General features: G+C 64.4%; 39 protein-coding genes and 1 pseudogene. 13 read left to right on the forward strand and 27 right to left on the reverse strand.

Features of this window, described 5'->3' with window-relative positions; all coding sequences use genetic code 11:
• Positions 1-182 (reverse strand): annotated as a pseudogene (locus KO516_RS22090) (UDP-glucose 6-dehydrogenase); the annotation flags it as partial.
• 196 nt (positions 183-378) lie between these two features.
• On the opposite strand from KO516_RS22090, the gene KO516_RS22095 reads away from it, so the two are divergent.
• The gene (locus KO516_RS22095) at positions 379-1422 is read left to right on the forward strand and encodes a DUF2793 domain-containing protein (RefSeq protein WP_216005953.1); all 1044 of its coding nucleotides are present in this window, start codon (positions 379-381) and stop codon (positions 1420-1422) included.
• A 27-nt stretch (positions 1423-1449) separates the two neighbouring features.
• Here the strand turns inward: KO516_RS22095 and KO516_RS22100 are convergent, their stop codons facing one another.
• The 3 genes from KO516_RS22100 to KO516_RS22110 form a co-directional block, all read right to left on the reverse strand.
• Positions 1450-2157 carry a sulfotransferase gene (locus tag KO516_RS22100; RefSeq protein ID WP_216005954.1) on the reverse strand — a complete coding sequence of 236 codons (708 nt, stop codon included), beginning with the start codon at positions 2155-2157 and terminating at the stop codon, positions 1450-1452.
• Positions 2154-2912, reverse strand: coding sequence for a hypothetical protein (locus tag KO516_RS22105; protein ID WP_216005955.1), 759 nt, complete (start codon positions 2910-2912; stop codon positions 2154-2156). The genes KO516_RS22100 and KO516_RS22105 overlap by 4 nt, the downstream gene beginning before the upstream one ends.
• Positions 2913-3065: 153 nt before the next feature.
• A complete protein-coding gene (locus tag KO516_RS22110; RefSeq protein WP_216005956.1) occupies positions 3066-8096 on the reverse strand; it encodes a hypothetical protein in 5031 nt (1676 codons plus the stop codon).
• Positions 8097-8545: 449 nt separating this feature from the next.
• Here KO516_RS22110 and KO516_RS22115 point away from each other — a divergent pair, with 449 nt between their 5' ends.
• Positions 8546-9625, forward strand: a complete 1080-nt coding sequence (locus tag KO516_RS22115) for a sulfotransferase family protein (RefSeq protein ID WP_216005957.1) — start codon at positions 8546-8548, stop codon at positions 9623-9625.
• Positions 9622-11292 (forward strand): glycosyltransferase, encoded by a 1671-nt coding sequence (locus KO516_RS22120; RefSeq protein ID WP_216005958.1) that lies wholly within the window; start codon positions 9622-9624, stop codon positions 11290-11292. The genes KO516_RS22115 and KO516_RS22120 overlap by 4 nt, the downstream gene beginning before the upstream one ends.
• A 154-nt stretch (positions 11293-11446) precedes the next feature.
• On the opposite strand, the gene KO516_RS22125 is transcribed toward KO516_RS22120, so the two are convergent.
• The 5 genes from KO516_RS22125 to KO516_RS22145 all read right to left on the reverse strand — a co-directional run bounded on the left by KO516_RS22125 (position 11447) and on the right by KO516_RS22145 (position 19039).
• Entirely contained in the window at positions 11447-12025 is a 579-nt protein-coding gene (locus KO516_RS22125) for a hypothetical protein (protein WP_216005959.1), read from the reverse strand.
• Between the two features lie 75 nt (positions 12026-12100).
• Positions 12101-15463 carry an exostosin family protein gene (locus KO516_RS22130; protein ID WP_216005960.1) on the reverse strand — a complete coding sequence of 1121 codons (3363 nt, stop codon included), beginning with the start codon at positions 15461-15463 and terminating at the stop codon, positions 12101-12103.
• 163 nt (positions 15464-15626) lie between these two features.
• Positions 15627-17051 carry a mannose-1-phosphate guanylyltransferase/mannose-6-phosphate isomerase gene (locus KO516_RS22135; RefSeq protein WP_216005990.1) on the reverse strand — a complete coding sequence of 475 codons (1425 nt, stop codon included), beginning with the start codon at positions 17049-17051 and terminating at the stop codon, positions 15627-15629.
• A gap of 5 nt (positions 17052-17056) precedes the next feature.
• On the reverse strand, positions 17057-18049 hold the full coding sequence (locus KO516_RS22140) for a hypothetical protein (RefSeq protein WP_216005961.1): 993 nt from the start codon (positions 18047-18049) through the stop codon (positions 17057-17059).
• Positions 18050-18055: 6 nt separating this feature from the next.
• Positions 18056-19039, reverse strand: a complete 984-nt coding sequence (locus tag KO516_RS22145) for a GDP-L-fucose synthase (protein ID WP_216005962.1) — start codon at positions 19037-19039, stop codon at positions 18056-18058.
• A 397-nt stretch (positions 19040-19436) separates the two neighbouring features.
• On the opposite strand from KO516_RS22145, the gene KO516_RS22150 reads away from it, so the two are divergent.
• Complete coding sequence (locus KO516_RS22150; protein ID WP_216005963.1) at positions 19437-20147, forward strand: sulfotransferase family 2 domain-containing protein; 711 nt, start codon at positions 19437-19439, stop codon at positions 20145-20147.
• Positions 20148-20187: 40 nt separating this feature from the next.
• Here KO516_RS22150 and KO516_RS22155 read toward each other — a convergent pair whose 3' ends face one another.
• Together KO516_RS22155 and KO516_RS22160 are read right to left on the reverse strand one after the other, a co-directional pair.
• Positions 20188-23910 (reverse strand): glycosyltransferase, encoded by a 3723-nt coding sequence (locus tag KO516_RS22155; protein WP_216005964.1) that lies wholly within the window; start codon positions 23908-23910, stop codon positions 20188-20190.
• A gap of 162 nt (positions 23911-24072) precedes the next feature.
• Positions 24073-24690, reverse strand: a complete 618-nt coding sequence (locus tag KO516_RS22160; protein WP_216005965.1) for a hypothetical protein — start codon at positions 24688-24690, stop codon at positions 24073-24075.
• A gap of 479 nt (positions 24691-25169) precedes the next feature.
• On the opposite strand from KO516_RS22160, the gene KO516_RS22165 reads away from it, so the two are divergent.
• Positions 25170-25754 carry a CatB-related O-acetyltransferase gene (locus tag KO516_RS22165; RefSeq protein ID WP_216005966.1) on the forward strand — a complete coding sequence of 195 codons (585 nt, stop codon included), beginning with the start codon at positions 25170-25172 and terminating at the stop codon, positions 25752-25754.
• Between the two features lie 250 nt (positions 25755-26004).
• Here KO516_RS22165 and KO516_RS22170 read toward each other — a convergent pair whose 3' ends face one another.
• The 10 genes from KO516_RS22170 to KO516_RS22215 all read right to left on the reverse strand — a co-directional run bounded on the left by KO516_RS22170 (position 26005) and on the right by KO516_RS22215 (position 41573).
• On the reverse strand, positions 26005-26616 hold the full coding sequence (locus KO516_RS22170; RefSeq protein WP_216005967.1) for a sulfotransferase family 2 domain-containing protein: 612 nt from the start codon (positions 26614-26616) through the stop codon (positions 26005-26007).
• 13 nt (positions 26617-26629) lie between these two features.
• A complete protein-coding gene (gene gmd, locus KO516_RS22175) occupies positions 26630-27751 on the reverse strand; it encodes a GDP-mannose 4,6-dehydratase (RefSeq protein ID WP_216005968.1) in 1122 nt (373 codons plus the stop codon).
• 178 nt (positions 27752-27929) lie between these two features.
• Positions 27930-28883, reverse strand: a complete 954-nt coding sequence (locus tag KO516_RS22180; RefSeq protein WP_216005969.1) for a sulfotransferase — start codon at positions 28881-28883, stop codon at positions 27930-27932.
• Positions 28880-30994 carry a hypothetical protein gene (locus KO516_RS22185; RefSeq protein WP_216005970.1) on the reverse strand — a complete coding sequence of 705 codons (2115 nt, stop codon included), beginning with the start codon at positions 30992-30994 and terminating at the stop codon, positions 28880-28882. The genes KO516_RS22180 and KO516_RS22185 overlap by 4 nt, the downstream gene beginning before the upstream one ends.
• A gap of 41 nt (positions 30995-31035) precedes the next feature.
• A complete protein-coding gene (locus KO516_RS22190; RefSeq protein WP_216005971.1) occupies positions 31036-31935 on the reverse strand; it encodes a hypothetical protein in 900 nt (299 codons plus the stop codon).
• Entirely contained in the window at positions 31932-33077 is a 1146-nt protein-coding gene (locus KO516_RS22195) for a hypothetical protein (RefSeq protein WP_216005972.1), read from the reverse strand. Before KO516_RS22195 ends, KO516_RS22190 begins: the two co-directional genes overlap by 4 nt.
• Before the next feature lie 53 nt (positions 33078-33130).
• Entirely contained in the window at positions 33131-34528 is a 1398-nt protein-coding gene (locus KO516_RS22200; RefSeq protein WP_216005973.1) for a phosphomannomutase, read from the reverse strand.
• 22 nt (positions 34529-34550) lie between these two features.
• A complete protein-coding gene (locus tag KO516_RS22205) occupies positions 34551-38606 on the reverse strand; it encodes a glycosyltransferase family 2 protein (protein WP_216005974.1) in 4056 nt (1351 codons plus the stop codon).
• Between the two features lie 106 nt (positions 38607-38712).
• The gene (locus KO516_RS22210; RefSeq protein WP_216005975.1) at positions 38713-40557 is read right to left on the reverse strand and encodes a glycosyltransferase; all 1845 of its coding nucleotides are present in this window, start codon (positions 40555-40557) and stop codon (positions 38713-38715) included.
• The gene (locus KO516_RS22215) at positions 40554-41573 is read right to left on the reverse strand and encodes a replication initiator protein A (RefSeq protein ID WP_216005976.1); all 1020 of its coding nucleotides are present in this window, start codon (positions 41571-41573) and stop codon (positions 40554-40556) included. The genes KO516_RS22210 and KO516_RS22215 overlap by 4 nt, the downstream gene beginning before the upstream one ends.
• Positions 41574-42034: 461 nt before the next feature.
• Between KO516_RS22215 and KO516_RS22220 the strand changes: the two genes are divergently transcribed.
• The 3 genes from KO516_RS22220 to KO516_RS22230 all read left to right on the forward strand — a co-directional run bounded on the left by KO516_RS22220 (position 42035) and on the right by KO516_RS22230 (position 45614).
• Complete coding sequence (locus KO516_RS22220; protein WP_216005977.1) at positions 42035-43456, forward strand: AAA family ATPase; 1422 nt, start codon at positions 42035-42037, stop codon at positions 43454-43456.
• An 11-nt stretch (positions 43457-43467) separates the two neighbouring features.
• On the forward strand, positions 43468-44475 hold the full coding sequence (locus KO516_RS22225) for a ParB N-terminal domain-containing protein (RefSeq protein WP_216005978.1): 1008 nt from the start codon (positions 43468-43470) through the stop codon (positions 44473-44475).
• A gap of 173 nt (positions 44476-44648) precedes the next feature.
• Positions 44649-45614: a glycosyltransferase gene (locus KO516_RS22230; RefSeq protein WP_371742131.1), complete on the forward strand. Its 966-nt coding sequence runs from the start codon at positions 44649-44651 to the stop codon at positions 45612-45614.
• 37 nt (positions 45615-45651) lie between these two features.
• On the opposite strand, the gene KO516_RS22235 is transcribed toward KO516_RS22230, so the two are convergent.
• Positions 45652-46470 (reverse strand): ABC transporter permease, encoded by an 819-nt coding sequence (locus tag KO516_RS22235; protein ID WP_216005979.1) that lies wholly within the window; start codon positions 46468-46470, stop codon positions 45652-45654.
• An 86-nt stretch (positions 46471-46556) separates the two neighbouring features.
• Between KO516_RS22235 and KO516_RS22240 the strand changes: the two genes are divergently transcribed.
• From KO516_RS22240 to KO516_RS22250, 3 genes are all read left to right on the forward strand, one after another.
• Positions 46557-47957: a sugar transporter gene (locus tag KO516_RS22240; protein ID WP_216005980.1), complete on the forward strand. Its 1401-nt coding sequence runs from the start codon at positions 46557-46559 to the stop codon at positions 47955-47957.
• A 7-nt stretch (positions 47958-47964) separates the two neighbouring features.
• Positions 47965-48618 (forward strand): ABC transporter ATP-binding protein, encoded by a 654-nt coding sequence (locus tag KO516_RS22245; protein ID WP_216005981.1) that lies wholly within the window; start codon positions 47965-47967, stop codon positions 48616-48618.
• Positions 48619-48787: 169 nt separating this feature from the next.
• Positions 48788-50083 carry a calcium-binding protein gene (locus tag KO516_RS22250; RefSeq protein WP_216005982.1) on the forward strand — a complete coding sequence of 432 codons (1296 nt, stop codon included), beginning with the start codon at positions 48788-48790 and terminating at the stop codon, positions 50081-50083.
• Between the two features lie 26 nt (positions 50084-50109).
• Here the strand turns inward: KO516_RS22250 and KO516_RS22255 are convergent, their stop codons facing one another.
• The gene (locus KO516_RS22255) at positions 50110-52059 is read right to left on the reverse strand and encodes a M10 family metallopeptidase (protein WP_216005983.1); all 1950 of its coding nucleotides are present in this window, start codon (positions 52057-52059) and stop codon (positions 50110-50112) included.
• A 289-nt stretch (positions 52060-52348) separates the two neighbouring features.
• On the opposite strand from KO516_RS22255, the gene glf reads away from it, so the two are divergent.
• On the forward strand, positions 52349-53494 hold the full coding sequence (gene glf, locus KO516_RS22260) for a UDP-galactopyranose mutase (RefSeq protein ID WP_303439417.1): 1146 nt from the start codon (positions 52349-52351) through the stop codon (positions 53492-53494).
• Positions 53495-53499: 5 nt separating this feature from the next.
• Positions 53500-54273 carry a glycosyltransferase family 2 protein gene (locus KO516_RS22265; RefSeq protein ID WP_216005985.1) on the forward strand — a complete coding sequence of 258 codons (774 nt, stop codon included), beginning with the start codon at positions 53500-53502 and terminating at the stop codon, positions 54271-54273.
• Between the two features lie 24 nt (positions 54274-54297).
• On the opposite strand, the gene rfbA is transcribed toward KO516_RS22265, so the two are convergent.
• The 4 genes from rfbA to rfbC are packed head-to-tail and all read right to left on the reverse strand — an operon-like array spanning position 54298 to position 57653.
• Complete coding sequence (rfbA, locus tag KO516_RS22270) at positions 54298-55173, reverse strand: glucose-1-phosphate thymidylyltransferase RfbA (protein ID WP_216005986.1); 876 nt, start codon at positions 55171-55173, stop codon at positions 54298-54300.
• A gap of 34 nt (positions 55174-55207) precedes the next feature.
• The gene (gene rfbD, locus KO516_RS22275) at positions 55208-56050 is read right to left on the reverse strand and encodes a dTDP-4-dehydrorhamnose reductase (protein WP_216005987.1); all 843 of its coding nucleotides are present in this window, start codon (positions 56048-56050) and stop codon (positions 55208-55210) included.
• A complete protein-coding gene (gene rfbB / locus KO516_RS22280) occupies positions 56047-57087 on the reverse strand; it encodes a dTDP-glucose 4,6-dehydratase (protein WP_216005988.1) in 1041 nt (346 codons plus the stop codon). Before rfbB ends, rfbD begins: the two co-directional genes overlap by 4 nt.
• Entirely contained in the window at positions 57084-57653 is a 570-nt protein-coding gene (gene rfbC / locus KO516_RS22285) for a dTDP-4-dehydrorhamnose 3,5-epimerase (protein ID WP_216005989.1), read from the reverse strand. Before rfbC ends, rfbB begins: the two co-directional genes overlap by 4 nt.
• Positions 57654-57671 lie beyond the last annotated feature (18 nt).

The raw sequence follows: 57671 nt of genomic DNA on the forward strand, positions 1-57671 counted from the left end.
AGCGTCAGCTTGCGCTCTGCCAGGAACTCTTCGAGCTCGGCGTCGACGATCGGACATTTGCCCGCATTCACCATGTCGACCCGCTCTTGCGAGACATCGACGGCGGTGACCTCGTTGTTCTGCGCAAGCAGCACGGCATTCGACAGGCCCACGTAGCCCAGGCCGGCAACGGCGATCTTCATCTCGGTATTCCTTTTTGCGGCAACGGCCTGACACATTGCGCCCGGTGTAGAATCCTTTGGCCGGGGCCTCAAGACGCCGCTGGCCCGGGTCCCTGCAACGCGCGGTGCTCCAGAGTATTGTTAAGATTTTCGAAGGATTGTCGGACCGGTAACGCCATACGGACAAGCCTTTCCTGTCCCGACCGCCGGAGGAACGATGAGCGAGAACACCCCGCAGCTGGGCCTGCCCTGTATTCAGCCCTCGCAGGCACAAAAACACGTCACCCATAACGAGGCGCTGCGCCTGCTCGACACGCTCGTGCAGATGCGCCTTGAAAGCTTCGGCGCCGTGACGCCCCCTGCCAGCCCCGTATCCGGTGAAAACCATGCGCTGGGGACCGGCGCCACCGGCGCCTGGACCGGCCATGACAACGAGATCGCCAGCTGGGACGGCACCGCCTGGACCTTCCTTGAACCGCGCGCTGGATGGTGCGCCTTTGGCCTTGCCGAGGCTGAGATGCGCACATGGTCGGGCAGCGTCTGGATGCCGCTGGCCTCGGGGGCGAGCACGTTTTCCATGCTTGGCATCAACGCCACCGCCGATGCCACCAACCGGCTGAGCGTCAGCGCCGATGCGACGCTGCTCAACAACGCCGGCGCGGACCACCGGCTGGTGCTGAACAAGGCGGGTGGCACCGACACCGCCAGCCTGCTCTACCAGTCGGGCTGGACCGGCCACGCCGAGATGGGCCTTACCGGAGACAGCAGCTTTCACCTCAAGGTCTCCGCCGATGGCAGCGTCTGGACCGAGGCGCTGGTGATCGATGCCGCCAGCGGGTTGGCCTCGGGCGCGGCGGTGCAAGGCACGGCCACCGACATCACGCCGGGGCGGCTGGCGCGGGCCGATTACGCCTATGGGCGCGGCAACCTCGTGGGCACGGTGGCGCAATCGGGCGGCACCCCGACCGGCGCCGCGATCGAAAGCGGCGACAGCGCCAGCGGCAGCTATGTGCGCCACGCCGATGGCACGCAGTTCTGCTCCGCCACGGTGTCGGTCGCGGCCTCGGGCACCAGCACGGTGAGTTTTGCCGCCGCCTTTGCCGCCGCGCCGCGGGTGACGGTCGCGGGCAAGGGCGCCACGGCAATCATCGCCACCTCGGATGCGGCCAGCGCCAGCACGGTCGAGGTCTATGCCTTCGACACCTCCGGCACCCGCATCGCCGCCTCGGTCGAGGTCATCGCGATGGGCCGCTGGTACTGAACGCGGCGGTGGGCCTTCGGCCTGCCGTCAGCCCCCGCCCGGGTTTCGGGCATGATCGAGCGGCGTGCCCAGCACCCGCTCGATCACATCGGGCTTCATCTCTTCACCCAGAAAATCGAACAGCGCCTTCAGTGTTTCGGGTGCGCTGACATAAGTGTCGTAATGGACACGATGGCAGACCCGTGGATGCTTTGTCGCATAGGCGGCGAACAGCTTTTCTGCGGTTTCGAGCTCTTTGCGCACCGCCTCCGGATCCATCTTTGCCCACCAGCCCGACCGGCCCACCGCCGCATGATCGCGCGTGTTGAACACAAAGCGGCTTTGCGGCAGGAACCTGCGGATAAAGTGTAGCGTCGGGGCGAACAATCCGGGGCGCAGGTGAAAGCGGATCTCCTTGAAGCCCGAAACCCGCGTGCCCGGGTCAGGGTGCAGCACCTCGCGCACGAAAGTGTCGGCCAGCGCCTGCCCCCAGGTATCTGGGTCGATCTTTTCCGCGCCATAAAACGGGTCTTCTGGCGGTGTCGGCACGCCCGCCTTGCGCGCGCCGCGCATCGGCTCGGAGCTGTTCACCGCCGCCCAGCTTTGCGCCAGCGGCTGGATGGCGTGGTTGTTCTCGCCCCGGATCTGATAGCCGGGGATGGCGTTCAGGATGTTCTGCAGCAGCGTCGATCCCGACCGGCCATAGGTGACGATGAACACGTAGCCGCCGGGGGGGTGCGAGAAATTTCCTGTCATGACGAGGGCTTGCAAAGCTGGTCGAGCAGCGCCACCGCCTGCGGATAGCCCGGCACAAGATCCGCGATATCCTCGGATCCCTGCTTGCCGCCGCGATCGAACCAACGCAGCGCCGCATCGTCCGGGGCCACCTCGCTGCCCATTTCGGCGGCCAGTTTGCGCGCCTCTGCGGCGGAATCGACACCTGCGCCGAACAATTCCTCGAAGTGGCGGCAGCTGTGGGCGATGCCCTCCTGCGCGAGTTGTCCCTTGACCAGCGCCAGCCGCTTGCGATCCTCGGCGAGGCGGCGGCGCACGTTCAGCTCCTTGATCGGCTTGGGCGTGATGCGCCCTGCGCGGATCTCGGGGTAGATGCGGCGCGCCTCGGCTCCACCCCAGGCCCCGGTCGACAGGGCCAGGAACAGCGAGCGCAGTCGCCGCGCCTCGTCGCCGCGCGTATACAGCAGGATGGCATAGCCGCGCGCGGCGCAGGCGCGGATCAGTTCGGCGGTCAGCGCGGGCGGCACCACGTCGAAGCAATGCTTGATGTTGGGCCGCTTTGCCGGGTCATCCCCCAGCGCCTGTGCGATGCCAGCGCGCAGCGCGTCCAGATCCTGGGTGTCGCGAAAAGCGCGGGTGACAGGGCCGAACAGGCGGTCGATGTTGAACGGCTCGTGCTCGATGCTGGGAAAGGGCGAGATCCCGGCCAGAAACGCGGTCAGCGATGTGCCCCCGGTGCGGCGCAGCGTCAGGATGAGCCAGGGCTTCTGCGGCATGGGATGTCCTTTCGCGGGCACGGGTCGCGGGCACAGGGTCGGCTGACAGAAACCGCCCTTTTCGCGGCAGGTCAAGGCTTCGAAGGGCGAAGCCGGGCAGGAAAAAGGGCCCGCAGAGCATGTCTGCGGACCCTTTTCTGTCTGGCGGGGCGATCAGCCGAAGATGAAATCGTCGACCGAAAGGTTTGCCAACGCGGTGTTTTCGATGGTGATCACGTTGATGCCGTCGCCGCCGCGATCATAGATTACGTCGTCGCTGGTCTGGACGGCGTTGTTCACGAACTGCGCGAAAGTCGCCACCTCGGCGCCCGCGGCAAAGTGGATCACATCGTGCTGGGTGTTGAAGGCCGCGGTGGCGAAGTTCGAGATCGTGTCGCTGCCGAAATTGCCGTTGCCGAAGACAAAGCTGTCGGCCCCGGTTGCACCGTTCAGCACGTCGTCGCCTTCCATCCCGTTCAGCGTGTCATTGCCCGTGCCGCCAAACAGCACGTCGTTGCCGGTCGAGCCGAACAGATTGTCGGCCCCCGCCTCGCCATAAAGCGTGTCGTTGTCCAGGCCGCCCTTGAGCACGTCATTGCCCGCACCGCCAAACAGGCTGTCGGCGCCGTCGTGGCTTTCCAGCGTGTCATTGCCGGCGCCGCCCAGCATGCGGTCATCGCCCGCGTTGCCGAACATGCGATCGTTGCCGCCGCCGCCTTCGACGGTGTCGTTCTCGCCGCCCCCGGCAAGGATGTCGTTGTCGTTCCCGCCCATCACCACGTCGGAGCCCGCGCCGCCGAACATGCGGTCAGAGCCGATGCCGCCGTCGAGCCGGTCATCGTTGTTGCCGCCAAAGATCATGTCGTCGCCCGCATCACCGGATACCCGGTCATTGCCAGTGCCACCCAGCAGCGTGTCGTCGCCGATGCCGCCGCGCAGGGTGTCATTGTCTTCGAGACCGAGCACGAAATCGTTGCCGGCGTCGCCCATCACCACGTCGCGCCCGCGATTGCCCGCCAGCAAATCGTCGCCTTCGCCGCCTGAGATCGTGTCGCGCCCGGCTTGGCCCTTGATGTCGTCATTGCCGCCCCCGCCGGTGACCGAGTCATTGTCACGGCCCGCCTCGACAACGTCATTGCCGTCGCCGGCGATGATGGTGTCATCGCCCTCGTCACCGAGCAGCCGGTCGTTGCCGCCCTCGCCGAACAGCCGGTCATTGCCGATGCCGCCATCCAGCGTATCGTTACCGGTTTCGCCGTTGAGCGTGTCATTGCCCGCATCGCCCATCAGGGTGTCGTTGCCGCCGCCGCCAAGGATGTTGTCGTTGCCGCCGCCGCCATTCACCGTGTCGGCGTAGATGCCGCCGCCACCGTCCAGCGTGTCATTGCCCCAGCCACCGTCGATCAGGTCGCGGCCAAGACCGCCGACCGCGCTGTCATGGCCCGCGCCGCCGCTCAGCGTGTCTTCGCCCGACCAGCCGTAAAGCTCGTCGTTGCCGGTGCCGCCGTCGAGCACGTCATAGCCCTGACCGCCCTTGAGCGTGTCGTTGCCGCCGTCGCCATAGATGGTGTCGTCGCCGTAATCGCCGAACAGCACGTCATCGCCGTCGGCGTAGGACAGGCTTGCCGGGATGGTGATGAGATATTGCGACGCCGGATCGGAGGGATCGTAGAATTCCGGCCGGATGCGCAGGTTTTCAAGATCGAGATAACCCACGCTGTGGATCGCCGGATCGTAGGCTGCCATGGTGACGTCGTAGAACTGTGTGATCACCCATTCGCGGAATTCGTCCAGCGTGGTGGGGCTGTCGCCGCGGATCAGGTCGTTGCCGTTCGAGCCGTCGATGGCGTCATTGCCGCCCCCGCCAATCAGCGTGTCGTCGCCGAAGTCGCCGGTCATGGCATCGTTGCCCCAGCCGCCGTCGAGCCAGTCATCGCCAAAGCCGCCCAGCAGGTTGTCGCTGCCCGCCTCGCCCAGCATCATGTCGTTGCCGCGATTGCCCTCGGCCCGCTCGTCGCCGGTGCCGCCGATCACGAGGTCGGGCTTGTCGTCACCGTGGATCTCGTCGTCGCCGTCGAGCATGATGATGATGTCACGCCCGGCGTTGCCGCCGATGTTGTTGCCCTGGCCATTGTCGAAATAGATGTCGTCGCCAAACCCGAGGGTCTGGGTTGAATCGCGCAGATCGAGCTGGGTGTCGAGCCTTTGAGACGAGGTGAACCAGATGTGGTCATGCCCGTCGGTCTGGCCAAGATCGAGCGCGGTGTCGTCCGCGACCACCACCTTGATACTGTCGTCGGCGGGGCTGTCGTCGATCTCGTCCGGGGTGGGATCGACGATGAAATCATCGAGGAAATGCCCGGTGCCCGACTGATCTGCGCCGTCGAGGTTGAAGATTTCGAGCGTCAGGTCGGACAGCAGCGTGTCCTTGAGGATCACCGTGCCGCGCGCCGTGATCAGCTTTACGTCGACCCCGTCCTGCATCATCTGGCTGAACAGGTATTCGGCGCTGCGATCCGCCGCGCTCATGTCGAGCTTGTCATGCGCCGGGTCGAAATCCATGATCACGTCGGTGCCGTCGGCCGGGTTGGTGATGATCTGGGTCGGCGTCGCCTCGTCGATGAACAGGTAGTCGTGGTTGCGCCCGATGACGAAGATGTCGGTGGCCTGGGGCGCGGCGATCAGGTTGCCGGTGACCATCGAATTCTGGAAATCGAAGATCCAGGCCAGCGCCGCCTGCCAGCTGGCGGTGTTGTCGGCCGCGCCGGCAAGGCTGTCGAGCAGCGCGATCTGCGGGGCGAATTCCAGCGCGGAATCGCCGTAGAAGGTGTTGTTGGTGGCGCTGCCCATCAGGATGTCATGGCCTGCGCCGCCCATGATACGGGTGCCGCCGTCGATCTCGAAAGTGTCGCCGTTGCTGTCGGTGATCCGGGTGCGGGCCGTGGTGCCGTCGACAAGGTCGTTGCCCGCGCCGCCGCCGAGGAAGCCGACAAGATCGGCGCCGCGCACCACGTCATCGCCGGTGCCGCCAAAGGCGCCGGCAAAGCCCCACAGCGGGCCGGAATCAACGGTGATGTCGGCAATGGTGAAGTCGGGACCCGCCTGGTAGACAAAGATCAGCGTGTCATCGTCGGCGCCGCCATGCAGAAACCGGTCGGGGCCGTGGTTGGCCTCGAGATAGTCGTTGCCAGTGCCGCCGAAGGCGACGTCGATGTCGTGATCGCCGAAGACGAAGTCGTCGCCGGCGCTGCCATGCACGAAATCGTCGCCCTTGTTGCCGCCGACATGGTCGTTGCCAAAGCCGCCGAAGATCACGTCGTTGCCATCGTAACCCGAGACGATGTCGTCGCCATTGCCGCCAAAAACGGTGTCGTCGCCCTCGTTGCCGGTGACGAAATCATTGCCGCTGCCGCCGAAGATCAGATCGTTTCCAAGCCCGCCACCGATCAGCGGATCGTCGCCCTCGCCGCCGTCGAGATGATCGTTGCCATCGCCGCCGTAAAGCTCGTCGGCGCCGGTTTCGCCAAAGACGGTATCATTGCCCTTGCCGCCCGACAGGATGTCGTTGCCCTCGTTGCCGCGCAGCAGATCGAAGCCGTCGTTGCCATCCAGCGTGTCGTTGCCAAGCCCGCCGATCAGCGTGTCGCGCCCACCTTCGTCGCCGCCCGACAGCATGTCATCACCCACGCCGCCCTCTAGCAGGTCGGAGCCCAGACCGCCGGTCAGCGTGTCGTTGCCCGCGTTGCCGATCAGCGTGTCATTGCCATCCTCGCCGTCGACGGAATCGTTGCCATCGCCGGCGGTGACGCTGTCGTTGCCCTCGTTTCCGTTGATGATGTCATCGCCGCCGCCCGCCTCGATGGTGTCATTGCCCAGCCCGCCATACAGGGCGTTGGCGGGTTCATTGGCGGTCAGAAGGTCATTGCCATCGCCGCCATACAGCGTGTCGAGGCCGGGGCCCGCATTCAGCGTGTCGTTGCCCGCGCCGCCCGACAGGATGTCGTCGCCCTCGCCGCCCTCGAGCAGATCGAAGCCGTCGTTGCCATCCAGCGTGTCATCGCCCAGCCCGCCGATCAGCGTGTCGCGCCCGCCGCCATCGCCGCCCGACAGGAAATCATTGCCTTCGCCGCCGTCGATGGCATCGGTGCCAAGCCCGCCCGACAGCGTGTCGCTGCCGCCCTCGCCCAGAATGGTGTCATCGCCATCCTCGCCGTCGACGCTGTCGTTGCCGCCGCCGGCGGTGATGCTGTCGTTGCCCTCGTTGCCGTTGATGGTGTCGTCACCGCCGTTCGAGGTGAGGGTGTCGTTGCCAAGCCCGCCGTACAGCCCGCTGCCGTCGGAGCCGCCGGTGATGCTGTCGTTGCCCTCGTCGCCCAGCAGCAGATCGCTGCCCAGACCCGCGAACAGCGTGTCATTGCCGGTGCCGCCGGTCAGCGTGTCATCGCCATCGCCGCCATCCAGCCGGTCGCCGAATTCGTTGCCGTCAAGGCTGTCATTGCCCGCGCCGCCGATCAGCGTGTCGGATTGATCGCCCCCCGACAGCGTGTCGTTGCCAGCCCCGCCCTCCAGACTGTCGGTGCCGAGACCGCCGGTCAGGCTGTCATCGCCATCCTCGCCCTGCAACGTGTCATTGCCCTGCTCGCCGATCAACGTGTCATTGCCAGCCCCGCCTTGCAGCGTGTCAGAGCCGTCGTTGCCGTTCATCATGTCGGCGCCGTCGCCGCCCTGCAGGACATCGTTTTCGGTGCCGCCATACAGCGCGTCGCTGCCGCTGCCGCCGATCAGCGTGTCGGCCCCGTCCGAACCGATCAGCTCATCGTCGCCGTCCTCGCCCGACAGACTGTCGTTGCCCGCCCCGCCGATCAGGCTGTCGTTGTCCGCGCCGCCGTCCATCACGTCGTTGCCAACGTTGCCCTGCATGTCGTCATTGCCCGCGCCGCCCTGCATCAGGTCGGCGCCGCCTTCGCCTACGAGCGTGTCGTTGCCATCGCCCCCGCTCAGGCTGTCGGCCTCGTCCGAGGCACCGCCCTGAATCGAATCGTCTCCCGCTCCGCCCTCCAGCACATCCTGCCCGGTGCCGCCCAGAAGGGTGTCATTGCCCCCAAGCCCAGTGAGCGTGTCATTGCCGGCAAACCCGGTGATGCTGTCCGCACCTTCCGTGCCAGCAAGCGCTTCTGAATTCGGGGTTCCGTTCACTACAGCCACTGATGTCTACCCTTGTCCTGAGTCTGGGAGTCGCGCGACCATGGCCGCGCCCGTCTTACCTTCTGGTTAAGACAGGCTTGTCGGCAGCGTCTCAATTCAGATGATTTTCTGTGCTCTCGCCGTTGTTTCGCCGCTTTTCCGCCCGCCTGCCGTGTCCCGAGTGGCAGGGTAACAACCTCAGGAAAGCTGTACAGACTTATATCGGATCACCACCGGTTGTCTGGCGCGGGGACAGCATCGCCCCCGCCTGCCCCGTTCCCGCCCCGCGCCTTCAGGCGGCAAAAGGGTGTCGGATGGGCCGCGCTTTGCCCGGCCCCGCCGCGCATGGCTTGACCCTTGCCCGCATTGTGCTGCACAGACGTTCAAACCTAATGCACCCCGGGGGCCCGCGCTGGCAGAGCCTTCGGCACGGCCCAGAAGAACCAGAAGAACCAGAAGAACCGGACCACATGGCAAAGACGCTCATTCTGCACATCGGTCACTACAAGACCGGAACCACCGCCCTTCAGGTCTTCTTTTCGCAAAGCGGCCGTTTCCTGAGAAACAAGGGCGTCGATTATCCCGACCTGTGGATGCACAACGCCAAGCATTCGGCCTTTGCCTTTTCGATCCTCAAAGCGGCCGAGGTCACCGGCCCGCTGATGTTCGATTACACCGATGAAACCTCGCCGCGGCAGATGTGGGGGATGCTGCTCGATCATGTGCGGCGTAGCCCACAGGACCGGGTGCTGATCAGCTCCGAAGAGCTGATGCGCCTTGGCCAGTTTCCGAAGGCCGTCGAGATCCTCAAGGAGCTGCTGGGCCAGCGCGGCGACATCCAGATCAAGGTCGTCGCCTATCTGCGCGAACCCGGTGCGCATGTGCAAAGCTGGTACAACCAGCTGATCAAGATGAACATTCCGGTCTCGGACATGGAAACCGCCCTTGGCGGTGAAATCGAGGATGTGCATTTCGACTATCGCCGCGCGCTGCAGCCGTGGATCGACATCGCCGGCAAGGACAACGTCATCCTGCGGCCCTACCGCTTTGATCGCAACGATCCCAACGCGCTGCACCGCGATTTCCTGAAGGCGCTGGACATCGCGCTGCCGGTCGAACTGGAACGGGCCCAGAGCGATCCGAACCCGCGGCTTGACGATCGCATCGCCGAATTGCTGCGCCTGATGCAGAACCTCGGCTTCCCGCGCGCCAGCGTAAAGGCGGTGCGCAATCAGGCACTGTCCTATCTGGGGGCGCAGGACAAGCTGCGCGCCGAGCGCCTGCGCGGCATGGACGAGATCCGCGCCCAATCGAAGGACGGGTTGGACTGGCTGGCCGAACAGGCTGGCGGCAGCCTGCCGATCGAGCGCTTCGCGCAGAACCTGCCCGAGGGGCGCTCGCAGGAAGAGATCGACCGCAACATCCTGATCGGCTTCGTTTTCACCGAATTCATCCAGCTGCGCCAGCGGGTACAGAACTTCGGCATCCCCGATCTGGCAAAGCGTATCGAGGCGCTCGAGGCGCAGCTGCTCAAGAAGGAAGACTCATGAGGATTCTGTTCTACAACTGGGTCGATTATCTCGACGACGAGCGGCGCGGCGGCGGCGTGTCGATCTACCAGAAGAACGTGATCCATGCGTTGAACGGCGAAGGCGCGACCGACTGCCTGTTCCTGTCTTCGGGGATTTCCTATGACATCCTGTCGGATGTGCCACGCTGGGAGGCGATGAAGCACGGCCCCGCCGAAGATCGCGCCCTGCGCTACGAGATCGTCAATTCCGGCGTGCTCGCCCCCGGCCATCATTCCTATGGCGATCCGCGTCAGGTCGAAGACCCGGCCACCGAGGCGGCGTTTTTCGATTTCCTGCGCGCCAAGGGCCCGTTCGACGTGGTGCATTTCAACAATCTCGAAGGCATCCCCGCCGGGGTGCTGAGGCTCAAGGAACATTTCCCCGACACAAGGGTGATCCTGTCGCTGCACAATTATTTCCCGGTCTGCCCGCAGGTGAACCTGTGGTATCAGGAAGCGGAAAACTGTCTCGATTACGATCAGGGGCGCAAATGCGTGAGCTGCCTGCCCTACCAGCATGACCAGCGGGTGATCCGGCTGGCCAATGGCGTGGCGTTCAACCTGAAAAAGGCCGGCATCCGCCCCGGCTCGCGCCTGTTCGATCGCGGCTTCGGCCCGGCGATGCGGGTGGCCAACCGCGTGGTGCGGTTCTGGTCGCGGCGCATCCGCCGCTCGCGCCCGGCCTCGATGGCAGCGCAGGTGAGCGTGCAGCGCAGCCCCGGTCAGGTGCTGGAAAAGCTCGAGGCGCGCAACCTCAAGTTCGTCAAGCGCCGCCGCGACATGGCGACGCTGATCAACACCCATTGCGACAGCGTGCTGTGCGTGTCGCACCGCGTCGGCGAGGTGGCCGCCCGTTACGGCATCGCGCCCGAACTGCTGGAGACCAGCTATATCGGCACCCGCCACGCCGAGAAATTCGCTCAGACCAGCCCCGCCCAGACCCTGCTGGGCGAAGACGGCACGCTGACCATGGCGTTTCTGGGCTACATGCGCCGCGACAAGGGCTTTTACTTCCTGCTCGAGGCGCTCGAAGAGATGCCGATCGAGCTGGCCGAGCGGGTGCGCCTTGTCATCGCCTCGCGCCGCGGCGATCACGAGACGATGGAGCGCGTGGTGGCGCTGTCCGAACGCTTTGCCTCGGTGCAATATGCCGACGGTTATTCGCACGATCAGCTCGACGCGCTGCTCGAGGGCGTCGGTGTCGGGGTGATCCCGGTCTTGTGGGAAGACAACCTGCCGCAGGTCGCCATCGAGATGCACGCCCGCCACATCCCGCTGCTGACCTCGGATCTGGGCGGCGCGCAGGAGTTGGGCAACAGCCCCGAGATGCGCTTTACCTCTGGCGACATCGACGATTTCCACGCCCGCGTGCAGGCGATGCTCGACGGCGAGATCGACCTGTCGGACTACTGGTCGCGGGCGCTGGCGCCCTATTCGATGGAAAACCATCTGGCCGAGCTGCATCAGGTCTATGCCGCGCCGGTGCGTCCCATCGGGCTGATGCCCTCGGCCCCCGACGCCGACCCCGAGATCGGCGCGGAATTGCGCGCAAGCGTTGCCCCGGCAGACGAGGACGTACCCGTCGGCGCCTACCAGATCGAGCCGGGCGAGATCGAAGATACCGTCGGCGACCCCGAGGAACGATAAGAGCTGGAATTTTTCTCGAATGCACGAATGTGCATTCGGGAACTTTGCCCGGCACCCTGTGCTTACCCGATAGCCTGTGCCTTGTGCATATGTTTCGATCAGACAGTCGTGCCAGCCGCGGAGGCAGTCAGGCGTCGCCGCCAAGGCTAGAGGCTCATGTCGCGTAGCCGCCAAGGCTACGACGCGCCGCCCGCAGTCCCGCCTCGGGCGGCGTCACCAAAAGGCGCAGATCGTGCAGAGTCAGGCTGGTGCGCGGCCGCGGCAGACGCAGAACCAGCGTGTGCCACGCCTCGTCCCCGGCCAGCGGCTGGCCAGCGTCCACATCGTGCAAAAGGCTGACCACCCGCCGCCCGGCGGGCAGGCGCAGCGGCTCGGCAAGGTCGGTATCCAACGTGACATCGCCGCGCCCCGAGCGCAGGAACACCGGCACCTCGCGGGCCTCGGCGCTTTCGACATCGGCTACCAGCCCCAACACGCTGCCGGGCGCAAGGCTGCCCGCCCCCAGCACTATGTTCAGAACCCACCAACCGGGCTTTCCGCTGATCGCGGCGTCGATCGCAAGCAACATGCCGGGCTGCGAGGTCACCTCGCCTTCGACCGTTCCCTCTACTGCATCCCAGCTGAGATAGACATCCTTCGACAGCGGCGCGTCTTGGGTCAGCGGGCCGGAAAACCCGGCCTCGCGCAGCCCAGCAAGGCTTTGCGCCAACGTATCGCTCAGGGCGTGTGCCATGACGGGTCTCCCTTTGGTCTGTGCGTTGCTCCGGACTGCCACGCAGCGCAAGGCTTGTCCAGATCGGCCCCCGCGTCAGAGCGCCGACACCTCCCGCAGGATTTCATCGACGATGCGCACCCGCTCGGCCCGGATCGCCTGCGTATCGGCAAAACGCGCCTGCAACCGGCGCGCGGTGTCCAGCCAGGCCTCGGCCACCGCAAGATCTGGCTCGAAGCTGCGGATCTGCTCGGCTGCGGCATCGGCGCTTAGCCCGAAGCTGTTGAGCATGACCGCCTCAGGCACCAACTGGTGAATGGCATGGCTGGGCGCGGCGTAATAGGTTGGCATACCGCCGACGACGAACGCGTCGAAGATCTTTTCCGAGATATACTGCTTTTGATGGGTATTTTCGTAGCTCGACAGCACCCGCACCCGCGCATCCAGCTTGGCCAGCTTGTCGAGATGCCAGTCGGGCAGGTCCTGCCGCCGGGCCTCGCTGTGCCAGCCCTTGCCCTCGATGTATACGCCGGGCATCTGCGCCATCTTCGCCGCCACGTCCGAGCGATAGCTCGACAGGCCCCAGACCTCCTGCTCGGGGAAGGCGAGCGCGTATTTATCGCCCTCGCGCTTTTCCGCAACAAAGGCGGCGGGCACCGGGGCGCTGCGCCAGCGGGCCAGCAAATCCTGCGGAGTCAGCTTGAGATTGCGCGCGATCAGCGTGGTGTAGCGCGTCAGAAGATCGTCCGAGGTCAGCAGGAAATAGGGGATGCGCTCAAAATCGAAGATGGCCGAATTAGCATGGTTCAGGAAGGTATAGGGCAGCTGCGTGTCGCCGCAGGAGGCGCTGCGCGCGGTGTCGGTGAACCCGCCCGACCAGAGAGAATCCCACAGCGGTTCCTCGGAGATCACCATGACTTTGGTGTCGGGGCTGGCCTTGATCGCCTGTTCGAATTCCTCGGCCTTTTCGCGCAGATCGAGGTTGAAACCGGTCATGATGACATCGGCCTGCGCCGGGTCGTCGACCACGTGGATGCGGCCACGGGCGGTGGCCTGAAACGACGGATAGCTCAGCGGGGTGCGGTTGGAATGGCGCCCCAGAAAGGCGATGCGCAGCCCTTGCGAGTCCGTGACCGCAGGCGCCGCCAGTGCCGTGGGCGCCGCGTGCATGACGTAATCCAGAACAGCGCGATAATGGGCCAGCGCCGGATGCCCCTCGGGCAGCACATCCTGCGCCAGCGTCAGCATCTGACCCAGCGGCGAGTTGTCGTCGCGGTAAAGCGGCAGCAGCGCGGAGCCTGTCGTCAGCAGCTCGGCGGCGCACACGCGCAGCAGGCTCAGCGCGTCGGGCTGGCCAAGCTGCGGCAACAGGCGCATGCGCTCGACCAGCAGCTCGCGCAGCATTGGCGTGCCGGCATTGTCGGGGCGCGGCCCGCCATGGCTCGGGTCCAGTGCCGGCGCGCCCGCTTGCCGGCCCTGCCCCAGTTCCAGCATCAGCTTTTGCACATCGTAGACAAAGCTTTGCGGCCCATACAGCAGCCAGATCTGCGCGCAGGCGCGCTGCATGGCGCGCAGCCGTTCGGGATCGGCGGCGATCTGTTCAAGCCGGGCGGGCAGCGCCGCGATGGCCTCGGCGGTTTCCTCGCAGAAGACCACCGCCGCCTGCCACAGCGCAGGATCCCCCGGCGGCGCGTAGGTATCGGCCATCACCACCGGGATTGCCCCGGCGCCAAGGCTTTCCCACAGCCGGATCGAATTGGGCCCCGACCCCGACGGGCACAGCGAGAACACGCTTTGCGCCAGCGAAATGCGGAACTGTTCGGAATTGGACTTGTCGACCAGATCGTCGGCGTTGCCCTTGCGCGCGCCGGGGCGGATCTGATGTTCGTAGACCACCTTGTTGTAATGCCAGTCGTCGCGCCCGATGATCAGCCCGCGCGGGTGCTCACGCAGCAGCTCGAGGATATGGCGGCGCGCTTCGGTCAGGTAATACTGGTTCGATTTCGCCCCGATGAACGAGAACAAATAGGGGCGCACCGCGATCTCGACCTGTTCGGACGCTTCGGGTATCTGCACAGGAAACAGCGGGAAAGGCCGGATGTCGAGCGATCCTCCCCCCCAAAGGGCCAGATCCTCATGGGTGGCATGGGTCCAGAACACATGGGAAATCCCGGCCTGTTCAAACAGGTCCAGAAATTCCTTCATCTTGATGTGCTGGCAGACCGTGACCAGCACGGTATCCTGCGGCAGCCGATCGCAGAAATCGTGGAATTGCGCCAAATGCACGTTGGCATCCGATGCCTTGGTCTGGATCTTGTCGATCAGGTTGGCCCAGGGGTAGGCGATATAGGTCACGCCCTCGGGTACCGTGCCGGCGGCGCGCACCTGATGGAATGCCTGCTGTTCGGTGATCGCGGGAAACTGCCAGTCGCGGTCATAGGCCAGAATGCCGTTCTCGAAGCTGATGCAGGTGTCCGGCGATGCCTCTGGCACCGGCAGGGTGCCGGTATAGACAGTCTTTTCCTGCCCGGCGTTGCCTGTCAGCGCAAAGCGCGACGCATCTCCGAACACCTTGCCCAGATTGTGCTGCAACATGCCGTTGCGGCCCTCGTCGATCACCGTCAGCTGGCCGTCGCCATAGCCGATCCTGAACATCCGGCGGCACAGGTCGGCGCCGGGGGCGGCCAGCGCCTCGAGCGCGGCGCGCCGGTCGGCTTCGGGCAGGATGCTGTTGATCTCGGCCATGTACGCGTCGCGCTGGCTGGCCGAAAGCTGGCCTTCGGTGATGCGGAAGGCGGCCAGCGTCATCTTGGTCTGGACCAGCGATGCCTTGCCCGCCATCAACCGCCACAGGTTCCAGTCGCCCGCAAGGCGCATGGGGGCCACGGTTTGCTCGGGCTTGACCGACGCCCAGAGCCATTTGCGAAAGAACGTGCCTTCCTGTTGCAGGAAGTTCCAGTGCTTGCCCTCGCACAGCCCAGCCCTGAGCGCATCGCGCGTGATCGGGTTGTCGAAACCCGACACCGGCATGTTGTTGCGAAAGATCGAGGTCGCCCCGCCCACCCACGACACCTGCTGCTGGCTGAACTGCATGCCCACCGCGTCGATGAAGGCAAAGGCGCCCTGCATGAACAAATCGTCGCCGTTGATCCAGCTCATGAAGCCGTCCATCGGGATGCGCATGGCGGCAAAGCCCTTGCACAGACCGTCGTACATGCCGCGGTCGGGCTGCGAGGCGAAGCTGAATTCGATGCCCCGGCACTGTCGGGGAAAGCTCTTGCCGGCGACATGGCGCTGCCACCACGCCAGCCGCTCCAGCGTGCCGTCATCCGATCCGGCATCCTGTACATGGTAGCGGATGAAGAAATCCCCGGCCTGAGTCACGACGCTCTGGATCGTGCGGTCGATGGTATCCGCGCAATTCAGGCAAGGGGTCGTGATGTAGATCGTCTTTGACATGGGGTCGTTCCTGAAATGTCAGTCGGCGGGGCGTGACGGACCTATCCATGCCGCGCACTCGCAGCAATGGCCCTGAACCGTGGGCTGTGCTGATCATAGGGTGCGCCGCGGGTCATGCGCGAGTTTCCTTCCGGCCCGCGCCTGCGGGCCGGAGAACGGTGCCTCAGCTGCGGGCGTAGATGTCTTCGTAGCGGATGATGTCGTCTTCGCCCAGATAGCTGCCAGTCTGCACTTCGATCAGCACCATTGGCACCTTGCCCGGGTTTTCCATCCGGTGCACCGCGCCCAGCGGGATGTAGACCGACTGGTTTTCCGTCACCAGCTTCACCTCGTCATCGATGGTCACCTTGGCGGTGCCCTCGACCACGATCCAGTGTTCCGAGCGGTGGTGGTGCGATTGCAGCGACAGCGCCGCGCCGGGGGTCACGTGGATGCATTTCACCTGAAAGCGCCCGCCGATCACAAGGCTTTCGTACCAGCCCCAGGGCCGGTAATCGCGCGGCAGCTGTACCGCCTGGCTTGCGCCCTTGGCCTTGAGCGCGGTGACCGCATCCTTGACCTTTTGCGCCTGAGACTTGTGGGCCACCAGCACCGCGTCGGGCATGGCGATGGCGACGATATCGTCAAGACCGATGCCCACCAGTTCCAGCGAGGGCACTTCGGAGCGCAGCAGCGTATCGGTGCAATCGATGGCGGTGGCGTGCTCGGAACACACGTTGCCCGCATCGTCGGGGCCGCTTTCCATCCACACCGCGTCCCAGCCACCCAGATCCGACCAGTCGCCCGCATAGGGCATCACCGCCAGATTGGTGGATTTCTCCATGATGGCGTAGTCGATCGAGATGTCGTCGGCCTCGGCCCAGGGGCCCGGCGCAAGGCGGGTAAAGCCCAGATCCTCCTGCGCCTCGTCCAGCGCCTTTTCGACGGCGGTGACCAATGCGGGCGCATGGGCGCGGTAGGCATCGACGGCGGTTTGCGCGGTAAACAGGAAGATCCCGGCGTTCCACAGGAAATTGCCCGCCGCCAGCATGTCGGCGGCGCGCGCCGCATCGGGCTTTTCGACAAAGCGCGCAAGGGTTTGCGGCGCGCTCGCCTTGGGGTCGGCCCCGGCGGCCATTTCAAGGTAGCCATAGCCGGTTTCGGGGCGGTTGGGCGCGATGCCGAAGGTCACCAGATCGCCCGCCTGTGCGCGCGGCACGGCGGCCTGAACGGCGCTGCGAAAACCGCTCGCGTCGGGAATGACGTGATCCGAGGGCGCCACCAGCATCAGCGCCTTGGGGTCCTTGCGCGACAGCCACAGCGCCGCAGCAAGGATGGCGGGGGCGGTGTTGCGCCCTTCGGGTTCGATCAGAATGCCCGAGGGGGCCTGTTCGATCTGCGCCAGCTGCTCGGTGACGATAAAGCGGAAAGGCTCTCCGGTCAGCACCATGGGCGCGGCAAAGCCATCCGCCGACAGGCGCCGGGCCGAGGCCTGGAACAGGCTGTCATCGCCCATCAGCTTAGCGAACTGCTTGGGATAGGATTTGCGCGAAAGCGGCCAGAGCCGTGTGCCGGATCCGCCGCAAAGGAGGATGGGGTGGATCGTCATTGTGGTCATCTTGTACGCCTCTTCATACCAATGGGATCGTTCCAGTTGGTCTCGTAGAAAATATGACTGATGGTGCCGCGTCTCGGCTCGAAACTCTTCACGCCCTTGGCCAAGGGCGTCTCGGGAATCGCCTTGCCCTGCACCACCGTGACTTCGTCGGTGATCTTCGCCGAAATCAACCGGCCGCCCATGCGCTGATAGTAGCAATGCTGGTCGAAACAGTTGATGATCTGCCCGTCACCGTTCATCCGCAGATCCATGTAGCCGGTCCGTGGCCCCATGCCGATAAGGGCCCCGACCACCTTCACCGGCGCGGGAAGCTTCAGGCGAACGCTCTCGCGAGCCTCGAGCTGCAGCACCTGGGTTTCGAAGCCATTGCGTTCAAAATCGGCAATGACGCCGCCATCGTAATCGAGATCGGAAAAATGAAACGCATCGTAATAGAGCGTCCGCGCCGCCAACCCGTAGCCGGACGTGCCTGACCGCAGCATCCGGCCGATCAGGTCTTCGAGCGCATCGGCATAGATCTTGCGGCCCGTGTCATTGGGATGCACGTTATCGCGCAGCGTGTCCGGCACCAAGTCGATGCCGACATTGGGAATGCCGCAACGGCCGAGGATCTCCGCATGGATTCCCGGCATCCAGTCAATCGCCGGATCGATGTTCTCCTGCGGCAGGTCGAGAAATCCGCACCGGATGTTGCGCTCCGCGCAGATCCCGACGATGAAGTTCACCGTCTGCGTGTGGTCGTTGCGGATCCAGTCGGTCGGGGGACGCAGCCGATAGACTGGGGTCACCAGCTCGAAGACCGCCATGTCCGGCGCGTAGCGTTCAAGCATCAGCGGGATCAGGTAGCGCCCCATCCCCGGCTGAAGACCACCGATGGCGATCTTCTGAAGGGTCATGTCCGGATGCGACGCGGCGTGGTCTCTGTGCCAGAACTCTACGTATCCGGGGGTATCCCCGGTGACGCTGAAACCGAAGACGAGGGTCTTCATGCGCGATCAGCCCCTCACGTCTTTCGCGGCTAGGAACCATTCGTAGGTCTCGGCCACGCCGCGCTCCAGCGGCACACCGGCCTTCCAGCCCATATCCGCAAGGCGGCTGACATCCATCAGCTTCTTCATGGTGCCGTCGGGCTTGCTAGGGTCGTTGGAGATCTTGCCGGTATAGCCGGTCACCTTCGCCACCAGCTTTGCCAGATCGAGGATGGAGATGTCGCTGCCAGTGCCGACGTTGATATGGCTCAGCATCGGCTCGGTGTTGGCCTCGTAGGTCGCCTTGTCGAGATCGAGCACAAAGAGCGAGGCCTCGGCCATGTCATCGACATGCAGGAATTCGCGCATCGGCTTGCCCGAGCCCCAGATCACCACCTCGGGGGTGCCCGCCTGCGCCGCCTCGTGGAAACGGCGGATCAGGGCGGGCAGCACGTGGCTGTTCTCCGGGTGGAAATTGTCGCCGGGACCATAGAGGTTGGTCGGCATCACCGAGCGGTAATCGACGCCGTACTGGCGGTTGTAGCTTTCGCACAGCTTGATGCCCGCGATCTTGGCAACGGCATAGGGTTCGTTGGTGGGCTCGAGCGTGCCGGTCAGCAGCGCATCTTCGCTCATCGGCTGGGGCACCGCCTTGGGATAGATGCACGAGCTGCCCAGTTGCAGCAGGCGCTTGACGCCCGCATCGAACGCCTGATGGATGACGTTGCATTCGATCATCAGATTTTCATAGATGAATTCCGCCGGATAGGTGTTGTTGGCATGAATGCCCCCCACCTTGGCCGCGGCAAGGATCACCACGTCGGGCTTTTCGGCCTGCATGAAATCACGCACCGCCGCCTGGCTGGTCAGGTCAAGCTCGGCATGAGTGCGGGTGATCATCGCCAGATCTTCGCCCGCAGCCTTGCGTGCTTCGAGACGGCGAAGAATGGCCCCGCCCACCATGCCGCGATGGCCTGCAATGTAGATTTTCACAACCGGTCTCCATGACATTCAGGGGCTTGTGGGGTCGTTTCGTCACTAGGCCACGGGGGCGAGATTGGCAAGCGGGGGGTGGATTACGGTCTTGACCCTATTCGCTTGGGGCAGCGATGTTCCACGGCGTGAGTGTGGAGTTCTCCGGATTGACTCCACAGGGGATTGGATCCTAAAAATGCATCGTACGGGTCCAGATGCACTTAAGTACAGCAGAAGGATGTGGTAGAAGCTTATGATCTATCCATGCGAAAACCTCTGGCGACGCTGTACCAGAGCCGACATCGATGTTGTGGATCGTCGTCTAATCTGATGGAAAGATTTTGCGCCTGAATGAGCTACTCATCACCGCATATATTTCTATTTTTGGGCATCCACAAAAAATGACGATCTTTTAAAAGCGCGCGGAGAAAAAATGAATTACAGGCCAGCTTTCGATAGTGGTGAGTTCGTAAGGAACGATCTACACTACTTCCTTCCTAATGAAGATGGAAAGGCTATTCTGTATACTTACATTAGAAAGAACGCGTGCTCTGCATTTAAGAGGCTCATGGCCGAAAAGTCTCCGGATAAAACGCCGGGGCTTAAAAAATTCAAACAGTTTAGGGTGCCGCTCGACAACGTATCCTTTGATGAAGCAATATTCGTTTATCGTGACCCTTTTGATCGAGCCATTTCAGCCTTCTTGAACAAGTTTGTCGACAAGTCGGGAAATGCAGATATTTTCGAAAGCTTCAAGTCGCAGACCGGCAAGGATCCGTACACTGCAACCTTCCGTGATTTCACGCAGTATCTCGATGCGCCATTCAAGAACCTGGATCCTCACGTCTGGCCCCAAAAGTCACATCTTCTGGAAGTGGACTACACCCTTCCTTTGGAAATGAAGGAACTTCCGGCCACCATGGCCAAGAAATTCCCATCCATATCAGAAGCTTTTCAGAAGCCGGTGAACAAGTCCTACAAGCACGAGACTCATACCGGCGACCTGTGCGACATTCCGGTGGATCAGATCACCTCCGCAGGGAAGGAGAACTTCGAGGGTCTTCGCGATGTTTTGGAAAGTATATATGAGACTGATATGAAAATGATAAAGGAACTGAAGGCTCTTCGACACAAAGCAGCCTAGCAGATTCTGGAAACATCTCCCTCGGAGGGAGCCACCCCGCCTATTTTTTCGCCGCCAGCACCCGCTCGGCGGCAATCTTGCCCAGGCCCATCCCCGGCGCGTCGAAGCTGTTGAACACCTTCGGCGCGTGGCTGCTGCCCCGATCCGCCTTGCGCGCCAGAAGGTCGGCGAAGAGCGCCTCATAGCGGACCGCCTGTTTCATGAAGGTCAGCTCGGCTTCGGCGTGCTTGCGGCTGTCGCGGCGCATGTTGTTGATCCCCGTCAGGGTCTTGATCAGCCCTTCGGCCAGAGCGGCGGAATTGCCGACCTCGCAATTATAGCCCGACACCCCGTCCACCGCGAGATCGGGGATCGCCCCGGTGCGGAACCCCACCACCGGCACCCCGCAGGCGATGGCCTCGGCTGTGGTGTTGGAAAAGGTTTCCTCAAGCGAGGGCACCACGATCACATCGGCGGCCGAATAGGCCCAGGCCAGTTTCCGGTTGTCCGAAATGTAGCCAAGCGCCTTTTTATCAAACGAAATCTCTTCGGTGGCGGGGGTCTTGTTGCCTACCAGCATTACGAAGGGATCAAGGTCGGGGGCGTCGCGTTGCATGATCCCGAACGCTTCGAGCAGTTGCTTGTAGCCTTTGACCTCGCTTGAAAATGACGGCACATAGCCGATGATCTTGCGATCCAGCGGCAGGCCCAGTTCGCGGCGCCGCGCATTGCGATCATAGGGGCGGAACACATCGGTTTCGATGGAATTGGGGATGTGTTCGATCCGACACTGGTTGAAGCCCGGTGCCTGACGCAGGATTTCGCGGGTGTGCCGCGACAGCGCCACCAGCGTGAGGTTGTCGAAGTTGTAATTGGCGCGCTTGGCCTCCAGCAGATCGCCGGGAAAGCGCGTGACGGCGCTGTCGATCTGCGGGCAGCCATAGCAGGTGTCCCGCCACTTGTTGCAGCCGTGAAAAAAATGACAGCCCCCGGTTATGGGTTGCATGTCGCGGACGGTCATAACCACCGGCTTGTCACCCCAGGTCAGGCTGGCGATGTTTTCCGCCGACAGAAACCGTGCGTGCCAGTGCAGATTCACGATGTCATAGGGTTCGACAAGGCGCATCAGATCCTCGGACGGGATATGCGTCTGGTTGATGGAGAAGATCGTCAGCCCCGGCTTGGGCGGCCCTTGCAGTGCCGACCAGTTGCGGTTGTCCCCCGACGGGTGTTTCAGGACGGTGACGCCCTCTTCGTTCTCGTGGTTACGCACGGTGGTAAAGATATGCGGGCGCACGCCCCGGCTTTTGCGCAGTCCCATGTGCAGCCTGTAGGCGGCGTATCCCGCACCCTGAATGGTCGAGGTCGAAAACATCGCCACCTTGCAGGGTTTTGCGTCGACCTCTGCCAGTGCCGCCGCAACGCGCTGTGTCTGCAGCCTGTCACCAAAGGCATCCAGGCGCGCGCGTGCATAGGCCTGGTTGTCGGCAAAGCACGCCCCATCCGACCACATCGCCGCCAGTGCATCCGCGATGGTATCGGCGCTGCCATGGCCGACGACGCGGGCAAAGGGGGTTGCTTGTGTGCCGATCACCTCGGGCAGTCCGCCGGCATCCGAGCTGATCACCGGCAGGCCAGCCGCGATCGCCTCGAGCACGGCAACACCGAAGGTTTCGGATTTACGCAGCGCGTCGGATGTATAGGTCGACGGGTGAACGAACAGGTCGAAACGCGCGAAATAGGTCGGCTCGGCGCTGAAATCTACAAAGGGTTCAAAGGTGACGTTGTCGATCAGCCCCAGTTCACCCGCCAGCGCCTTCAACGGCTCCAGTCGTTCGTCTCCGTTGCCGTAGACGATGGTCAGATGCACATTGGGGGTGCATTTTTCGCGAAAACTACCCAGCGCGCGCAGCAGGTGGTCGTGGCCCTTCCAGTCGATCAGCCGGCCCACCGACAGCAGTTGCAAAGGGCGCGATCGGTCATAGAAACCGCCCGTCTTACGGTGAGCGAAATAGCGCGGGTTCACCGTATTGGGCACCACGCGCACCTTTTTGGGGTCGACCCCGGCGGCGGTCAATTCGCCCAGCAGGTAATTGGACACGGTGGTGAACACCACATCGGGCCGCCGGCTGAGATCGTCCAGCACATAGCTGGCATATTCATCGGATTTCTTAAGGTTGAACACGTCGATGCCGTGGGTCATCACCACCGTCGGAATCCTTAACCCCAGCGGCGCAGTACGCTGATGAAAGCGGTGTTCGTTGATGGCGAAATGCGCGATCACCGCGTCGGGGGCCAGCGTGTCGATGAAATAGCGATAGATCTCGCGGGCGATGGTTTCGGGGTAATCGTTCCACGGCACCCGCAGCTTTTTCGCCCAGGGGCGTTCCTCGGCCAGCTTTTCGTGTTCGTAAAGCACGAAATTATCCAGATCGTCCTCGGCGTCGAGCCGGGTCAGCAGATCGTAGATGAAGGTTTCCGACGGCGTCGAGAACACCGACACGAAATGCAGCACCGTGCGGCGTGCCCCCGCCTTGCGGCGCGCCACCACATCGTCGATCTGTGCCAGCAGGTCGGCAAAGCTGCCGTTCTTGGTGTTGATGGAAATCGACTTGCGGTCGATGCCCAGCAGATCGCACAGCGCGATGTATTCGGGAAACAGCGTGCCCGCTTCCTTGTGGCCCAGCCCGAAATTGGGCCGGTGGGCAAAGCAGTACTGCGCGTAGTCGCGCAGCGCCTCGCAGAACAGCCGGTTGCCGTAATGCTTGCGCGCGATGGCCGACACCGCCTTGATCCGCGCCTTGTTGAAGCGGAACAGGTACAGTTCCTCGGCGTCCTCATAGGTCAGGTCGGGGAACACACGCTGATAGCTTTGTGCCACCTCGCGGATGAACATCAGCCGGCGCGCTTCGGTGTTGCCCGACGACAGCCCGCCCTCGGTCAGGGTGAACAGCGGCTCGGGCAGATGGGCAAAGCGGATGCCGCCATTATAGGCCGCCCGAATCCAGATCGCATCGCTGACGATCTTCTGGGTCTCGTCATAGGGACCGATGCAATCATAGGCCCTAGCGCTGCCCAAAAAGGTGTTGTGGCAGATGTTCAGGTGCCCCAGCAGCACGCCAGGACCGATCGGCTGGGCCGCCATATACTTGTCGCCCTGCGAATAATCCGTGTAGACTACATCGGGCCGGGCTGGCTCGGACAGGGCCAGCATGACTGCCTTTTCGATGTAATCCTTTTCGTAAACGTCATCCGAATTGAGCAGGCAGATGTAATCCCCCTGCGCCAGCTCGATTCCCTTGTTCATCGCCGAGTAGATGCCCTTGTCGGGTTCAGAGATGAAATAGTCGATCACATCCTCGTTGCGTCGGATCAGATCCACCGTGCCGTCGCGGCTGCCACCGTCAATGACGATGTATTCCACATTGGGGTAGGTCTGGCCCACCACGCTGTCAATGCAGCGCTGAAAGCTGTCTTCATTCTGGAATACTGCGGTGACGATAGAGACCAGCGGCCGGCCTTCTTGGCTGGCCTTGAAGATGCCGTCCATGCGCATGCCGCCTTCGGCCTGCCGGTGGCCGGTCAGATCCGGGTAAAGCCCGTAGCGACCCGCAAAGCGCCCCGGCGCGGGCCGGCGCTCGTAGTCAAAATCAGCAGGGACGATCGGGCCGGGTTTGGTGGCAGCGGGGGGCTCACCCGCCTCCAGCGCCAGCGCTCGGTCCAGCATCGCGCGATAAAGCGTGAAATCGGGGTCGGTCTCGACCAGCCTGCGAAGCAGAGGCACGGCAGTAGCGGCGTCACCCTCCTGCAGAAGGGTTCTGGCCCTGCTGTAAATCTCTGCGGCAGTAGGGGTATCGGTTGTCACGATCATATTCATTTCTTCGAAAATATCGGCCAGCGCGAAACAAGAGCTGTACCCGCGGGCACCCCCACAGGCAGCACTGCGTTACAGCGATTTCAGGCAGAAAAAACAATAGCGCGACAGTTCGGCAGTAAGGCCGGTTGCCGCATCGTCAAGATCGTCTTCGTAAAACAGGGAGAAAGATCCATACTGGTCGGACCCGCTGCGCCAGCCGGTTTGGGATCTCATGAAATCGGCGCGGGTCTTGAGAAAGGTCCTGCCAGTGGTGCGGTAAGCCTCAATGGCCAGCGGTCCGGTGCCCGACAGATCGAAGCTGAAGATCAGAATGTTTTCCGACAGGGTCTTGCGCTTGCGCAGATCGACCCCAGCGGGAAGCTTGGGCTCCGCGCCAGCCACTGACATGGCTGCGGCCGGGGGTTCAGATGCGGGTGCAGGTACAGATGCGGGACGCAACGTCGGGAGTCGGCCAGCGCGCTGCGCCGTCAACTCGACCGACAGAGCTGCAACCCGGGCGTTCAGGCGCTCAATCTCGCCGGTATCGCGGCGGATCTGCGCTGCGCAATCGTCGAGGCTGGAAATCAGGTCAGGTAGCAGGTCCGAGATCTGCAAAAGGCTTTGCACGTTAACCTCCCGAGCCGTTCCCTCCAGTGACTTAAGCGCTTGGGTCAGTCGTGCCGCGCGCTCCGCGTTTTGTGGAATCATTTCTGGTCAACTTCAACTTGCTGGCCACGGCAAAGCGCCGGGCATTGGAGAGTCTGATGGAACAACCCTCGTTGCCACCCGCGCGGGCACAGGGAGACCACATTTGCAGCCCCAGTCCTAGACTCTCGGGTCCGCAAGCGCAAGTTTGGGTGACCGCGCTAGCCACCGCGCCCGAGCAAACGCCTATGCTCGTGGCGCTCCTTGTCACCAAAGGAGAGCCAGTCCGATAGACCTCGCCATACACATGAAATACGGTTCACGCGCAACCTGCGCAAGCGCACTAGGAACAGCACGAGGGCCACAATGACATTTCAGGAAAAGATCGACCAACTTTTGAGGCGATCCAGCGGCGGCCCCGAGGCTCTTTTGGCCGAGACCCGCGCCATTCTGCCTGCGGATCTGGCAGCGGTCGGGCATGAGTGCCCACATCCCAAGACTGCACGCTACCTGCTCGAGCGCGAATCCCGCGTCAACTCTCCATGGCTCTCCTATGGGCGCGGCCCGGTTCTATCGAGTTTCATCGGGGCTTTTCCTACATCAACAATGGCGGTTACCTGCGCGACAATGTGATCATCGGACGCTATTGCTCGATCGGGCGGCGGGTCACCATCGGGGCGGGCACCCACCCGATGGCCGGGCTCAGCACCTCGATGCACGTGGCGGGCGGCGGTACACCCTATGACCAGACGCAACTGACCGGCATCACCCAGAGTACACCCGCCAAGAAGCGTCCGACGCTGATCCACTGCGATGTCTGGCTGGGCGACGGGGTTGTGGTGATGCCGGGGGTACATATCGCGCCGGGCAGCGTCATCGGTGCCAACGCTGTGGTGACAAAAGACACCGAGCCCTACGGCATTTACGTCGGGATGCCGGCCAGAAAGATCTCGAGCCGATTCAGCCCAGAACTGGCCGAACGGATGGTTGCCTCGCAGTGGTGGGACATCGATCACGACAAGCTCAACAGCCTGCCAACGCGCAATGTTTTTGAATTTCTCGACAACCTCGACAACCTCGCATCCGAGCGCAGCGCGCTGGAGACCTTGCGCATCGCCAACGGCTAGCCCGGCGCTGAATGCGACCACTCGCCTGCCGCCCAAATGCAAGCGCGCCGCCCTTAGGGGACGGCGCGTACCCACGCTTGCTCAGCGCATCGACGTTCTGGTGACGAATGGCCAGTCATCCCTCACCCCCGACAACCTGTGAAACGCTTATATCTCGTGCAATCTGAACGGAGGTCGCTCAGCGTTCATATCTTGCTCCGCAGAATCCGCGGCTGCCACGACGTTCGCCAGTATGTCAGACGAGAAACCATCACTCGAAGGCGTATCCAAAACGCTCGATTTCTGCAGAAAATTTTTGGGCGACATGGTCGATCATACGCGGGTCCGTGTAGTAGGTCCGGTAGTCGCCGTGATCTCCTGCGTTGGCCTTTGGAAGATGCGGCGTGGCGATCCCGATCCTGCGGCACAGCTGTGCAAAATCGTCTTCGAGCTGCTCGAAACGCAGCACGGCATCGACATTCGCAAAGGCATCCGTCTCATCAGAGGCCAGACTTACATAAGAACTGGCCGTCCGGATATCCTTGTCCACGAACGCCGCGAAGGCTTTAGGCGACCAGTCGACAACGCCCCGATGCGGCGAAAAGAAATAAGAAACGCACCTGTCCCACGGATTGCGAACCCCGCAAAACTTGAACAGTGCGCCGAATTGCTCCGCTGGCAGGCGCTTTCGGTACTCCGACAGTTCGAGATGTTTGTGCATCTCGAGTGTCGGAGACCGGATTTCAAACCGATCAACCCCATCCTGATGAGGGGCGAGCAAAGCCATCGTGTCTTCGCTGAACGGCAAGAGCGCGCGCTGAATCGAGTTTCCCGCAGTCTTCGGAACATGAAGAAACAGGAACTGATGCGCGAGCGAGAGCATCCGCCGCTCTCCTTCAGCCTTCCAGAGACATCGGCATCTCGTAGCCATGCTCCTTGAGCAGGGCGTGGCGCTTGGCGGTCCGAAGGTCCTCGGCAACCATCTCGGCGCACATTTCCTGCGCGGTGATTTCCGGTACCCAGCCCAGTTTCTCCTTGGCCTTGGTCGGATCGCCCAGCAGGGTCTCGACCTCGGCGGGACGGAAATAGCGCGGATCGATCTTCATCAGCACATCGCCGGTCTTCACCGCCGGAGAGATCGCGTTGTCGACCGATTTGACGGTCGCGATCTCGTCGACGCCGGTGCCGGTGAATTCCAGCTCGATGCCCAACTCCTTTGCCGACCACGAAATGAATTCACGCACGGAATACTGCACGCCGGTGCCAATGACGAAATCCACCGCCTCGTCCTGCTGCAGCATCATCCACTGCATGCGCACGTAGTCCTTGGCATGGCCCCAGTCGCGCAGGGAGTCGATGTTGCCCATGTAAAGGCAGCTTTCCAGCCCCTGAGAGATGTTCGACAGCCCGCGGGTGATCTTGCGGGTCACGAAAGTCTCGCCGCGGCGCGGGGACTCGTGGTTGAACAGGATGCCGTTGCAGGCATACATGCCATAGCTCTCGCGGTAGTTCACCGTGATCCAGTAGGCGTACATCTTGGCCACGGCATAGGGCGAGCGCGGGTAGAAGGGGGTGGTTTCCTTCTGCGGCGTCTCCTGCACAAGGCCGAAGAGCTCGGATGTCGAGGCCTGATAGAAGCGGGTCTTCTTTTCAAGGCCAAGGAAACGGATCGCCTCGAGCAGGCGCAGCGTGCCGATGCCGTCGACGTCGGCGGTATATTCGGGGGCTTCGAACGACACGGCAACATGGGACTGGGCGCCGAGGTTGTAGACCTCGTCGGGCTGCACTTCCTGAATGATGCGCGTGAGGTTCGAGGTGTCGGTCAGATCACCGTAATGCAGCTTGAAATTCTGGTTGGTGACGTGGGGATCCTGATAGATGTGATCGACCCGGCCAGTGTTGAACAGCGATGCGCGGCGCTTGATGCCATGGACCTCGTACCCCTTCGCAAGCAGGAATTCCGCGAGGTACGAGCCATCTTGGCCAGTAACGCCTGTGATGAGTGCTTTTTTTGTCATTTATCGCAATCCGTCGCTGCAATCGGTTATTGGCTTGCGCCATCCCTACCCCGACCGCAGACGGGGCAGAGCGAACATTAGCCTATTTCGTGGGCCGGCCTACCAAAAGCCTGTTGAGGTCACAAGACTGGAAACCTTTTGACCGGGCTGTGCACGGTGCTGTGCTGCATCTAACTGCCTAAAAGCGCGGCATTACCGGTGATTCGGGGTCTGGATCATAGCCAAGCCGTGCACAGAGCGCATCATAGACGGGCGCACCCTCGGCAAGCTGCTGCTTGACCGTATCGGGTAGCGGACGGCGCGGGCGAAGGCCGATGCGCTCGCTCTTTCGTCCGCTGTCGCCGGACATGGTGACCAGAGGCAGAAAATCCCGCCAGCGCGGATCGAAAGGCAGATCAAGGCTGTCCGCAAGTCGGCGGCAACCGGTTTCGGGATCCTGCGCAAAATCTTCGTAGTAGTGCAAGTCTATGCTAGGACAGGCATCGAGGAACATCTCGTAACGCGCGGCGTAAAGCTCTAGCGTGCGCACCGGCGGGCGCGCCCAGTTCTCTCTGAGCATCGACACAAAGCTGTCGAGCGGGTGGCGCACGGTGATCGCTTGGCGCAGATCGAACTGCGGCGCAAGAAGCGCGGGCAGCGACGGGCGCGACGAAGGATCCTCGGTAGCGCAGTAATGCGAATAGGTGTGATCACGGATCACCAGCCGCCGCCCCTCGGCTCCAAGATCCTCATGCAGCACCTTGAGCGCAGCGGTGAACATTCGCCCCACAGTGTCCATCTGTGGCGGGATGCGGGCTTTGAGCGCCTGATAGATTACGTCGCTCGGCGCAAAGTGATGCTGCGGCCCCAGCATGATATTACTGAAGGGATCGAGCTCGCTCAGCACCACGGTGTTTGGCTGGCTGGCCAGCGCGCGCGAGACCAGCGTGCCGCCGGTGCACGCGAAATGATGCAGCAACCGCACGGGCTCAGGCCGCGCGGCGGCAAGTTTCGTGGTCTGGGCGCGACACTGGTCGAGCAGGCTTTCCAATGGCTCGTCACCCTGCCCAGCACGTACGCTGCGCGGCTGGTAGCCTTGCAGCAGCTCCAGCGCATCACCCACCAGAAGCTGCAGTTCCGAGCGTCTGGTCATGCACCTCTCCTAGGCTTTCTGCGCTTCTTCGGAGCTTTGGGCACAGCGGGTTTCGCAGGGGTGTCCTGATCCGCAAGCCTTCGCGGGGTGTTCTGTGGTCCATTCAGCATATGAAGGTAATCCGAAGCGGCGCTCAGCCGCGTGGTCACCTGAATCAACAGCCCGTCGAGCGCGTCCTTTTCCTGGCGCAGCGTTTCAAACCGGCCACGCAGTTCCAGCAGGTCGGCCTGTGCCGCCGCTTGGCTGCGCAGGGCCACGCCCAAGTCGGTTTCCTTGCGCTCGAGACGAGCCTTGATATCCTTGAGCCAAGTGTCGCGACGTGTGATGTTGTCTTCCGCGTTCGTGAGCTTGTCGGCAGCGGCCTCACTCTGCGCTCTGGCATCGGCGCGGGCCTGCTCGAGCGCCGCAGTTTCTCCGGCCAACCGTGCCTTGAGCGTGTCGCAGGTTTCTTCGCTCTGGCGCAGAGCCTCTTCGCGGTCCGTCAGCTGCGCCGAGGCGACCTTCTGGCTCGCCTCGTGGTCGCGCAGCCAGTTGTCACGACGGGTGATCCCTTCCTGCAGGGTCTCGCTGCGGGATTTTTGCACTGCCAGCTGGTCTTCCAGATCGGCCAGCGCCGCATCAGCATCCGCCTTGGCGCTCGCAAGCGCAACCCGAGCCGCTTCGCGCTCCGCCGATCGCGCCTCGGAGGCTGCCAGCCGGTCTTCCAGATCGGCCAGCGCTGCATCAGCGTCCGCCTTGGCGCTCGCAAGCGCAACCCGAGCCGCTTCGCGCTCCGCCGATCGCGTTTCGGAGGCTGCCAGCCGGTCTTCCAGATCGGCCAGCGCAGCATCAGCCTCCGCCTTGGCGCTCGCAAGCGCAACCCGAGCCACTTCGCGCTCCGCCGATCGCGCCTCGGAGGCTGCCAGCCGGTCTTCCAGATCGGTTGAAACCATCTCCAGCGCCGATTGCAGCGCGCTGATGCTCTCGTCTTGATCCCGCAAGGTCTCGGCTTGCTTCGCAAGCTCCATCTCCCGCTCTTCGGCCAGTCCACGGACATGAACGAAGTCGGTTTCCAGCGCCTCATGTGCGGCCCTAGCCTCCACTAGACTCGTGTCGTGGGCGGCCTTTGCTTCGGCCAGCGCCGTATTGCACTGTTTCAGTTTCGTCTCGACGGCTTGGACCCGGTTTTCAGTTCTGTCGAGCGCAAGACGTTGGCTGGTGGCCTCTTTTTCGGCGGCGCCAAGCGCCTTGCGCAGATAGCCATTCTCCGTCTTCAAGCTGTTCTCGCGCTTGGTGCAATCGACCAGTTGGGCCTCTAGCGATTGCGCGCGCTCGAATTGCGCCTCAAGCGCCTGCGTGCATGTGTCTACATCTGTCTTCGCGGCATCCAGTGCGCTGCGAGTTTTGGAAAGGGCTGTATCGAGACCGGCGATGCGATCCGCCTGATGCGCGGCCTCGGCCTGCGCCTCTGACAGCGCTACCCCAAGCCGGGACACCGCATCCACGCGCAGCACACAGGCGGGAAAATCCGGATCGCCGTTATCGCGCGACACAAGCCGATAGCCCGCATCCTGCACCAATGCCAACGCCTCGGACAGCGGCAACTCGCTCTCGTACAGCGGCTCGGCACCCGCGTGCAGCAGCACTTGGTCGAACTGTAGCATCCGCCCTGACTGCACCAGCTCTGCCAGCAACGCCGCGCTTTCGCCGGGCGCATCCAGCAGCACCAGAACCGACACGTCCTCAGGCAGCGCCAACCTATCGAGCAGCGCACTTAGGCTAAGAACGTCAACCATCGGCGCATCGATTTCGCGCAGAGCCGGAAACAGCGTGGCAAGCGCGGGGCTGGGCGCGCGCAGGCTGGAATGCGCCTGCATATTGAACACGTGCAGCGGCGCGCGGGCTGGCGGAGTTTCGGCTGCCGAAACCGCTGCTGAGATCAGCTCGACGCGAGTGTCACCGCGCGCCATCATCTCGAGCTCTGCAAGGCAATCGGGATTAGGCTCGACCAGTACAATCCGAGTAGCCGACAGATCCAGAAGCGCTGGCAGATCTTCGCCATAGCCTGCGCCGATGTGCAGGATCACCTCCGGACAGTTCTCCTGATCGATTCCGGCCAATTGCATCGTCATCTCGTCTTCCCCTCATGGGTCTTTCGGTGCCGCGATCCGGCCTAGAATTCCAGCCCGCTGCGTTCAATCGCACGGCGAGCCCGCATCAGCCGCTGCGCCATGTCCGAAAACGAGCTCCAAGTGCTGGCAAGAAGGCGCTGCGTCGCAGTCAGCAACAGCAGGTCTGCCAGCGCGTATTGCAGCTGTTCTTCGGACCGATCGAACCGCGCGCGGCTCAGCATCCGCAGCCGCGGCCCATAGCGGTCGGCGAACAGAGCGTAGGTGTCGGGCAGATCGGCGGCAAGGAAGATCGTATCGGCCTTGCCCGCGGCAAGCAGCACGTCAATGCGGGCAACGAACCGGCTGGAATGGCTTTTCTCGCGCCATTCTGCGATTTCGCGGTGGCGGTGTTCGGGCCAGTTATCGGGGCCTTCCTCGGGGCGGTGGTCGTGGCCGGTGCCACTAGCCATGCGGATATGGGCGCTGACCGCGCTGGGGGTCGGCACCTGGGCCACCAGATCGGCCACCGCCGCCGATGGGCGCAGCCCATGCAGAAATGCCTGCTCATCCTCGAGCCGCCGCAGCGGCGAGCGCAACGTGTAGGCCGACCGGATATACAGATCGCCCCCGCACCGCGCCGGGTACACCTGCGCGCCATGGCGCGAACCGGGCTCGACTTCCATGTCATTGAACACCTGCGCCGCGGATGCGCGGCACAGGTCGGCAACGCCGTCCTCAATCACCGGACCGGGATAATCGAACAGATCGCGCATCCGGGCACCGCAATGGATGTCGGTGCGCCAGACCACGAAGAGATCATGTTCGGCCTGCCGCGCGATTGAGGCGGCCGAGGCAATGGTGCGCATCCGGTTTGCAAGCCCGTGCTGGGCGTCGATGAACAGCCGCGGCCGGGCAATGCGATGGGGCGGGGCGGGCAGATGAGGCAGGGCGGGCCGGCTCACTTGCGAAAGCCATAGCGAATCGACCGGATCGCCCCGGCGATTTTCCAGGATTTCGAGTCATGGATATGGTTGAGCTCGGAGCGCGCCTGATCCAGCTCGCCCCTCAGCGCCGTAAGCTTGCGATCCTGTTCGTCGATGTCCTTTTGCTGCAGGTCGGCCATCTCGGCTTGGCTGCGGCAGGTTTCGTCGGCCTTGGCCAGTTCCAGTTCAAGTGCTCGCATCCGGGCACTGCGGTCGTCGATTTTGGCGCGCAGGACGTCCATCTGCCCGCGCAACGCCTCGGCCTCGGACCACAGCGTTTTGGCCTCGCGACTGCGGGCATCCGCATCGCGACCAATCTCAAGCAACTCTGACCCGATCGCCGCCTCGCGCAGCGCGGCGTCTTCGGCCTCGACCGCAATCCGGGCCTCAAGGCCGTCACGCTCAGCCTGAAGCAGCGCGCGGGCTGCCGTTTCGTCGGCAAGCTGGTGTTGCAGCTCAATCAGTCCGGCGCGCAGCAAGCGACAGCTTTCTTCAAGCGCGGCTTGCTGCAGCGCAAGCCTAGGGTCGGCCGCTGCCGAAAGATCAGCAAAGGCACGGTCGAGCTTGGCCAGTTCCAATGGCGGATGCAGATCTCCGACGATGCTGGCGCTCATTTCTTCGGCCAGCCCGCGTAGGCGGGGAGTGGATTTGAGCAGGTGCCGGGCAAGGATTTCGTGCAGCGCAGCGCCCGGGTTTTCGGGCACGGTCGCAGGCGAGGGCAGATCACCAAAGCCGCAGCCGAGCCGATCGGCTAGCGGCTTGATCAACGTGCCGGGGGTGGCCAGCAACGTGTCCTCGCCCAGCAGCAGCACCCGTGCGCGGGCCCGACGCAGCAAGGCCAGCTGCGCCTCAGCCCAAACCTGCCAGTCGGCCACGGCTTTTGATGGTGGCACCCCGCTCGCCAACGCCCGCGCCAACATGCGTTCGGGCATTGCCGCCACCGCCAGCACCGGACCATCGCCGTGCAGGGCCGCCTCAAGCGTTGCCGCTACCACACTATCGGGCCGGGGGTCAGCCGCGCCTAGAAGCGCCGTCAGCATGTCGGTTGCCGCGGGGAACTCGGTGAGGGATACGAGGGTCAGCACCGGGGTGCCATCGCTCTGAAAATCGGTCTGTGCCATCTTATCTTCCATATCGCAGAGCATATTCAGCAGGTTCCCCTGCCGGTGCAAGATCAACCCTTCAGCACGCTGCCCAGTTTTTCGAGGTGGATCGCCAGCAACTCGTCGGCGCGCGAGGGGCTGGCCGCTTCGGTGTAGCAGCGAAATTCCGGCGCGTTGCCCGAGGGGCGCAGATGCACCACATCGCCGCCGTCAAAGCTGACGCGCAGCCCGTCGGTCAGGTCGATGCCGGCTTCCGGACCGACGCCCTCGAAGAACACCGCCCGCGCGCCCGCATCGGTGCCCAGCTCGTTGAGCAGCCGCCCCGAGGCTTCGGGGGCAATGCCGGTCAGCCGGTCGGCGGCGGTGAAGCGCGGCGGCAGCGCGGCGGCCAGATCCGCCAGCGGCACGCCCCCTGCCCTGGCCGCGGCCAGCGGCGCGAGGATCGGCAACAGGCAATCGCGGGTCATCAGCGGCGCCAGCGGCCCGGCGGGCGCATCGGCGGTAAAGCCCAGCAGAAAGCCGCCGTTGGCTTCGTAGCCGACCACCTTGGCCGACGGATCGGCGGCCAGCGCCTCTTCCATGGCGGCGATGACGAAGGGCGAGCCGATGCGGGTGCTGTCGACGCGCGCGAACTCCTCCATCTGCGCCACCAGCGTATTCGAGGACACCGGCGTGCAGATCACCTTGGCCCCCAGCGCGCGGGCGGTGAGCGGGCCCAGAACATCGCCGGGCACGATGGCGCCCTGCGCATCGGCCACCATTGGGCGGTCGGCATCGCCATCGGTCGAGATCAGCGCATCAAGGTGATTGTCCGCGCACCAGCCCGCCAGCCCGGCGCGGGTTTGCGGATCGACCGCCTCGGTGTCGACGGGGATGAAGATGTCGGAGCGGGCCAGCGACACGGGCGTGGCGCCAAGCGCCGCGACCACGCGCACCATGATGTCGCGCGCCACCGAGCTGTGCTGGTAAACGCCAATGCGCATCCCCGCCAACGCCGCCGGGCCGAAGGCATCAGCGTAGCGCGCAACATAGGCATCCGAAGCGGCGCTGCCCGCGTCGATGCGCGCGCCTGCGCCGCTGCCTGTCGGGGCCGACAGGCCCGCCTTGATGCCCTCTTCGTCGGCCTTCGAGATCTCGCCCATGGGGGTGTAGAATTTCAGCCCGTTGCGATCGGCGGGGATATGGCTGCCGGTGATCATCACCGCCCCCTGCCCTGCCTGCAACGAGGCCAGCGCCAGCGCCGGGGTCGGAAGCGCGCCATGCACCACCGCATCCAGCCCGGCCGCCTGCACCGCTGCGATGACGCTATCGGCAATCTCGGGCGAGGAGGGTCGCAGATCCCAGCCCACATGCACCGCCCCGCCCGAGGGGCAGGCGGCCAGAAAGGCGCTTGTGTAGTCACGCACGAGGTCGGGTGTCAGCTCGGTGACGAGGCCGCGCAGACCGCTGGTGCCGAATTTGGGAGCCATGTGAGATATCCTTGCAGCGAAATTACTTGAGAATGGCGCGCACGGCGGGGCTATCGAGCCACGGCACCGAGATTGCCGGATCGAAGATTATCTCGCGCCCTTCGGAGACAAGCGCAAGATAACGGCGATATTCCTCGGCATTGTTGAAATGCTGGCCGCGGGCGACCTCGTCCAATGCCTTTTGCCGGAAATGCGCACTGTATTTGAAATGCGCCAGCAGCATCTTTTGCGGCGCGGGGCGAATGCCGGCGGCGTAATGCAGCCCGTCCGACAGCCGCATCCACGGGCGATATTTCAAAACCGCGTATTTCTGCGCCACGAACAGATCGGGGCGGCTGCCCGCCAGCAGGCGGTGGCGCAGCGCCGAGGTCACGGTGGACGCATCGGAATAGGGCCCGCGGCTGAGCGTGCCCGACAGGAAGGGCTCGCGGTCGACATATCCCGCCTCGGCGAACAGATCGCCCGAGGCGAAACTTGCCGCCTCCAGCGGGCCCTTGGGGTACATGTCGAGCATGCCGGTCCAGATGGCGTCGGCCTCGGCGTATTCGGGGCGGTTCAGCACCTTGGCGATGCCGCCGCGCTGCCATTTGGGGAACACCAGCATCTCGTCGATGTCGGCCACCACCGACCAGCGCCCGACCCGCAGCTGCGACAGGATCGCCAGCTGCCAGGCCACGCCGTAATGGGAATTGCGGTAATCGGTGTCGGCCGAGAACACCGCCACGTCGGGCTGCTCCAGCAGATATTCCAGCGAGCCGTCATCCGAGCAATTGTCGACGAGCAAGAACCCCTCGACCCCCAGCTTGCGATAATGGGCGAGGAAATGCGGCAGCATGACCATCTCGTTGCGCAGGCAGGCGACCACCGCCACCGGGGCGGCATTGGCCTTGGCCAGCTGCGCCTCGGTAGATATCAGTTCCAGCGCGCCCGACTGATAGCCCAGCCTGACCGGCGCAAAGCTCGGCCAGAGCTTTTTCGGGAACAGACCCGGCGCGGCCAGACGGGCCTTGGCATCTGCCATCTGCTCATGGGTATCGAGATGCACCTGAACCACACCGCTCGAGGGGCCCGGGTGAAAACTGTTGAGCCATTTCGCGACGGGAACGCCGCCTGATTGGCTGCGGCGGCGGATCGACACGAGGTAATCCTCGTCCTGCACGGTGAGCCCCTGCAGAGCGAGCAGGTCACCGACGATCTTGTCCTCCATGAAGGAGACATTGATCAGCCGCCGCCCTTCGGGCGTTCCGGCAGCATAGAGCAAGGTCTTCATCGCGTGGCGCGACAGACAGTAGCCGCTGCCGCCATCGGCGTATTCCGACGGCTCGGGCGAGCGGTCGAGCTCAAAGCGGCCACGCTCTGAGCGTGCCTTGGTGCAATGCCAGGAGCGGTCGGTCTGGCCGAGCTCGCGGCGCAGCTTGCGACCGTAGTAATGGTGCCTGCGGTAGGACTGGTTGTAAAAGAAGGACTCGACGTCGAGGAAACAGTCGTCGTCGATCTTCAGCATGTGGCTGAACTCGGTGTGATCATGCACCCAGCGCACTGCGGCGAGGGTCTTTTGCGGCAGGCTTTCGTAATCATCCGGGGCGGTCAGGTGGATGGTGTCGCCCCGATGCGCGCCATCACCATCGCCCACGGCGATCAGATAGGGGATGCCCATGGTGCCCAGCGTGTTCAGCCAGGCCTCGCGCATCGCCGGGATGCGGGTGTCGAGGTTGGGCTTGCAGGACATCACCACCACGACCGTGTCGAACAGCGGGCTGACCCAGCTCCAGTCCGCGATCTGGGCAGGCGGCGGCATCTCGACGCCGGGTCGGTAATTCGGGAACAGCGCCAGCGCCGCAGCGGCAAACCCGCTAGGATTGCCGCGCGCCGCCGGGCTCAGCGCCATCAGCGCGGCATGGATCGCCGGGCGGGTGTACAGATCGCTGCGCTGCTCTTCGGGTAGCTCGCCGCGCACCGCGTTCAGCCGCGCCAGAACCCGCGTGCAAAGCGCCTCATGCCCGCCGCGCTGCAGACCGTTCAGCAACATCAGCATCATGCCGATGCCAAGGAATCCCGAGCGCCCCGCCGCCAGCGCCGTCATGCCGTCAAGCAAGGCCCCCAGCTGCGGGTCGACATCCCGGCCCGCGCCAAGATCGGTCAGAAGTTGCACGGTGTCACGGCTGATCTGCCGCTGCAGATCAAGCTGTGCGCCCTTCGCCATGTCGCCGTAACGCGCGCGGATGGCGCGGCGCGTCAGCGGGACCAGCGCAGCGGTATCCTCTGCACTCAGCTTGCCGCCGGGAAAGGCCTGCAACCGGATCGCAGCGGCTTCGCCGCGTGCACCCTCTGCGCTGAGCTGCGCCGCCAAGGCGCTCCCGGTCACGGGGCTGGCCTGACCTGCGGGGCCGCAAAGCTCGATCTTCCAGCGCGGCAGATCGGGGGTGTCGAAACGTTCGAAAAACGCGAGATCCTCGGGCGCAGGATTTTTTCCCGCAATGGCCGCCTCGCGCAGCCGGGAAAAGGCCGCGGCAGCCGCCTCTAGCAGCGGGCTGTCGGGCGAGCCCAGAACCTGCCAGAACATTGGCGACAGACCATAGGCGCGCAGGGCGAACGTCTCGATTTCGGGCCCCATCGCGTCGGGCAGTCGCGCGCGCGCCCGTACCAGCCGCGCGGCGGCATCGGTCAGCGCGGCGCAGGGGGTGCGATCCCAGTAATGCCCTGCCCGCGCCAGGACCAGCTGCATGAATCCCTGCAGCACCTCTTCGGCCGCCCTGTCACGGTCGGGACGGTGCGGGCGGCGCAGCAGCTCACGCACCACGAAGGCGATGGCCGGGGTGGCCAGCCAGCCGCCCCGCGGCGTGGCCAGCCGGTCCAGCAGGCGGCGCAGCTCACCCAGCCGGCCCTCGAGGCACAGGAACGGCAGGATCACCGAGTTGTACCAGGGCCCGTCTCCTGGCTGAAACCGATGGAGGTCTTCCGAGGCCGCATGGGCATAAAGCGCGCCGAAGGCATCGGCGGCGCAAAAGGCATCGCTCACCGACAGGTACAGCTCGCGCCGTTGCGGCGGGGTCAGCCCGTAGCGGTCGAGCACCTTGGACAGATGGGCCATCAGGTCGGGCGCGGCATCGCCCGCCACGGCTGCGGCGAATTCCGCCTGAGCCCGGCGCAGCGGCAGTTTCTCGGGATCTTCGGCAAGCGCCACGGCAGGCGCGGGCGCCGGTTGCGCCCCCCCGAGCCAATCGGTCAGCCCATGGCGCGCCGCCTTCTCGAAGAGCTGTCCGCGCGCCTCGTCGGACAGCGCTTCGACAAGCCCGGCAAAGCGCACGTGTTCGATGGCCAGCAGGGTCTGTTCCAGAGGGGCCTTGTCGTTCCCGAGAATTGTCGTGACATGTTCCAGCACGCCCTCGCGGGTCAGGTCCAGCTCGTTGCCGCAAGGCGCCCCGTTGTTCCAGATCCGGATGCGCAGCGGCGCGCCGGGTTCCACCCCTTGCCAGACCCGGCCCGGCAAGGCCGCCGCAACGCCGATCATCGGGCGCCGCACGTTGTGACGCTTTGCCAGTTCCGGACGCGCCTGACGTTCCGAGCGCAGCGGATGGCCGGTGCCCTCGACCCGAATTTCCGGGCGCTGCACCAGCAGCACCGGATCGGCCCCCCAGCCCCTGAGTTGCAGCGGCGCGATGAATTGCAAACTTCCCGACGTCTGCCGCCTGGCGTTGCCCTCTCCCTCGATCCAGAAGCTTTCCTCGATCAATCCGCCGGTGAACTGCATCACGGAAATCAGCTCGGTGCCGGGATAGCGCTCGCCATCCGTGATGATCGCGGTGCCGTTCAGATCGACCTGCACGCCCGCGTCGCTGAAGCGGATGATGACACGGTCACCGTGTTTTGCCAGCGACACCTCGGTCGCGGCCTCACCTTGCCATTTGCCACCCCGGCGCGCGTTGGTCACCGCAAGCTGCTTGTTCTCCCGTAGGGAAAGATGAAACAGAATATCGCCGCCCGGTGCTTCGAGAAACGAGATATTGGCGAAATCATCGGTTTCGAAGTTCACCGTGTAGTGAAAGGCTCCGTTCCCGTCTGCCCGGAATTTCTGCATCTCTTTCGTCCTGACGTCTGTTCTTGCCGGGGGCGCCCCCCTCTTGCGAGGTTGTTTGAAGAGTTTTCCCGCAGAGCGCAATCACACCCGGCCGGGTTGCCCCCCTTTAAGGCTGGATCCCCAGCAACGCGCGCAGTCTTTGCCCGACATAGGGATCGACATCGACAGCGCTTTCGGGATGGGCGGCGCCGAAGGCGGCGGCGGCCTCGGCTTCCCAGGTGGCGGCGCCCTCGCCCAGATCGGCAAAGTTCAGCTTTTCCCAGATCGCCCGCACCAGCAGCCGCCCCGCCACGGGCCCGGGCAGGCCCTGCGCCATATCCGCCACCGCGCGCGCCAGCGCCGTGGGCGGCGTCGGCTCAAGCCAGAACGCCCGGGACGCAGGTCGCGACGCCAGCTTGGGTGGCGGCCCCGGCAGGTAGAGGATGCGCCCCGCCTGCCCGCCCGCGCGCAGCAGGAAATCCCAGGACGACAGCGGCGCGGGGGCGAAGCGCAGGCCGCGCGCTTGCACAAAGGCCCGGTCCCAGATCTTGGCCGAGGGGTGGGCATGGATATAGACCGTGTCGCCGGGCTGCGGCGCAAACCCCTCGGGATCGGCCAGCCGCCCCTCGAGCGGGCGGCGGTCGTGCAGCCCGCTGTGGGGCGCATCGGGGGCCATGACAAAGCGCGCAAAGCCCATGTCGGCCCCGGCCTTGCGCAGCCGCGCCTGCCAGATCGCCAGCGCCCGCAGCGGCAACGCATCCCCGGCATCGAGAAACACCAGCGCGCCGCCGGTCGCAGCCTTTAGCCCGGCGTTGCGCGCCCCCGCCGTGCGGGCGTGCATGTCGGCGCCCCCGGGGCCGACGATCAGCCGCGTCCCCGGACAAAGTGCCGCCAGATCCAGCCCGCCAAGCGCCTGCCCCGCGGCGGGGCTGTCGGCGACCACGAGGATCTCGGCCTCGATCAGGCTGCGGGCGGCAAGCGCATCGAGGCTCTGGCGCAGGGCGTCCGCATCGCCGTTGGATGGGATCACCACGCTGACCGGCACCCGCCCTTCCAGCAGATCCAGCCACCAGCCGGGCACGCCCAACCGGTCGTCGGGCGGCAGGCCGGTGGCGGCCTGCGCGGCGCGGGCGGCGTTTACGAACCGCGCCCGGCGGGGGTGGTCGGTGATCGCCTCGGCCCGCTCGAAGGTCAGGCGGGTGGTCAGCTGCGCCATGGCCTCGGGGCCGCCCGTCTTTTGTGGCCCCGAGGTGATGGTGCGCAGGATGTCCAGCACGGCGAATTGTTCGAACACCCGCTCCGACCCGTCGCGGGTGATCTGGCCGGGGCGGCCCTGACGGCAGCGATAGAGCGGCGCGTGCAGATGCACGAGGCGGTCGGTGCGCGCGGCGCAGCGCTGAAAGAACGCGTGGTCCTCGTAGTTCAGCCCCTCGTCAAAGCGGAGGCCCTCGATCAGCGACCGCCGGTAGAGCTTGTTCCAGGCCGAGGGGAAATGGCAGACCACATCGCGCCAGTCGTCCAGCCGGTAGGTCTGCGGCAGCGGTAGGTCCGGCTGCTGCTCCAGCAGGCGCGGCGCGTCGTGGCGGGCGGAATGGCGCATCTCGTGATCGGGGCCATGAAAGAGAATGCCGCAGGCGACCCAGTCGGCGCCGGTGTCGCGCAGCGCCTGTTCCAGCCGTTCGAGATACTCGGGCGCCAGCGTGTCATCGCTGTCGACAAAGGCGATCAGCTCGCCGCGCGCCGCATCCAGCCCGGTGTTGCGCGCCGCCGACAGCCCGCCATTGGCGCGCGAGATCAGGCGAAAGCGCGGATCTCCCGCCGCCGCAGCCGCGGCCAGATCGCCACTGCCGTCGGTACTGCCATCATCGACGGCGATCAGCTCGAAATCGGCGAAGCTCTGATCGAGGATCGAGCGGACACACGCACCGACATAGTCCGCGACATTATAGATGGGCAGGATGACGGAGATCATTCGCGCGCCCTTGTGTCGAGCCAGGCCAGGAAGGCGCGATCCGGCGAGGACAGCCGCGGCTGTCCGGTCGATTGCCACCACGCCTGCCATTGCGCCACCAGCGCATAGACATCGGCCCCCGGCAGGCGGGCGCGGGCGGCGTCGAGCGCATCGGGGCTCAGCAGCGGGCCAGTGCCCGGCTCGATCACCGCGGCGGCGCGGCTGAACAGCACCAGATCGCCGCCCAGTTCGGACAGGGTGTAATCGGGCAGGGTCGCGCCCGCGATCATCCGGCGCACGGCAGCGCGGAACACCCGCAGCGGCGCGGTGCTGCCCGACTTCTTGTGCAGCACCGCCATGCTGACCTGCCACTCGGGCTGGCGGCCGCAATGCTTGCGGGCGATTTCATAGACCCGCCGTTCCAGCGGTTTGCGCAGGTGGAAATAATCGCGCGACAGGGTCAGCACCGATTTGGCCAGCACCGAGCGGAACAGCCACTCCGACAGCGTCACCACCACGCTGATCATCCGCCCCGAGCCCGACCGGCGCACGATGCGCCAACTTTCGATCAGGCCGAACCCCTCGGTGGTCTCGATGCCGCCTGAGGCAAGGTTGGTGGTGATGCGCGTGCCGGCCAGACGCTCGAAGGCGTCGCGCAGCCGGGCGTAGCTGTCGCCCCCGGTGTCGCGGTTGGTCGCCACCAGAAAATCATGCGCGCGCAGGCGCACCGTGCGCGTCACCTCGCGCCCGGCATTGATCGCCGCCATCAGCTGCGAGACGCAATAGATCAGGATGTCCTTGTCGTGGATCGTCGCCCGCCCCAGCACCGAGGGCGTCACCTTGATCGACACGCCGTTGTGCTCGTAATCGAGAATGCGCCGGTCGGGCTTGGTCGACAGCGAAAACACCGGGTGTTCCATGGTGCCAAGATCGTCCTTGGGGCTGGCATCGAAGATGTCGCACAAGAAGAAGTCGGCCACCGGATGCCGATCGGGCGCGTCCCTCGGGAGCGCCCCGCCGTCTGAAGATATTGCCATGACCGGACCTGCTCGATTGCCGGGGAATTTGCCTGCACTGCCCCCGTTTTTCGTATCGGGGTTTCAGTGACACTCACCTTATCCACAGGGGGCCGTGGCGTCCAGCAACCATCGGGGGGTCAGAGTCGCCTGTTCGGCGGATCAGAGTCGCCCTATCGTCGGATCAGAATCGCAAGCTGGTTGAGAGCATCGATCAAGCTCATGAAAGATTATGAAAAATCCGGGTAGGTCAGTTTCGGTAACAGACTATATAACAGAAAATAACAGGATCTCTGGCAACCAGGGCGACAAGCAGAGCGCAATATGCATTGAAAATACTCTGACATCCGAAAAATTCTGTCATGTACGCAAAATAGTGGTATCGTCATGAAAAATGCGCACATCCTTGGGTAACCCTGCGTTGAAGCGCTTTCTGAAACCGGGCGCGAACTCCGCGCCCAAGGCAGCACAGGCAAGGCGACATGGCAGTGAAATCCAGCCCGAAATCTGGCCCCAGAGGCGAGGCGAGCAAACCCGTCCCCCCCTATTTCAACATCGATCCGACCCGTTCCATGGAGCAGCTGGGCGCGCCCACGCGCACCTCGGATTTCGAACGCATCGCCGAGGCCTGCGCCACCGGGCGGCGCGATCTGGTCGGCCGCGGCCTTGAAGAGGGCGGCGCGCGGCGGCTGCGGCTGTTCTCGACATGGGAGATCACCCAATACCTGATCCCGGTCGCCACCGCGCATTTCCGCCGAGTGCTCAAGGCCAACCCCGACCTGCCGCAGGGCAGCAGTGAAACCGCCAACGGCACCCGCTGGTTCAGCCTTGACGAGGTGCTCAAGCTGCGCGCCTTTTTCGGCACCGAAGGGGCGCGCAACAAGCAATACCTGCCCTACCGCCCCAAGGGCCTGCCCGCCAAGATCGTCGCCGTGGCCAATTTCAAGGGCGGCGTCGGCAAGACCTCGACCGCCGCGCATCTGGCGATGAGCGCGGCGCTGGATGGCTACAAGGTGCTGGTGGTCGATCTGGATTCCCAAGGCTCGATGACTTCGATCTTCAACGGCAAGGTCGAAGACGAATGGCAGACGGTGTTCCCGCTGATGGCCCGCCATTACGCGCAATACCTGCGCGAGGAAAACCAGCGCCGGATGGACCGGGGCGAGGCACCCGTGCCGCTGGACGATACGTTGACCGATGCGCTTGAGGTCAAGGCCGCCGATCTGGTGCAAAAGACCCACTGGCCCAATATCGATCTGATCGGCGCCCAGCTGAACCTCTACTGGGCGGAATTTCAGGTGCCGGTGTGGCGCATGCAGGGGCGCGGCTGGAAGCTGTGGGATGCGCTGACCGATGTCTTCGCCGCCGACGGGCTGCTGGATGAATACGACGTGATCTTCGTCGATACCCCCCCCGCGCTGGGGTACCTGACGATCAACGGGCTGGCCGCCGCCGACATTCTGCTGGTGCCTCTGGGGGCGTCGTTTCTGGAATTCGACAGCACGGGGCGGTTTTTCGACATGCTGCATTCCACCTTCGGCTCGATCGAGAGCGCCGAGAACATGGCCGCTCGGGCGCTGGGGCGCGATGGGATCTCGTTCCAGTGGGATGCGGTGCGCGCCGTGGTCACCCGCTATGACGACAGCCAGCAGGCGGAACTGGCGGCGCTGATGCAGGCCTATCTGGGCCAGACCCTGTCGCCGCACCGCCAGCATTTCACCGCCCTGATCGGGCAGGCGGGCGAGCAGGTGCAGGGCATCTACGAGGCCGATTACCGCGATTTCAACCGCGAGACCTATGTGCGCGGGCGCGAGGCCTTCGATGCCACCTATGCCGCCTTCAAGGCGCTGCTGCTGGGCAGCTGGCGCCGCGACGAGCTGGCCGCCGAAACCTCTGCCGCCTGAGGAGCCCTGCCATGAGCAAACGCAAGCGGCTGTCGCCGCCCTCCTTCCTGTCTGCCCCCGAAACCCCGGTGCCCGGCCCCGCCGAAGCCTTGCCCGGTCTTGCCCCGCGTCGGCGCGCCGCGCCGATCGCGGATGTCGCGGCCGACAGTTCTGCCGTGGCGGCGCTGGACGAGCTGAGCCGCACCATGAGCGATGCCCGCGAGGGTGGGCGCATGGTGCTGGAACTGCCGCTCGAGGCGGTGGATCTCGACCATCTCGTGCGCGACCGCCTGCCGATCGAGGACGAGGACATGGCGGCGCTGCGCGAGAGCCTGCGCGCCCGTGGCCAGCAAATGCCGATCGAGGTCACCCGGCTGGAAAGCGGGCGCTATGGGCTGATCAGCGGCTGGCGGCGCTGCCACGCGCTGCGCCAGCTGGCGTCCGAGACAGGCGAGGCGCGGTTTGGCACGGTGCTGGCGCTTCTGCGCCGCCCGGACCTGACCACGGATGCCTATCTTGCCATGGTCGAGGAGAACGAGATCCGCGCCGCGCTCAGCCATTACGAGCGGGCGCGCATCGTGGTGAAGGCGGTTGAGCAAGGGGTGTTCGCCTCCGATCGCGATGGGCTGCAAGGGCTGTTCGGCGCTGCCAGCCGCGCCAAGCGCTCGAAGATCGGCAGCTTCATCACCATCGTGCGGGCGCTGGATGGCGATCTGGCCTTTCCACGCGCTCTGGGAGAACGGCTGGGGCTGGCGCTGGCAAAGGCGCTCGACGAGCGTCCGGCACTGGCGCAGGAGCTTGGCGCGCTGCTGGCGGGCAGCCGGAGCCCCGAAGAGGAACAGGACCGCCTGCGCGCGGCGATCGAGCCCCGGCCCACGCCAGCCCCGGCCAAGGAACCCGCCCCGGCACCGCAGGTCGACACCCCCTGCCCCGGCATCAAGGTCTCGCGCGGTGCGTCGGGGGCGATCACCCTCAGCGGGGCTGCGGTGGACGATGCGCTGCACGCCCGGCTGCTGGAATGGCTTGCGGCGGGGCGCTGATGTTTCGCGCGCGAAACGCGTGATCTTTCGGAACGCGACCGGGCAGTGTTTCGCGCGCGAAACATTTTCCAGACCGCGCTGCTGCCCCCGGTGTTTCGCGCGCGAAACATCCCCGCTCTGGCCAGCCCCCCTGCCCTGCGCTAGAGCGGGTGCCACCCAAGTCCGAGGCCGACGTGACCGCATCTTCCAGAACCCTCGCCGCCGTGGTGGTGACCTTCAATCGGCTCGACAAGCTGAAGGACACGCTTGCCGCGCTGCTGGCGGTCGGCCCGCACCAGCTGCACCACTTGCTGGTGGTCGACAATGCCTGCACCGATGACACCGCAGACTGGCTTGCCACGCAGGGCGATCCCCGGCTCGAGGTGCTGCGGCTGACCACCAACACCGGCGGTGCGGGCGGGTTCGAAGCGGGGATGCGGCGGGTGGTGCGCGATCACGACCCGGACTGGATCGTTGTCATGGACGATGATGGCCGCCCTGCCCCCGGCGCGCTTGCGAGCTTTCACCAAAGCGCCTCCGAGGATTGGGAGGCGGTGGTCTCGGCGGTCACCTACCCAGATGGGCGCATCTGCCCGTTCAACCGCCCCGGCATGAACCCCTTTGCTGGGGGCGGGCCGCTGCATCTGGGCCCGCAGGCCTATGACGGCCCGACGCGCGCCGTCGAGATCGCCTCGTTTGTCGGGCTGTTCATCTCGCGCCGGGCCATTCAGACGGTGGGCTACCCGGATGGCAGCCTGTTCGTTTATGGCGATGACGGCATGTACACGCTGCGCATCACGCAGGCGGGGCTGCGCATGGGGTTCCTGCCCCATATCCGCTTCGAGCATGATTGCGGCACTTTCGCCGGGCTCGAAGGCCGCCTGCAACCGGCCTGGAAGATCTATTACTACCATCGCAACCTGATGCTGTTTTATCGTCAGGCGGCGGGGGCGCGGTTCTGGTTTCTGCTGCCGCCGCTGCTGGCGAAATGGGCGCTCAAGGTCCGGCTCTATCCCGGCCAGCGCCGACTGTTTGCGCGGCTGGTGGCGCGGGCGGTGCGCCATGCGCTGGTGCGGCGCACCGGCACCGATCACGCCGCACTTTTGGCCGAAACCGACAGGGCGACAGAGCGGGCGGTCGAATTGAAAAAGGGGCGCTGAGCGCCCCTTTTTCATGTCCTGTCCCGAAACCGGGCTGTCAGGCATTCAGGATGTCGCGGTGGAAGCGGCCCAGCAGCAGCACCCCCAGTGCCGTCAGTCCGAGCCCCAGCCCCACCACATAAGTGTGGCTGATGTATTGTGGATCGTAGCTCGGATAAAAGCCGCTGCGGAAGATCCCGCTTATGTGCATCAAGGGGTTCCACCACAGGATGTCCTGCGCCATCGTCGGCAGCGTCTCATAGGTAAAGATGACACCCGACATGAGAAAAAGCGGCCGGGTTGCGATTGACCAGATCTGGGACCAGACTGGGTAGAGTCCGGAGATCACGCAGTTGATCAGCCCGACGCCAATACCGATGAGTATTGTCTCAAGCACCGCCGCAAGTACCGGGCCAAATTCCAGCGTGCTGCGGGTCTCGCTTAGCAGGATGATTCCGGTCAGGATCAAAAAACCCACCATCACCTGTGTCAGGCTGTTCAGAATCACCCGCGCAAACAGCGCATCGACCCAGGTCACCGTCGGGTAGAGCAGCAGCGGCCGGGAAAAGTTGATGATGCTGCTCGAGGTCATCGACAGCGACTGGTAGGCGCCAAATGGCAGGAAGCCGGTGGCGTAAAACAGCGGAAAGCTGTTTCCCAGCGGCGGGGTCTTTACGACCATAGAGAACACCAGCGTCAGCACGAAGATCGCCCCGAGAGGCTCAAGGACAGCCCAGACATATCCCCCCGGAGAGGCGCCGTAGCGGGTCGACATTTCGCGCAGCATCAGCGCAATGATGGTGCGCAGGGTGGCAAAGCGCCGCCGCTTGGCGTTGACAGGTCTCAGGGCTTCTGGAACAAGGTGCTCCGCCGACATGGCTCGATTTCCTTTCATCTCGGCTCGGGCGCCAGTTATGTCGAAACGCGGCACGAGATCAAACGGCTTGTTCAAAGGACGGCGGCTTGCCTGACCAGAAAGACCCCAACGAGCGCACCGGCGGGCAGGCATCTGCCGCCGATACCGGTCGCGCACCCCAGCAACAGACCGGCCCGGCACGGCCCGGTGGCACAGGCGCAAAACCCGGACCCGGGCCTCGTGCTGGCCAAGGCAATCAGGGGGGGCAGGCCGGCCTGAACAGGCAGGCTGGCAATGGCGGCCAGAGCGGCCCCAAGGGTGGCCGTGGCCCGGCCCAGGGCAAGCCTGCGGCCGTGGTCGAAGTTGCGCCCATCGCCGCCCCGGCCCGCATGAAGCGCCGCCACTGGGGGCTGATCCTCAGCTTCGTGCTGATGGTGCTGCTGCCGTTTGCGGTGACGGTGGTCTACCTCACCGAGGTGGCGGCCGACCAGTATTCCTCGACCACCGGCTTTACCGTCCGGCAGGAGGACAGCAGCAGCGCCACTGATCTGCTCGGCGGTCTGGCCAGCATCACCGGCTCGTCGACCTCGTCAGAGGCAGACATCCTGTATGAATTCATCCAGAGTCAGGAAATCGTCGAACGCATCGACGCCGAGCTCGACCTGCGCAGCTATTACGCGCAGCACTGGTCCACGGACCCGGTGTTCTCGTTGTGGCCGGATGCCACCATCGAAGACCTGCTGTGGTTCTGGCCGCGCGTGGTGCGCATCAGCTACGATCAGGGCACCGGTCTGATCGACCTCGAGGTGCTGGCCTTCGATGCGCCGATGGCGCAGAAGATTTCGCAGCTGATCGTGCGCGAGAGCCAGGAGATGATCAACCAGCTCAACGAGGCGGCGCGCGAGGATGCGATGCGCTATGCCCGCTCGGATCTCGAGGATTCGCTGGCCCGGCTCAAGACCGCGCGCGAGGCGCTGACCCAGTTCCGCACCCGCACCCAGATCGTTGATCCCGCGACCGATCTTCAGGGCCGCATGGGGGTGCTGAGCAACCTTCAGCAGCAGCTGGCCGAGGCGCTGGTGCAATATGATCTGGTGCGCGGCGACGCCCGCGACGGCGATCCGCGTCTGGTGCAGGAACGCCGCCGCATCGAGGTGATCCGCGCCCGCATCGCCGAAGAGCGGCAGAATTTCGCCTCGGCGGACGGCAGCGCCGAAACCGGCGGGTTGTCGGAAAGCTATCCCAGTCTGATCGGCGAATTCGAAAGCCTGACGGTCGACCAGTCCTTTGCCGAGGAAACCTATCGCGCCGCGCTGACCGCGCTGGATGTGGCCCGGGCCAATGCCTCGCGCCAGAGCCTGTATCTGGCCGCCTATGTGCGCCCGACGCTGGCGCAAAGTTCGGAATACCCACAGCGCGGCATGATTTCGCTGCTGGTGGGGCTGTTCGCCTTTCTGGCATGGGGGACGCTGGCGCTGATCTATTACAGCATCCGCGACCGGCGCTGAGGCGCGCATGATCCGGTTCGAGAATCTGACAAAGAGCTTTCGGGTCAACGGGCAGCGGCAGGTGGTCATCGACAACCTGACCGCCGAGCTGCCCTCGGGCAAGTCGCTGGCGCTGCTCGGGCGCAACGGGGCGGGCAAGTCGACGTTGCTGCAACTGATCGCGGGCACCTTGCAGCCCGACAGCGGGCGCATTCTCAGCGACGGCACGATCTCATGGCCGGTGGGCTTTGGTGCCTCGTTCCACCGCGAACTGACCGGCGCGCAGAACGTGCGCTTCGTGGCGCGCATCTATGGGGTGGATACGGATTCCCTGCTGGCCTTTGTCGAGAACTTTGCCGAGCTGGGGGCGCATTACCACATGCCGGTGCGCAGCTATTCGGCGGGGATGCGCGGGCGGCTGGTGTTCGGCACCTCGATGGGCATCCATTTCGACACCTACCTTGTGGACGAGGTCACCGCCGTTGGCGACCAGCAGTTCCGGCGCAAGAGCAAAGCGGTGTTTCTTGAGCGCATGAAGACCTCCAGCGCCATCATGGTCAGCCACGAGATGGCGCAGGTCAAGGCGTTCTGCAACGCCGGCCTGGTGCTGGACCGCGGCCGGGTGACCTATTTTGACGATCTTGACGAAGCCATCGACATGCACGAACGGCTTCTCGCGTGATTGGTTCGAGTTTTCGCTTTTTTCCATGACGCGGCCCGAATTGCCGCCCGCTAGCCGCCCTTGTCTGTCGCGATGACTAGGGGGGCCGCTGCTGCGCAAGATGTTTCGCAGCAAGCGCGGGGGCGCGGGCAGCCACGGGGACACCCCGGGCACGGACGGGATATGAGAGATGAGGACCACGGGCAGCAGTGGCACGGCTTCGGCCGAGAGTTTGGATGAGCTGATCGAAGGGACGCCCGGCAACGACACGCTGGACAGCGGCGCGGGCAACGACACGGTACGGGCGGGCGCGGGCAACGACCGGGTGTCGCTGGGCTCGGGCGATGATGTCTACTCCGACAGTTCGGGCGCGGGCAATGACAGCGCCTGGGGCGGGGCGGGCGATGACACGCTGAATGGCGGTAACGGCAACGACCTGCTCTACGGCGAGGATGGTGACGATGACTTCTGGGGCGGCTGGGGCGATGACACGCTTTGGGGCGGGGCGGGCAATGATCTGCTGCGCGGCAGCCTTGGGGCCGACCGGCTGTATGGCGAGGATGGCAACGACACGGTCTGGGGCGGCAACGGCACCGACCTGACCTGGCTGGGGGCGGGCAATGACCTGTACGGCGACAGCACCCAAGGCGGCAACTGGGGGCGCGATACGGTCTGGGGCGGGGCGGGCAATGACACCATCCGCACCGGCGGTGGCAATGATGTGCTGCATGGCGAAGCGGGCCGCGACCGGCTTGAAGGCGGTGGGGGCAACGACCGGCTGACTGGCGGGGCGGACAACGACGTGCTTCTGGGTGGCGACGGGGCCGATACGCTGGACGGCGGCATCGGCAATGACACGTTGCGCGGCGGGCGCGGCACCGACAGCGCCACGCTGGGCGATGGTGATGATCTTTACACCGACACCGGGCAGGGCGGGGCATATGGCGCCGACAGCGTCTGGGGCGGGGCGGGCAATGACACGATCAACACCGGCGGCGGCGATGATTACGTGCGCGGCGAGGCTGGCGACGACCGGCTGGTCGGGGCCTATGGCAACGATACCCTGCGCGGCGGCGACGGCGCCGACAGCCTCTATGGCGGCGTGGGCAGCGACCGGCTGGTGGGGCAGAACGGCAATGATCTGCTGCTGGGCGAGGGCGGCGACGACCGCCTGCTGGGCGGGGCGGGCAACGACACGCTGAACGGCGGGGCGGGCGATGATCTGCTGATCGGCGACGGTGACAGCGATGCCTTTGTCTTTGCGCCGGGCGGCGGATCTGACCGGATCGACGATTTCGAACTGGGCATCGACAAGCTGCACCTCGACGATGGGCTCTGGTCCGGCTCGTTGAGCGCCGCCGAGATCATCGACCGTTTCGCCACTGTGGTCAGCGATGGCGTGGTGCTGGATTTCGGCGCCGACCAGATCCGCCTTGATGGCATCGCCAACCCGGAGGATCTGGCGCCCGATATCATCCTGTACTGACAGGGCAGGGGGGCCGGGCGCCTCGATCAGACCAGCGTGATGTCATCGGCGATGGAACCGATGTCGGTGATGCCCGCAAGCGTCACCGAATAGCCCGGCTCGAAGCTGAACACGAGCGCGCCGCCCGTCACCTCGGCAAAGCTGTCGAGCATTTCGGCCACCGTCAGCCCGCCGTTCCAGATCTGTTCGGTAAAGGTCAGATCGTCGATGCCCGGCTGGTAATCGGTCACCAGATCATCGCCCTCGACCGAGGCGATGACAAAACTGTCGGCCCCGGCGCCGCCGGTGGCGGTGTCATCGCCGCCGCCCATCAGGATGGTGTCATTGCCATTGCCGCCCCAGATGCGGTCGTCGCCATAGGCCACCTGATCGTCATCTTCGTAATAATCATTGCCGTTTCCCAGCCAGGCCTGATCGGCGCCGTTGCTGCCGACCACGGTGTCATTGCCGTCGCCGCCATAGAGCAGGTCGTTCTGCCGCCCGCCGTTCAGCAGGTCGTCCCCGATCCCGCCCGCGATCACATCGGCCCCGTCGCCGCCATAAAAGCGGTCAGCCCCACCGCCGCCGTTGAGGGTATCCGCGCCGCTGCCGCCATATACCGTGTCCGAGGCGAAGTCGCCGGTCTGGGCGTTGTCGTTGAACAGATCGTCGCCGGCGTGGAGCCAGGCACGGTCGCGCCCATTGCCTCCCCAGACCGTGTCATTGCCCGCGCCGCCATGCAGCGCGTCGTCTTCGTTGCCGCCCTGCAGCAGGTCGTTGCCGCCATCGCCCCACAGCGTGTCGGCGCCGCTGCCGCCGCTGAGCGTGTCATTGCCCGCGCCGCCATGGGCCGCGTCGCCGCCCCAGAAGCCGGTTTGCGAGGTGTCGGTGTAAAGATCGGCGCCATCTGCAAGCCAGACGACATCGCGCCCGTTGCCGCCAAAGACCCGGTCGTTGCCATCCGCGCCCCACAGCGTGTCGGCCCCAGAGCCGCCATTCAGCGTGTCGTTGCCCGCGCCGCCGCCCAGCCTGTCGGCCCCGTTCAGTCCCGACAAAACGTCATTGCCCGCACCGGCAAGGATCAGGTTGCCTGCGGCATTGCCGGTCAGCGTGTCATCCCCCGCGCCGGTATAAAGATCCTCGATCACCGTGCCGAGCGCTACGCCGATGTTGCCGGTGCCGCCCGCCACGTCGGAAAACCGCCCGGCGCGCAAATCGATGCGCATCGGGTTCACCCCGAAGCCAAGGTCGATCAGGTCATGCCCGCCCATGTCATAGAGGGTGAAGGCCATCGGGCTGCCAAGATACAGATCCGCATCGGTGCTGTTGGTCACGATCAGCGCGAAATAGTCATCCAAGTAGGTGCCAAGGCTCGATCCGCGCCCCCAGACGGTATCGCCGGCGCTGACGCTGTCGGCGCCGGGCGTGCCGTAGATCTGCTGGATCGCCAGAATGTCGACCATCATCGGGCTCAGCAGTTCGGCATAGCTGGCATCGGTGGCGGTGTTGTCGGTCTGATCGAAGTAGGACATGATCGAGATCTGCCAGCTGTCGTTGGCAAAGGTCGCATCATCCGGATAGACCGCGTTGCCATCGTACTCGCCCAGATGCCCCAGCCCCAGCGCATGGCCAAGCTCGTGCATGTAGGTGGAAAAGGCGTAGCTGTCGAGCGTGGTGCCGTAGCGGTCGACCCAGCTGCCCGCGACATTCATATAGGCGCTGCTGATTGCCCCGCGGCTGTAGGTGCTGCCCGAATAGGCCCCTTGGTAGCGATCTGAAAACGTGATCTGCGCGTCGCGCGAAGTTTCGACGAAATCGATGTCGGCCACCGCCTCCCATGCCTGCATCGCCCAGCGGGCCAGCTGCTGCCCGTCGGCGGACAGATCGGCAATGTTCACCGTGATCCGGTTGCTCGAGGAGGTGTCGAAGGAATGCGGGGTCCAGTACCCCGACACAAGGTAATCCGCGAGCTCCTGAAAGGTTCCTGTGCTGGGCATGATCTGGCCTTCTGTCCCTTGGTCTGTCCCGGCGCTGCGCCCGGGTCTGTCGATGGTGGCTCCGAAGGACAGCCGCGGCGGGGGGCGTGGCCGATCCGCACCGGGCTGGTCCATGGCGCATGGGCCTGTCCACCGGCGTGGCGGGACAGTAGTGCGTCAAAATCGGCATTAGAATGGCAAGATGCTACCATGACGTGAATTTTCCGAAGGCGGGCATATCCTGCCTCGGTTGCCACGCGGGGGGATCTGTGGAAAAAGGCCGCGCACGCGTACTCAGGAGGCGATGGTCGTGAAACTGCTTTTCGTTGGCGCCGGCATGTCCGGCGCAGTCGCAGGCCGACACTTGGCCGAAGCGGGCCATGAGGTCCACATCATCGACCGCCGCGATCATGTGGCGGGCAATTGTCACACCGAGCGCGACGCGGACACCGGCGTCATGGTGCATATCTACGGCCCGCATATCTTTCACACCGATGACGAGGGTGTGTGGAACTACGTGAACCGGTTCGCGAATTTCATGCCCTACAAGAACCGGGTCAAGACCACGAGTCAGGGGGCGGTCTATTCGCTGCCCGTCAACCTGCACACGATCAACCAGTTCTACGGCAAGACCATGCGCCCGGCCGAGGCGCGCGCTTTCCTCGAAGAGCAGGCCGACACCTCGATCACCGATCCGCAAACCTTTGAAGATCAGGCTCTGCGCTTTGTGGGCCCCGATCTCTATGCCGCCTTCTTCAAGGGCTACACCGAAAAGCAATGGGGTTGCTCGCCGACGGATCTGCCCGCGTCGATCCTCAAGCGCCTGCCGGTGCGGTTCAACTACGACGACAATTACTTCTTCCACCGCTTTCAGGGCATGCCCGAAGACGGCTACACCGCGCTGGTACAGCGGATGCTGGACCATCCCGGCATCACCGTCACGCTTGGCACCGACTATGCGCCGGACATGGCCAAAGAATATGACCATGTGTTCTATGCCGGGCCGCTCGACGGCTATTTCGATTACAAGCTGGGCCGCCTTGGCTATCGCACGCTGGATTTCGAGAAATTCACCGACACCGGCGATTATCAGGGCTGTGCGGTGATGAACTACGGGGATCGCGACGTGCCCTACACCCGCATCACCGAGCACAAGCATTTCTCGCCGTGGGAAAGCCACGAGGGCACCGTGTGCTACCGCGAATTCTCGCGCGAGGCGCAGCCCGAGGACATCCCCTATTACCCGATCCGCATGGTGGATGAGAAGGCGCTGCTGGCCGATTACGTCAAGCTGGCCGAGGACACCGGCGGCGTGACCTTCGTGGGCCGCCTTGGCACCTATCGCTATCTCGACATGGATGTGACCATCCGCGAGGCGATGGATGTGGCCGAGGCGTTTCTGGTCGCATCGGCCGAAGGGCGGCCCATGCCGGCCTTCGCGGTCTCACCGCTGTAAACGCCATGTCCGGGGAGCTTCTTCTCGGACCCGAGGGCAGCGATCCGCTGGTGTCGGTCATCGTTCCGGTGTTCAACGCCGCCGCCGTGCTGGAGCGCGCGGCGGCGTCGGTGCTTGCGCAGGACATGCCCGATTGGGAATTGCTGCTCATCGACGACGGCTCGGTAGATGCCAGCGCAGAGGTGATCGAGCGGCTCGCCGCGCGCGATCCGCGTATTCGCGGGCTGACGCAGGGGCGCAACTCCGGGGCGGCGGCGGCGCGCAACGCCGGGCTGGACGCGGCGCGCGGGCGCTACATCGCCTTTCTGGATGCCGACGATGCCTGGCTGCCACAGAAGCTGCGGCTGCAACTGGCGTATATGCAAGGGCAGGGCGCGGCGCTGAGCTATACCGGCTTCTGGCGGATGACCGGGGCAGGGCAGTTCCGGGTGCGGGTGCCCACCCGGGTGGACCGGGCCGAGCTGCTGCGCCACAACGTCATCGGCTGCCTGACGGCGATCTACGACCGCTCGGCTCTGGGCTCGGTGCCGATGCCCGATTTTACTCGCAGCCATGATTACGCGCTGTGGCTCGACATCCTGTCGCGCTGCGATTTCGCCGCCGGACTCGACGAGCCGCTGGCGCTGTATTTCCGCTCCAAGGGCTCGCTGACCTCAAGCCGGCTGAAATCGCTCGCCGGCACCTGGGAGGTCTATCGCGTGCATCAGAAACTGTCGCGCAGGGCCTCGGCGGGGAACTTGGCAGGGCATGTCTTCGGGCGCTACCGCAAGCGGCCGTGATCCTCTTTGGGCGTCAGGCGTACCCTAGCGATTCAGCAGGGCGGCGAGGTAGCGGCCGTAATCGTTCTTGCGGAACATCTCGGCACGTTCCGCCAACTCGTCCCGGCTGATCCAGCCCTTGTCATAGGCGATTTCCTCGGGACAGCCGGTTTGCAGCCCTTGGCGTTCTTCAAGCGTGCGCACGAAATTGCCCGCGTCCAGCAGGGACCCGTGCGTGCCGGTGTCCAGCCACGCATAGCCACGCCCCATGCGCTGCACGTCCAGCTTTCCCTCATGGAGGTACATTTCCAGAAGAGTGGTGATTTCCAGCTCCCCGCGTGGGGACGGCGCGACCTGTTTCGCCCGGTGAGTAGCCGACCCATCCAAAAAATACAGCCCCGTCACCGCGTAGTTCGACGGCGGCTCCTGTGGTTTTTCAATGATCGCCGTAGCTTGGCCGTCGGCGTCGAAATCCACCACGCCGTAACGTTCCGGGTCTGCCACTCGGTAACCGAACACGGTGCCGCCTTCGGAGCGGGTATCGGCCTGCGCCATCAGTTCGGGCAGACCGTGGCCGTAAAAGATGTTGTCGCCCAGAACCAGCGCGGAGGGCGCACCATCGAGGAAATCTTCGGCCAGGATAAACGCTTGCGCCAGCCCGTCGGGGCTGGGCTGCACCACATAGCTGAGCGTCACGCCCCATTGCGCCCCGTCCCCGAGGGTGCGGACAAACTGGTCCTGATCCTGCGGCGTGGTGATGATGCAGATCTCGCGGATCCCGGCCAGCATCAGCACCGACAGCGGATAGTAGATCATCGGCTTGTCATAGATCGGCAGCAGCTGTTTCGACACACCGATGGTGATCGGATACAGTCGCGTGCCAGAGCCGCCTGCAAGGATGATGCCTTTGCGTTTCGTCATGCTAGGAATGCCTTTTGATCGAATGCGCGCCGGGTCACTCCGGCAGGTCTGAAAGGATGTGGCCAAGGCCCATGCGCCAATCCGGGCGGGGGATGCCAAAGACGAATTCGGTCAGCGTGCAATCCATGCGCGAATTGCCCGGTCGTTCGGCGGGCGTAGGGTAATCGCTGCCCGGAATGTCGGCGATGTCGCAGGTCAGCCCGGCCTGCGACATGATCGCGCGGGCGAAATCGGCCCAGCTTACATCAGGCGCGCCCGAGAAATGATAGGTGCCGCTCTTGTCCGGTGCGTCTTGCAGCGCGGTGGCGATGGTCAGGCAGGCGGCCCCGATGTCACCCGCCGGGGTCGGTCCGCCGATCTGGTCCGCAACAACGGTCAATCGGTCTCGGCTTTTGCCAAGCGCCAGCATGGTTTTCACAAAGTTCTTGCCATGGGCCGACACGACCCAGGATGTGCGCAGAATGGCATGGGGGCCACCAGCGGCGCGCACGGCGGTCTCTCCGGCGAGCTTGCTGCGCCCATAGGCGCCCAGCGGCGCGGTGGGCGCATCGGGGGTGAAGGGCGCGTCTCCGGCCCCGTCGAACACGTAATCGGTCGAGATCTGCACCAAGGGGATGCCTCGGTCGGCACAGACCCTCGCTATGGCTCCGGGGGTGTCGGCGTTGATCACGGTGGCGAGGGCCTCTTCGTCTTCGGCCTTGTCGACCGCCGTATAGGCGACGGCGTTGATCACCGCGGTGACATCATCGGTGATGCAGGCCGCACAGGCAGCCGGGTCGGTGAAATCCGCCGCGTCCCGGCCCAGAAACCGCGCGTCGGGGGCGCGGCGTGCCAGTTCCTGCGCGACCTGCCCGGTCTTGCCAAAGACCAGGATCATGCGGTGACCCCCAGCCGTTCGCCCACGCCGTGGCGTTCCTGCAACGCGCGCCACCAGGATTCGTTCTCAAGATACCAATCGACGGTCAGCTCCAGCCCCTGTTCAACCGTGACCGACGGGCGCCAGCCAAGCTCGTCGCGGATGCGCGCCGGGTCGATGGCATAGCGCGCATCATGGCCGGGGCGGTCGGTCACAAAGGTGATCTGATCCGCGTATGAGCCCTCTTTGGGGCGTTTGCGGTCCAGAATGGCGCAAAGCGTGCGCACCAGATCCAGATTGCTGCGCTCGTTCTCGCCGCCGATGTTGTAGCTGCGGCCCAACTCGCCCTTGGCGACCACCAGCAGCAGCGCCTCGGCGTGATCCTCGACGTACAACCAGTCGCGTATGTTCGACCCGTCGCCGTAAATCGGCAAAGGCTTTCCCGCCAGTGCGTTCAGGATGATTACCGGGATCAGCTTTTCGGGGAAATGGAACGGGCCGTAATTGTTGGAACAATTGGTCAGAACCACCGGCAGGCCGTAGGTCTCGGCCCAAGCGCGCACCAGATGATCCGACCCCGCCTTGGACGCGGAATAGGGCGAGCGGGGATCATAAGGCGTGTCTTCGGTAAACTGCCCTGTCGCCCCGAGCGAGCCGAACACTTCGTCGGTCGAGATATGGTGAAACCGAAACCCCTCGGGCCGCCCTTGCGCGACCCAATAGGCGCGGGCGGCTTCCAGCATGTGAAAGGTGCCCATGATATTGGTGTCGATGAAGGTGCCCGGCCCGTCGATGCTGCGGTCCACATGGGACTCGGCAGCCAGATGCATCACCGCGTCGGGTCGATGCTGCGCAAGGATGCGATCCAACGCGGCGCGGTCGCGGATATCGGCCTTTTCAAAGGCATAAAGTGGGCTGTCGGCGACGCTCGCCACATTGTCCAGACAGGCGGCATAGGTCAGCGCATCAAGGTTCACGACCGAATGGCCCTGCGCCACGGCGCGGCGCACCACGGCCGAGCCGATGAAGCCGGCACCGCCGGTGACAAGCAGTTTCATGCCGTGCCCTCCCACACAAAGGGGCTGTCGAAATTCGCAAGAAAGGGCGCAGCGGCGTCCTTGTCCGACAGCACCGCCTCGCCCGTCAGGCCCCAGTCGATGCCGATGTCCGGATCATCAAACCGCACCGCGCCGTCGCAATCGGGGGCGTAATAATCGGTGCATTTGTAGCAAATCTCGGTATCCGGTTCACGCGTGGAAAACCCATGCAGAAACCCCGCCGGGATCAACAGTTGCTTGCCGTTTTCGAACGACAACTCTTCGCCGACCCACTGCCCGTAAGTCGGAGAGCCTTTGCGGATATCCACCGCCACATCGAACAGACGCCCGCGCCCGCAACGCACCAGCTTGGCTTGGGCATGGGGGGGCGATTGGAAATGCAGCCCCCGCACCGTGCCGATCTGCGCCGACATCGAATGGTTGTCCTGCACGAAATCGAAATGCAGACCATTTTCGGCCATCCGTCCGGCATTCCAGCTTTCGCAGAAAAAGCCGCGCGCATCCCCGAACCGGCGTGGCGTCAGAATAAGAACGCCGGGCAAAGCGGTCGGCTGGATGTCTAACATGGAACGGCCTTTCGTAGA

Origin of the sequence: Citreicella sp. C3M06, from assembly GCF_018860705.1 — a bacterium.
In the GTDB taxonomy this organism is placed as follows: Bacteria; Pseudomonadota; Alphaproteobacteria; order Rhodobacterales; family Rhodobacteraceae; genus Salipiger.

What these genes read in the sequence shown, in the direction of transcription:
- KO516_RS22095 (WP_216005953.1), top strand. Translation starts at nt 379, where the DNA reads ATGAGCGAGAACACCCCGCAGCTGGGCCTGCCCTGTATTCAGCCCTCG.
- KO516_RS22100 (WP_216005954.1), bottom strand. Translation starts at nt 2,157, where the DNA reads ATGACAGGAAATTTCTCGCACCCCCCCGGCGGCTACGTGTTCATCGTC.
- KO516_RS22105 (WP_216005955.1), bottom strand. Translation starts at nt 2,912, where the DNA reads ATGCCGCAGAAGCCCTGGCTCATCCTGACGCTGCGCCGCACCGGGGGC.
- KO516_RS22115 (WP_216005957.1), top strand. Translation starts at nt 8,546, where the DNA reads ATGGCAAAGACGCTCATTCTGCACATCGGTCACTACAAGACCGGAACC.
- KO516_RS22120 (WP_216005958.1), top strand. Translation starts at nt 9,622, where the DNA reads ATGAGGATTCTGTTCTACAACTGGGTCGATTATCTCGACGACGAGCGG.
- KO516_RS22125 (WP_216005959.1), bottom strand. Translation starts at nt 12,025, where the DNA reads ATGGCACACGCCCTGAGCGATACGTTGGCGCAAAGCCTTGCTGGGCTG.
- KO516_RS22130 (WP_216005960.1), bottom strand. Translation starts at nt 15,463, where the DNA reads ATGTCAAAGACGATCTACATCACGACCCCTTGCCTGAATTGCGCGGAT.
- KO516_RS22135 (WP_216005990.1), bottom strand. Translation starts at nt 17,051, where the DNA reads ATGACGATCCACCCCATCCTCCTTTGCGGCGGATCCGGCACACGGCTC.
- KO516_RS22140 (WP_216005961.1), bottom strand. Translation starts at nt 18,049, where the DNA reads ATGAAGACCCTCGTCTTCGGTTTCAGCGTCACCGGGGATACCCCCGGA.
- KO516_RS22145 (WP_216005962.1), bottom strand. Translation starts at nt 19,039, where the DNA reads ATGTCATGGAGACCGGTTGTGAAAATCTACATTGCAGGCCATCGCGGC.
- KO516_RS22150 (WP_216005963.1), top strand. Translation starts at nt 19,437, where the DNA reads ATGAATTACAGGCCAGCTTTCGATAGTGGTGAGTTCGTAAGGAACGAT.
- KO516_RS22160 (WP_216005965.1), bottom strand. Translation starts at nt 24,690, where the DNA reads ATGATTCCACAAAACGCGGAGCGCGCGGCACGACTGACCCAAGCGCTT.
- KO516_RS22165 (WP_216005966.1), top strand. Translation starts at nt 25,170, where the DNA reads ATGGCTCTCCTATGGGCGCGGCCCGGTTCTATCGAGTTTCATCGGGGC.
- KO516_RS22170 (WP_216005967.1), bottom strand. Translation starts at nt 26,616, where the DNA reads ATGCTCTCGCTCGCGCATCAGTTCCTGTTTCTTCATGTTCCGAAGACT.
- gmd (WP_216005968.1), bottom strand. Translation starts at nt 27,751, where the DNA reads ATGACAAAAAAAGCACTCATCACAGGCGTTACTGGCCAAGATGGCTCG.
- KO516_RS22180 (WP_216005969.1), bottom strand. Translation starts at nt 28,883, where the DNA reads ATGACCAGACGCTCGGAACTGCAGCTTCTGGTGGGTGATGCGCTGGAG.
- KO516_RS22185 (WP_216005970.1), bottom strand. Translation starts at nt 30,994, where the DNA reads ATGACGATGCAATTGGCCGGAATCGATCAGGAGAACTGTCCGGAGGTG.
- KO516_RS22195 (WP_216005972.1), bottom strand. Translation starts at nt 33,077, where the DNA reads ATGGCACAGACCGATTTTCAGAGCGATGGCACCCCGGTGCTGACCCTC.
- KO516_RS22200 (WP_216005973.1), bottom strand. Translation starts at nt 34,528, where the DNA reads ATGGCTCCCAAATTCGGCACCAGCGGTCTGCGCGGCCTCGTCACCGAG.
- KO516_RS22205 (WP_216005974.1), bottom strand. Translation starts at nt 38,606, where the DNA reads ATGCAGAAATTCCGGGCAGACGGGAACGGAGCCTTTCACTACACGGTG.
- KO516_RS22210 (WP_216005975.1), bottom strand. Translation starts at nt 40,557, where the DNA reads ATGATCTCCGTCATCCTGCCCATCTATAATGTCGCGGACTATGTCGGT.
- KO516_RS22215 (WP_216005976.1), bottom strand. Translation starts at nt 41,573, where the DNA reads ATGGCAATATCTTCAGACGGCGGGGCGCTCCCGAGGGACGCGCCCGAT.
- KO516_RS22220 (WP_216005977.1), top strand. Translation starts at nt 42,035, where the DNA reads ATGGCAGTGAAATCCAGCCCGAAATCTGGCCCCAGAGGCGAGGCGAGC.
- KO516_RS22225 (WP_216005978.1), top strand. Translation starts at nt 43,468, where the DNA reads ATGAGCAAACGCAAGCGGCTGTCGCCGCCCTCCTTCCTGTCTGCCCCC.
- KO516_RS22235 (WP_216005979.1), bottom strand. Translation starts at nt 46,470, where the DNA reads ATGTCGGCGGAGCACCTTGTTCCAGAAGCCCTGAGACCTGTCAACGCC.
- KO516_RS22245 (WP_216005981.1), top strand. Translation starts at nt 47,965, where the DNA reads ATGATCCGGTTCGAGAATCTGACAAAGAGCTTTCGGGTCAACGGGCAG.
- KO516_RS22250 (WP_216005982.1), top strand. Translation starts at nt 48,788, where the DNA reads ATGAGGACCACGGGCAGCAGTGGCACGGCTTCGGCCGAGAGTTTGGAT.
- KO516_RS22255 (WP_216005983.1), bottom strand. Translation starts at nt 52,059, where the DNA reads ATGCCCAGCACAGGAACCTTTCAGGAGCTCGCGGATTACCTTGTGTCG.
- KO516_RS22265 (WP_216005985.1), top strand. Translation starts at nt 53,500, where the DNA reads ATGTCCGGGGAGCTTCTTCTCGGACCCGAGGGCAGCGATCCGCTGGTG.
- rfbA (WP_216005986.1), bottom strand. Translation starts at nt 55,173, where the DNA reads ATGACGAAACGCAAAGGCATCATCCTTGCAGGCGGCTCTGGCACGCGA.
- rfbD (WP_216005987.1), bottom strand. Translation starts at nt 56,050, where the DNA reads ATGATCCTGGTCTTTGGCAAGACCGGGCAGGTCGCGCAGGAACTGGCA.
- rfbB (WP_216005988.1), bottom strand. Translation starts at nt 57,087, where the DNA reads ATGAAACTGCTTGTCACCGGCGGTGCCGGCTTCATCGGCTCGGCCGTG.
- rfbC (WP_216005989.1), bottom strand. Translation starts at nt 57,653, where the DNA reads ATGTTAGACATCCAGCCGACCGCTTTGCCCGGCGTTCTTATTCTGACG.